This is a genomic window from Lactobacillus kalixensis DSM 16043 (genome assembly GCF_001434335.1).
In the GTDB taxonomy this organism is placed as follows: Bacteria; Bacillota; Bacilli; order Lactobacillales; family Lactobacillaceae; genus Lactobacillus; species Lactobacillus kalixensis.
This window is the reverse complement of record NZ_AZFM01000008.1, coordinates 1-57,671: the sequence shown is the minus strand read 5'-3', so window position 1 is coordinate 57,671 and position 57,671 is coordinate 1. Positions and strand designations below refer to the sequence as shown.

The 57,671-nt window shown below is 35.3% G+C and carries 54 protein-coding genes, 2 pseudogenes and 1 other annotated feature (1 of these 57 running past the window's edge); of the genes and pseudogenes, 17 read left to right on the top strand and 39 right to left on the bottom strand.

Translation table 11 applies throughout. The features are described from left to right. On the bottom strand, nucleotides 1–2,571 hold the 5' portion of the coding sequence (locus FC46_RS03920; RefSeq protein ID WP_057798071.1) for a PD-(D/E)XK nuclease family protein. 909 nt of this gene lie to the left of the window's left edge; only the first 2,571 of its 3,480 coding nucleotides appear in the window; its start codon is at nucleotides 2,569–2,571; its stop codon lies beyond the left edge, outside the window. A gap of 76 nt (nucleotides 2,572–2,647) precedes the next feature. On the opposite strand from FC46_RS03920, the gene mvk reads away from it, so the two are divergent. From mvk to FC46_RS03895, 5 genes are all read left to right on the top strand, one after another. Next, nucleotides 2,648–3,556 (top strand): mevalonate kinase, encoded by a 909-nt coding sequence (gene mvk / locus FC46_RS03915; protein WP_057798069.1) that lies wholly within the window; start codon nucleotides 2,648–2,650, stop codon nucleotides 3,554–3,556. Next, a complete protein-coding gene (mvaD, locus tag FC46_RS03910) occupies nucleotides 3,556–4,515 on the top strand; it encodes a diphosphomevalonate decarboxylase (RefSeq protein ID WP_057798067.1) in 960 nt (319 codons plus the stop codon). Before mvk ends, mvaD begins: the two co-directional genes overlap by 1 nt. A 44-nt stretch (nucleotides 4,516–4,559) precedes the next feature. Beyond that, nucleotides 4,560–5,642 (top strand): phosphomevalonate kinase, encoded by a 1,083-nt coding sequence (locus FC46_RS03905; RefSeq protein ID WP_057798064.1) that lies wholly within the window; start codon nucleotides 4,560–4,562, stop codon nucleotides 5,640–5,642. Nucleotides 5,643–5,656: 14 nt separating this feature from the next. Then, entirely contained in the window at nucleotides 5,657–6,673 is a 1,017-nt protein-coding gene (fni, locus tag FC46_RS03900; RefSeq protein ID WP_057798062.1) for a type 2 isopentenyl-diphosphate Delta-isomerase, read from the top strand. Between the two features lie 69 nt (nucleotides 6,674–6,742). Next, nucleotides 6,743–7,375: a phosphatase PAP2 family protein gene (locus FC46_RS03895; RefSeq protein ID WP_057798061.1), complete on the top strand. Its 633-nt coding sequence runs from the start codon at nucleotides 6,743–6,745 to the stop codon at nucleotides 7,373–7,375. A 42-nt stretch (nucleotides 7,376–7,417) separates the two neighbouring features. On the opposite strand, the gene FC46_RS03890 is transcribed toward FC46_RS03895, so the two are convergent. From FC46_RS03890 to FC46_RS03880, 3 genes and pseudogenes are all read right to left on the bottom strand, one after another. Then, the gene (locus FC46_RS03890; RefSeq protein ID WP_057798059.1) at nucleotides 7,418–8,809 is read right to left on the bottom strand and encodes an RsmB/NOP family class I SAM-dependent RNA methyltransferase; all 1,392 of its coding nucleotides are present in this window, start codon (nucleotides 8,807–8,809) and stop codon (nucleotides 7,418–7,420) included. Continuing rightward, entirely contained in the window at nucleotides 8,802–9,773 is a 972-nt protein-coding gene (locus FC46_RS03885; protein WP_057798056.1) for a hypothetical protein, read from the bottom strand. Before FC46_RS03885 ends, FC46_RS03890 begins: the two co-directional genes overlap by 8 nt. Beyond that, a pseudogene (locus FC46_RS03880) lies at nucleotides 9,770–10,514 on the bottom strand (SAM-dependent methyltransferase). The gene FC46_RS03885 and the pseudogene FC46_RS03880 overlap by 4 nt, the downstream one beginning before the upstream one ends. Nucleotides 10,515–10,598: 84 nt before the next feature. Between FC46_RS03880 and lepB the strand changes: the two are divergent. Both lepB and FC46_RS03870 read left to right on the top strand, forming a co-directional pair. Then, nucleotides 10,599–11,168: a signal peptidase I gene (lepB, locus tag FC46_RS03875; protein ID WP_057798054.1), complete on the top strand. Its 570-nt coding sequence runs from the start codon at nucleotides 10,599–10,601 to the stop codon at nucleotides 11,166–11,168. Nucleotides 11,169–11,222: 54 nt separating this feature from the next. Next, nucleotides 11,223–11,411 (top strand): LBP_cg2779 family protein, encoded by a 189-nt coding sequence (locus FC46_RS03870; RefSeq protein WP_057798052.1) that lies wholly within the window; start codon nucleotides 11,223–11,225, stop codon nucleotides 11,409–11,411. 53 nt (nucleotides 11,412–11,464) lie between these two features. Here the strand turns inward: FC46_RS03870 and FC46_RS03865 are convergent, their stop codons facing one another. From FC46_RS03865 to FC46_RS03835, 7 genes and pseudogenes are all read right to left on the bottom strand, one after another. Continuing rightward, nucleotides 11,465–12,271, bottom strand: a complete 807-nt coding sequence (locus tag FC46_RS03865) for a hypothetical protein (RefSeq protein ID WP_057798050.1) — start codon at nucleotides 12,269–12,271, stop codon at nucleotides 11,465–11,467. A 15-nt stretch (nucleotides 12,272–12,286) separates the two neighbouring features. Beyond that, nucleotides 12,287–13,135: a hypothetical protein gene (locus FC46_RS03860; RefSeq protein ID WP_057798048.1), complete on the bottom strand. Its 849-nt coding sequence runs from the start codon at nucleotides 13,133–13,135 to the stop codon at nucleotides 12,287–12,289. Nucleotide 13,136: 1 nt separating this feature from the next. Next, nucleotides 13,137–13,842 (bottom strand): annotated as a pseudogene (locus FC46_RS03855) (ABC transporter ATP-binding protein). Beyond that, nucleotides 13,835–14,209 (bottom strand): GntR family transcriptional regulator, encoded by a 375-nt coding sequence (locus FC46_RS03850; protein ID WP_057798047.1) that lies wholly within the window; start codon nucleotides 14,207–14,209, stop codon nucleotides 13,835–13,837. Before FC46_RS03850 ends, FC46_RS03855 begins: the two are co-directional and overlap by 8 nt. Before the next feature lie 301 nt (nucleotides 14,210–14,510). Further along, a complete protein-coding gene (gene pepT, locus FC46_RS03845) occupies nucleotides 14,511–15,749 on the bottom strand; it encodes a peptidase T (protein ID WP_057798045.1) in 1,239 nt (412 codons plus the stop codon). Between the two features lie 17 nt (nucleotides 15,750–15,766). Beyond that, on the bottom strand, nucleotides 15,767–16,564 hold the full coding sequence (locus FC46_RS03840) for a Nif3-like dinuclear metal center hexameric protein (protein WP_057798043.1): 798 nt from the start codon (nucleotides 16,562–16,564) through the stop codon (nucleotides 15,767–15,769). After that, entirely contained in the window at nucleotides 16,557–17,246 is a 690-nt protein-coding gene (locus tag FC46_RS03835) for a tRNA (adenine(22)-N(1))-methyltransferase (protein ID WP_057798040.1), read from the bottom strand. Before FC46_RS03835 ends, FC46_RS03840 begins: the two co-directional genes overlap by 8 nt. 150 nt (nucleotides 17,247–17,396) lie before the next feature. Here FC46_RS03835 and FC46_RS03830 point away from each other — a divergent pair, with 150 nt between their 5' ends. Both FC46_RS03830 and FC46_RS03825 read left to right on the top strand, forming a co-directional pair. Beyond that, nucleotides 17,397–17,837 carry an 8-oxo-dGTP diphosphatase gene (locus FC46_RS03830; RefSeq protein ID WP_057798037.1) on the top strand — a complete coding sequence of 147 codons (441 nt, stop codon included), beginning with the start codon at nucleotides 17,397–17,399 and terminating at the stop codon, nucleotides 17,835–17,837. Beyond that, a complete protein-coding gene (locus tag FC46_RS03825; protein ID WP_057798035.1) occupies nucleotides 17,837–18,502 on the top strand; it encodes a M23 family metallopeptidase in 666 nt (221 codons plus the stop codon). The genes FC46_RS03830 and FC46_RS03825 overlap by 1 nt, the downstream gene beginning before the upstream one ends. Before the next feature lie 59 nt (nucleotides 18,503–18,561). Here the strand turns inward: FC46_RS03825 and rpoD are convergent, their stop codons facing one another. The 10 genes from rpoD to rpsU all read right to left on the bottom strand — a co-directional run bounded on the left by rpoD (nucleotide 18,562) and on the right by rpsU (nucleotide 28,656). After that, the gene (gene rpoD / locus FC46_RS03820; RefSeq protein ID WP_083478011.1) at nucleotides 18,562–19,668 is read right to left on the bottom strand and encodes an RNA polymerase sigma factor RpoD; all 1,107 of its coding nucleotides are present in this window, start codon (nucleotides 19,666–19,668) and stop codon (nucleotides 18,562–18,564) included. A gap of 14 nt (nucleotides 19,669–19,682) precedes the next feature. Continuing rightward, on the bottom strand, nucleotides 19,683–21,491 hold the full coding sequence (dnaG, locus tag FC46_RS03815) for a DNA primase (RefSeq protein WP_057798033.1): 1,809 nt from the start codon (nucleotides 21,489–21,491) through the stop codon (nucleotides 19,683–19,685). 25 nt (nucleotides 21,492–21,516) lie between these two features. Further along, complete coding sequence (gene glyS, locus FC46_RS03810; protein WP_057798031.1) at nucleotides 21,517–23,583, bottom strand: glycine--tRNA ligase subunit beta; 2,067 nt, start codon at nucleotides 23,581–23,583, stop codon at nucleotides 21,517–21,519. Next, nucleotides 23,576–24,493: a glycine--tRNA ligase subunit alpha gene (gene glyQ, locus FC46_RS03805; RefSeq protein WP_057798029.1), complete on the bottom strand. Its 918-nt coding sequence runs from the start codon at nucleotides 24,491–24,493 to the stop codon at nucleotides 23,576–23,578. The genes glyS and glyQ overlap by 8 nt, the downstream gene beginning before the upstream one ends. A gap of 256 nt (nucleotides 24,494–24,749) precedes the next feature. Further along, entirely contained in the window at nucleotides 24,750–25,502 is a 753-nt protein-coding gene (gene recO, locus FC46_RS03800; protein ID WP_057798026.1) for a DNA repair protein RecO, read from the bottom strand. 3 nt (nucleotides 25,503–25,505) lie between these two features. Further along, nucleotides 25,506–26,411 (bottom strand): GTPase Era, encoded by a 906-nt coding sequence (gene era, locus FC46_RS03795; protein WP_057798025.1) that lies wholly within the window; start codon nucleotides 26,409–26,411, stop codon nucleotides 25,506–25,508. After that, on the bottom strand, nucleotides 26,411–26,935 hold the full coding sequence (gene ybeY, locus FC46_RS03790) for an rRNA maturation RNase YbeY (protein ID WP_057798023.1): 525 nt from the start codon (nucleotides 26,933–26,935) through the stop codon (nucleotides 26,411–26,413). Before ybeY ends, era begins: the two co-directional genes overlap by 1 nt. Nucleotides 26,936–26,937: 2 nt before the next feature. Continuing rightward, nucleotides 26,938–27,894: a PhoH family protein gene (locus tag FC46_RS03785; protein ID WP_057798020.1), complete on the bottom strand. Its 957-nt coding sequence runs from the start codon at nucleotides 27,892–27,894 to the stop codon at nucleotides 26,938–26,940. Nucleotides 27,895–27,920: 26 nt separating this feature from the next. Beyond that, nucleotides 27,921–28,364, bottom strand: a complete 444-nt coding sequence (locus FC46_RS03780; protein ID WP_057798017.1) for a GatB/YqeY domain-containing protein — start codon at nucleotides 28,362–28,364, stop codon at nucleotides 27,921–27,923. Between the two features lie 115 nt (nucleotides 28,365–28,479). Then, on the bottom strand, nucleotides 28,480–28,656 hold the full coding sequence (gene rpsU, locus FC46_RS03775; RefSeq protein ID WP_002880182.1) for a 30S ribosomal protein S21: 177 nt from the start codon (nucleotides 28,654–28,656) through the stop codon (nucleotides 28,480–28,482). Nucleotides 28,657–28,860: 204 nt separating this feature from the next. Between rpsU and FC46_RS03770 the strand changes: the two genes are divergently transcribed. Next, nucleotides 28,861–29,688, top strand: coding sequence for a pyruvate, water dikinase regulatory protein (locus FC46_RS03770; RefSeq protein ID WP_057798015.1), 828 nt, complete (start codon nucleotides 28,861–28,863; stop codon nucleotides 29,686–29,688). Nucleotides 29,689–29,735: 47 nt separating this feature from the next. On the opposite strand, the gene FC46_RS03765 is transcribed toward FC46_RS03770, so the two are convergent. The 4 genes from FC46_RS03765 to FC46_RS03750 all read right to left on the bottom strand — a co-directional run bounded on the left by FC46_RS03765 (nucleotide 29,736) and on the right by FC46_RS03750 (nucleotide 34,485). Then, complete coding sequence (locus FC46_RS03765; protein ID WP_057798013.1) at nucleotides 29,736–31,124, bottom strand: amino acid permease; 1,389 nt, start codon at nucleotides 31,122–31,124, stop codon at nucleotides 29,736–29,738. A 12-nt stretch (nucleotides 31,125–31,136) separates the two neighbouring features. Beyond that, nucleotides 31,137–32,057, bottom strand: coding sequence for a homocysteine S-methyltransferase (gene mmuM / locus FC46_RS03760; protein ID WP_057798012.1), 921 nt, complete (start codon nucleotides 32,055–32,057; stop codon nucleotides 31,137–31,139). Between the two features lie 46 nt (nucleotides 32,058–32,103). Further along, nucleotides 32,104–32,342 (bottom strand) — a binding site (T-box leader). 48 nt (nucleotides 32,343–32,390) lie between these two features. Continuing rightward, nucleotides 32,391–33,218 (bottom strand): alpha/beta hydrolase, encoded by an 828-nt coding sequence (locus FC46_RS03755; protein WP_057798010.1) that lies wholly within the window; start codon nucleotides 33,216–33,218, stop codon nucleotides 32,391–32,393. Then, nucleotides 33,205–34,485: a PTS transporter subunit EIIC gene (locus FC46_RS03750; RefSeq protein ID WP_057798008.1), complete on the bottom strand. Its 1,281-nt coding sequence runs from the start codon at nucleotides 34,483–34,485 to the stop codon at nucleotides 33,205–33,207. Before FC46_RS03750 ends, FC46_RS03755 begins: the two co-directional genes overlap by 14 nt. A gap of 159 nt (nucleotides 34,486–34,644) precedes the next feature. On the opposite strand from FC46_RS03750, the gene FC46_RS03745 reads away from it, so the two are divergent. Beyond that, nucleotides 34,645–34,944, top strand: coding sequence for a hypothetical protein (locus tag FC46_RS03745; RefSeq protein ID WP_236702288.1), 300 nt, complete (start codon nucleotides 34,645–34,647; stop codon nucleotides 34,942–34,944). Nucleotides 34,945–34,986: 42 nt separating this feature from the next. On the opposite strand, the gene FC46_RS03740 is transcribed toward FC46_RS03745, so the two are convergent. From FC46_RS03740 to FC46_RS03725, 4 genes are all read right to left on the bottom strand, one after another. Further along, nucleotides 34,987–35,865: a YitT family protein gene (locus FC46_RS03740; protein ID WP_057798004.1), complete on the bottom strand. Its 879-nt coding sequence runs from the start codon at nucleotides 35,863–35,865 to the stop codon at nucleotides 34,987–34,989. Nucleotides 35,866–35,946: 81 nt separating this feature from the next. Next, a complete protein-coding gene (msrA, locus tag FC46_RS03735; protein ID WP_057798002.1) occupies nucleotides 35,947–36,477 on the bottom strand; it encodes a peptide-methionine (S)-S-oxide reductase MsrA in 531 nt (176 codons plus the stop codon). A gap of 19 nt (nucleotides 36,478–36,496) precedes the next feature. After that, a complete protein-coding gene (gene thrB, locus FC46_RS03730) occupies nucleotides 36,497–37,360 on the bottom strand; it encodes a homoserine kinase (RefSeq protein WP_057797999.1) in 864 nt (287 codons plus the stop codon). Between the two features lie 9 nt (nucleotides 37,361–37,369). Then, nucleotides 37,370–38,596, bottom strand: a complete 1,227-nt coding sequence (locus FC46_RS03725) for a homoserine dehydrogenase (RefSeq protein WP_057797997.1) — start codon at nucleotides 38,594–38,596, stop codon at nucleotides 37,370–37,372. Nucleotides 38,597–38,764: 168 nt separating this feature from the next. On the opposite strand from FC46_RS03725, the gene thrC reads away from it, so the two are divergent. Beyond that, nucleotides 38,765–40,252 carry a threonine synthase gene (gene thrC / locus FC46_RS03720; protein WP_057797995.1) on the top strand — a complete coding sequence of 496 codons (1,488 nt, stop codon included), beginning with the start codon at nucleotides 38,765–38,767 and terminating at the stop codon, nucleotides 40,250–40,252. Between the two features lie 9 nt (nucleotides 40,253–40,261). Further along, nucleotides 40,262–41,617: an aspartate kinase gene (locus FC46_RS03715; protein ID WP_057797993.1), complete on the top strand. Its 1,356-nt coding sequence runs from the start codon at nucleotides 40,262–40,264 to the stop codon at nucleotides 41,615–41,617. Nucleotides 41,618–41,677: 60 nt separating this feature from the next. Here the strand turns inward: FC46_RS03715 and FC46_RS03710 are convergent, their stop codons facing one another. Further along, nucleotides 41,678–42,913 (bottom strand): SLAP domain-containing protein, encoded by a 1,236-nt coding sequence (locus FC46_RS03710; RefSeq protein WP_057797991.1) that lies wholly within the window; start codon nucleotides 42,911–42,913, stop codon nucleotides 41,678–41,680. A gap of 341 nt (nucleotides 42,914–43,254) precedes the next feature. Then, nucleotides 43,255–43,683, bottom strand: a complete 429-nt coding sequence (gene msrB, locus FC46_RS03705; RefSeq protein ID WP_057797987.1) for a peptide-methionine (R)-S-oxide reductase MsrB — start codon at nucleotides 43,681–43,683, stop codon at nucleotides 43,255–43,257. 137 nt (nucleotides 43,684–43,820) lie between these two features. Between msrB and FC46_RS03700 the strand changes: the two genes are divergently transcribed. The 3 genes from FC46_RS03700 to FC46_RS03690 all read left to right on the top strand — a co-directional run bounded on the left by FC46_RS03700 (nucleotide 43,821) and on the right by FC46_RS03690 (nucleotide 47,302). Beyond that, entirely contained in the window at nucleotides 43,821–44,822 is a 1,002-nt protein-coding gene (locus tag FC46_RS03700; RefSeq protein WP_057797985.1) for a 2-hydroxyacid dehydrogenase, read from the top strand. 24 nt (nucleotides 44,823–44,846) lie between these two features. Then, entirely contained in the window at nucleotides 44,847–46,031 is a 1,185-nt protein-coding gene (locus FC46_RS03695) for an aminotransferase class I/II-fold pyridoxal phosphate-dependent enzyme (protein WP_057797983.1), read from the top strand. Nucleotides 46,032–46,117: 86 nt separating this feature from the next. After that, nucleotides 46,118–47,302, top strand: coding sequence for an aminotransferase class I/II-fold pyridoxal phosphate-dependent enzyme (locus FC46_RS03690; RefSeq protein WP_057797981.1), 1,185 nt, complete (start codon nucleotides 46,118–46,120; stop codon nucleotides 47,300–47,302). A 56-nt stretch (nucleotides 47,303–47,358) separates the two neighbouring features. On the opposite strand, the gene FC46_RS03685 is transcribed toward FC46_RS03690, so the two are convergent. The 7 genes from FC46_RS03685 to prmA form a co-directional block, all read right to left on the bottom strand. Next, entirely contained in the window at nucleotides 47,359–48,510 is a 1,152-nt protein-coding gene (locus tag FC46_RS03685) for a GH25 family lysozyme (RefSeq protein ID WP_057797979.1), read from the bottom strand. Nucleotides 48,511–48,688: 178 nt separating this feature from the next. Next, nucleotides 48,689–50,542, bottom strand: a complete 1,854-nt coding sequence (aspS, locus tag FC46_RS03680) for an aspartate--tRNA ligase (protein WP_057797977.1) — start codon at nucleotides 50,540–50,542, stop codon at nucleotides 48,689–48,691. Between the two features lie 4 nt (nucleotides 50,543–50,546). Continuing rightward, nucleotides 50,547–51,833, bottom strand: coding sequence for a histidine--tRNA ligase (hisS, locus tag FC46_RS03675; RefSeq protein WP_057797975.1), 1,287 nt, complete (start codon nucleotides 51,831–51,833; stop codon nucleotides 50,547–50,549). A 280-nt stretch (nucleotides 51,834–52,113) separates the two neighbouring features. Further along, on the bottom strand, nucleotides 52,114–52,551 hold the full coding sequence (gene dtd / locus FC46_RS03670) for a D-aminoacyl-tRNA deacylase (RefSeq protein WP_057797973.1): 438 nt from the start codon (nucleotides 52,549–52,551) through the stop codon (nucleotides 52,114–52,116). Continuing rightward, nucleotides 52,551–54,791 carry a RelA/SpoT family protein gene (locus tag FC46_RS03665; protein ID WP_057797971.1) on the bottom strand — a complete coding sequence of 747 codons (2,241 nt, stop codon included), beginning with the start codon at nucleotides 54,789–54,791 and terminating at the stop codon, nucleotides 52,551–52,553. Before FC46_RS03665 ends, dtd begins: the two co-directional genes overlap by 1 nt. A 20-nt stretch (nucleotides 54,792–54,811) precedes the next feature. Then, nucleotides 54,812–55,183 (bottom strand): hypothetical protein, encoded by a 372-nt coding sequence (locus tag FC46_RS03660; RefSeq protein WP_057797969.1) that lies wholly within the window; start codon nucleotides 55,181–55,183, stop codon nucleotides 54,812–54,814. Between the two features lie 32 nt (nucleotides 55,184–55,215). Beyond that, complete coding sequence (gene prmA / locus FC46_RS03655; RefSeq protein ID WP_057797967.1) at nucleotides 55,216–56,160, bottom strand: 50S ribosomal protein L11 methyltransferase; 945 nt, start codon at nucleotides 56,158–56,160, stop codon at nucleotides 55,216–55,218. 61 nt (nucleotides 56,161–56,221) lie between these two features. Here prmA and ybaK point away from each other — a divergent pair, with 61 nt between their 5' ends. Beyond that, a complete protein-coding gene (ybaK, locus tag FC46_RS03650) occupies nucleotides 56,222–56,728 on the top strand; it encodes a Cys-tRNA(Pro) deacylase (protein ID WP_057797964.1) in 507 nt (168 codons plus the stop codon). A gap of 213 nt (nucleotides 56,729–56,941) precedes the next feature. Here the strand turns inward: ybaK and FC46_RS03645 are convergent. Next, nucleotides 56,942–57,671: LPXTG cell wall anchor domain-containing protein (locus FC46_RS03645; RefSeq protein WP_162253132.1), on the bottom strand; the 730-nt coding region annotated here is incomplete at its 5' end.

Sequence of the window (57,671 nt, the reverse complement as noted above, 5' to 3'; positions counted from 1 at the left end):
ATTCATTAATTGTGCATAACGACCTTCTTCACGCATTGCCACACGTGCTGCAGCTAGCAAAGTTTGTAATTTTTCTTCATCAATCTCAGCTAAATCTAAACCTTCTTTATTCATCTCTTTTACCAAGCGGTCGAAAGTTTCGTGGAAGTAATTACCTGATTGACTTAGATCTAGATCATTTTCTAGGCGTTTATGTAACCTTAAGCCATACTTTAAGAAATACTCAAATGAGTTTTGATTATATGTTTCAAGTTGAGAAACAGAGGTAATTAAGTCTTTACTATATAATTTTTCGGCAAGTTCAGGACCAATATCATCTGGATTATTGTCAAAGTGACTGGCCTCAATAACCTGATCAGTTTCTTCAGGAAGGTATTTTTTAGATAATTCGATTAGCTTTTTAATTTCATTGCCTTGTTCAACCGAATTTAAATATGTAATATAGCCCAAACTCGCTGCAGGATTAGTGATAAAAGAAAGCAAATCTTGCAATTTGTCTGGTAAATCATGTTGTGTCATCTCAGGAGCATTGTAATTTTTTAATTGTGAATAAAAAATTGACGGCTCCAGCTGTTCATTTGAAGCATTTAAAACTGGATATGATACATATACATGATCCTCGGCCAAGGACATCGCCAAACCAAATTGATAATTCTGATCGAGATTATTAATTTGCTGACGATCTTCAATGTAAGCATCTTCTGAGAAGTTGGCAGCAATTTCTTCTAAGTTTTCAGAACTTAAAAATCCAGGCGTTTTTTGGATCTTTGGTAAGTTTGTAGCAGTTGCGCCAATGATGAAAACTTGTTTGTAATGACTGCTTTGCACCATTCCTATTTCAGAAACATTTACTGCGTCTAAAGTTGATGGAATTTGAGAAAAAGATGCTTCTCTAAATCCGCTGATTAACATATCAAAGAAACTATCAAGTTTAAAGTTACCATTGTTGATAATTTTGTAATCCTTCAAGAGCTGAATTAATAAATTCCATAATTGTTCAGGCTGTTGTGCTTGTTGTAAATCACCAGCTTGATCTGCTTCATTACGCCATTCGTCAAGTCTAGCAGCAACACCATTGTTTACTAAGAAGTTAAAGAATGTTTTTAGTGCTTCGTTAGTGTCTTTTTCTTTCTTTAAAGCATTAGTTAGTCTCTTAATTTGATCAATTAAATAGCTGCGTAATTGTTCTAGTCTTTCAATTTCATCAGGTTTTTGATCTAGTGCAATTACATTTGCATCTGAAAAACTAGATAACTTCTTTTCCCAATTTGTATAGTCAATTCCATGAGCTAAGACATAATTTTCTAGCATATCTACGTCCTTAACATATTGTGCCAATTTCCCTTTATACCATTCAGGGATCAGCATCCGCGTTTTTAAAATAGTCAAAAGATTTTGGGTCTGCAGTCCTTTTTTGATTAAAGCTGCCAAGTTTTCAATCAAAATCACTAAGGGATGATATTTCATTTCTTGCTGTAGATCATTAAAAAATGGAATATTATTTTGACGTAAAATTGGGTTCAAATATGTTTCATATTCATGCAAGTTCGGTGCCAAAATTAAAAAGTCGCGGTAGCGGTAATTACTTAAAGCTACTTGTTGATATATTGTTCTTGCTGCAAAATAAGCCTCTGCATAGCGAGAATCAGCCTTTACTAATTGAACTTGGTCTAATTTATCTTTTGGTGCAATGGCGTTAATCCAGACACTATTAAGTAGCTCTTTTCCACTTAATTTTCCTTCGATCGGGAACTTATCACAAGTATACTCAAGACCACGCTTATTACAAAAGCTAATTAATTGATTAATCGTTCTTTGAATAACGTAATCATAATCACCAGCTTCGACATTTTCAGTTATTTCACCTAAGCGAGTTTTAAAAGCAAAAGTAACATTTTTTGCCTTATTCATTAACAGTTTAATCGTTAAGATTTCTTGTAAAGAAAAGTGTGAAAAATCAGTAAAATAAAAACTAGTATTTTTTAAATCATCTTTTTGAGCTAACAATTCATTTAGCTGTAATTCAACTTCATTTTTAGTAGAGAATTTTCCTTCAATTCGCCGAATAAATTCTTTATAAATGATTTTTAGATCATGAATCTTATTTTGTGTTTCTTGATTAGTACTGTCATCTGGTTCTAAATCATCTAAATCAACATTACTATCATAAATTTCAAGAATTGTATCGTATAATTGCTTACTCAAACCTGAATTGATATTTACATTTTGAAATAAAAGTAATTCATCGTGTTTATCTTGAATGATCTGTGCCACTAGCATTGCGGCGGCGGCATCATCCAGCTGAGTTGGTAAGCCAGTTTCGGCATCCTTTAAAAAATACCAAGCTAAACGAGAAAAAGACAAAACTTGTAAGTTCTTAACACTTACTTGTTCTTTCTCCTCGTTGATAGCCAATCTATTTATTGCCCTAACTTCTGTGGTAAACTTAATATGATTAGGGACAATGATAAAAGTTTCTTCTTCTGGATTTTGCTGGTAATTCTTGACCGCTTGTTCCAGAATTTTTTCTTGTAATGGGTCAGTTTGTCGACCGGTTAAAAATTTGATCATTTGTTCGTAACTCCTTGTGTTTTATTTTAACATAGGAGCAAAATCTTTTACTAAAAATGAAGGCTAGGAGAAAAATATGAAAAGTAGTTATTTGGCTCATGGAAAAGTAATTTTGATCGGTGAGCATTCAGTAGTTTATGGTTACAATGCTTTGGCTATGCCAATTCAAGCATTAAATATTAGAACAGATGTTGAAGATTATGATCAATTATGGATGGATACCAAACTTTATCAAGGTCCATTCTATGATGCTCCCAGTGATTATGACGGTTTAAAATATGTCGTTAAGACTATGCTAGAAAAAGCTAATAGCGATGAGAAACTGAAAATCACCTACACTGGCGAAATCCCAATGGAACGAGGCTTAGGCTCAAGCGCTACTGTTGCTTTAGGCACTACCAAAGCTTTGAATGACTACTTTAATTTGAATTTATCTGAAGACGAAATTATGGCTATTACTAATCATGCAGAAATGATTAATCATGGTAAAGCTTCCGGCTTAGATGCTGCAACTGTTAATTCAGACTATCTTGTTTTCTTTAATAAACAAGACGGTCCTAAAATGATCAAAAGTAAACTAGGTGCATACTTACTAATCATGGATACAGGTGAGCTGGGAAATACTCGTGAAGCTGTTGGATTAGTGCGTAAGCAGCTTGATTCTTCTGTAGATGCTAATAAACGAATTGAGCGTTTAGGCCAGCTAGCTGATGATACAATGTCTTCTTGGACTAAGCACGATAGTCAAAAAGTTGGTCAAATTTTTAACGAAGCACAGGATATTTTGGCTAGCTTTAAATTATCTACCCCGAAGATCGATGATTTAAGAAAAATTGCACTGGCAAACGATGCATTAGGCTTTAAATTATCAGGCGGTGGTCTTGGAGGAATCGTCATTGCAGTTTGTGATAGCCAACAAACTGCAAAAAAAATCGCGGCAAAGAGCAAAGATTTAATTAACGAAAGTTGGATCGAGGAAATTTAATGAAAAAAACTGCACGTGCACATACCAACATTGCTTTAATTAAATATTGGGGCAAAGCTGATGCCCAACTCCGCTTACCTCTAATGTCAAGTTTATCAATGACGTTAGACGCTTTTTATTCAGAAACTAGTATTTCTGCTAGTGAAGAAAATGAGTTCTTCTTAAATGATGAAAAGCAGACGGATCAATCTGCTCAACGGGTTTTTTCATACCTTCAATATCTCCAAGATCGATTCGGTGTTTCCGGAAAATTAAAGGTTGAATCAACTAACCATGTACCTACTGCAGCTGGTCTTGCATCTTCAAGTTCAGCTTTTGCAGCTTTAGCGACTGCTTTTTGTGCTTTCTACGATTTAGATGTAAATAGACGTGAATTATCTCGTCTTGCAAGAATCGGATCAGGTTCAGCAAGTAGATCAATTTTTGGCGGATTCGCAATTTGGCAAAAAGGAACAGATGATGAATCTTCATTTGCCTATCCTTTAGACGAAACACCAAGTTTAGATTTATCATTATTAGCGGTGGAATTAAATCAGAACCAAAAGAAACTTCCCTCTACTAAAGGGATGAAAGATGCACAAGCTTCCCCGTTCTTTGAACCTTGGATTAAGCGTAACGATCTTGAACTAAATGAAATGATCGCCGCAATTAAGTCAAATGATTTCACTAAAATCGGTAGTTTGGCTGAGCTTAATGCTAATGAAATGCATGCGATTAATTTAACTGCACAACCTGGTTTTACTTATTTTGAACCAGATACAATTCGTGCTATTAAGTTAATTGAAGAATTGCGCTCAAAAGGTATCGAATGCTACTACACTATTGATGCTGGTCCTAATCTCAAGATTCTAACGCAACAAAAAAATATTAAGGAAGTTAAAAAAATCTTTTTGTCGGAATTCAATAATGTTAATATAGTTAAGGCTACTTTTGGACCAGGAGTCACAGTTCTGGACTAAAAGTAAATTGGTGATTATTAATTTAGATTAGAGGATAACGTTTTTTGATAACTGAAAAAGCGCCTGGAAAGTTGTACATAGCTGGTGAATATGCTGTTTTGGAACAAAATTGCCCTGCTATTTTAGTTGCAGTCAATCAATTTGTTCGTGTTTCTATTACTGAAAGCAAGACAACAACAGGTTTAATCCATTCAAAACAGTATTCACAAGATTCTATTCATTGGGTCCGTCAAGGATCAAAAATGGTAATCGATAACCGAGACAACCCATTTGAATATATTTTATCGGCAATTTCATTCACTGAAAGCTACTGCTTGGAACAAGGAATTGACTTAACTGTTTATGATTTACACATAAATTCCGATTTGGATTCCGCTGATGGCAAAAAATATGGTTTAGGCTCCAGTGCAGCAGTGACGGTAGCTACTGTAAAAGCAATTCTACGTTTTTATGGTGTTAAGATTAGTAACGAACTCGTTTATAAACTATCAGCTATCTCCCACTACTCTGTTCAAGGGAACGGGTCTGCTGGTGATATCGCAGCTAGTGTTTATGGCGGTTGGTTAGCCTACCAGACTTTTGATAAGAGATGGCTCAAAAGTGAACTCAAAACTAAGACCTTATCTCAAGTAGTTAATGAAGCTTGGCCAGGTTTAAAGATTGAATTATTGACTCCACCAGAAAACATGAAGTTGATGATTGGTTGGAGTCAAAAACCTGCATCTACTTCTCAATTAGTAGACGAAACCAATGCAAATAAGGTTGCATTAAATAATGAGTACAAAAACTTTTTAATCAAGTCACGTGAATGTGTTTTAAAAATGGTTGAGGGCTTTGAAAATAAAGATATTGAAACCATTCAAGAGCAGATCCGTGTAAACCGTCACCTGCTTCAACACTTCGCTAAAATCAATCATATTGCAATCGAAATTCCTCGTCTGACTGATTTAATTAGTATTGCAGAAAAATATGGTGGCGCTGCTAAGACCTCTGGTGCCGGCAATGGTGATTGCGGAATTGTAATAGCTAATACTAAGTGCAATACTGAAGCATTAGAAAATGAATGGAAAGAAAATGGTATTTTACCTTTAAATTTCCGAGTCCACCAAATTACTTTTTCACATTAAAATAGAGGTTTTACATGTCAAAAAGATCTGAAAGAAAAGAAGAACATCTGGCATTAGCCCAGATGTTTTTTGATAAAGAAAAAAATAATAGTTTTGATCAAATGCACCTGCTGCGACCAGCTCTACCTGAAAGTAAAGTTGACTTAAATTCAATTAAGACTAATTTGTTTGGAAAAAGTATTGCTGCACCCTTTTATATTAATGCAATGACTGGTGGCTCTAAGAAGTCCTATGAGATCAATAAAAACTTGGGTCGAATTGCAGCAAAAGCTCAAATTCCTATGGCTCTTGGTTCAGCAAGTATTTTAGTTAAGGAACATGAACAACTTACTAGTTTTGAAATTGCGCGTGAAGAAAATCCAGATGGAATTGTAATGGCTAACGTAAATCCAGAAACGCCTGCAGAGGACGTTAAAATGATCGTTAAAGAATTGGCTGCAGATGCTTTACAAATTCACGTAAATACCGTTCAAGAAGCAGCAATGCCTGAAGGAGACCGAGACTTTCGTTGGTTAGATAATATGCGCTCTATTCGTGAAGCGCTTGATATTCCTGTAATCGTTAAGGAAGTTGGTTTTGGCTTTGACGAAAGCAGCTTAATCAAGCTAAAAAACAATGGGTTTGATTTGTTCGATGTTGCTGGTCAAGGTGGCACTAATTTTGCTCAGATTGAAAATGGGCGCAATAAGTCAGATATTTCTTACTTAGAAGATATTGGTTTACCTACCGTTATCACCAGTTTAATTGCAAAGAAAAATAATGTAGACTTCTTTGTTTCAGGTGGTGTGCGCAATCCACTCGATATCTTAAAAGGTCTGTGTCTTGGCGGAAAAATGGTTGGCATTGCCAATACTTTTTTACAAAAATTAAGTCAAGATGGTTCAGATGGATTAGAAAAAATGATTGCTGATTGGAAGGAAGAACTTGCGGTTCTACTAGCAGTCTACGGTCAAAGTGATTTGAGCAATTTAGATCAAATCAAACGATATTATGACCTCCCTCTTAAGAGTCAAATTGATCAATTATTCTAAAAAGATCTCAAAAATGCATATTGGTGTGATACACTTTTAATGTTACAAAAATAGAAGATCGAGGGAAAAATGCAAAAGAAAAATATTACTGCTATTTGTATAGGATTACCAATTTTTCTAATATTGGTATTTTCGATTGTTATGAATGCCAGTTGGCTTAATGGCTTTGACCATTTTTTTGAACAATTAGTTCATCTGATGCCAGGACTGAAAAGTTTGATGCTCAAGATTACATTCTTAGCTGATACTAAAGTTGATTTGGTCTGGATGTTGTTGATCGCAATTATTTTATGGATCAAGAAGCAGCATCCTCTTTCACTCAGTATTGTAGTTTCTTTAATTACTGCTGATGCATTTGGATGGGTGGTTAAACATGTTGTTCAACGTCCTCGTCCAATTAACCATATGGCTGTAGATGATGGTTTTAGTTTCCCAAGTGGACACACATTAGGAATGGCAATCATTGTTTTCTGGTTAATTATGATCATGATCCCGGCTTTGGTTAAAAATAGAACAGCTAGAATTTGGTTAAATGTCTTATTAATTGTTTGGCTGATTTTGGTCATGATTTCAAGAGTGTATCTTTATGCTCATTATCCTTCCGACGTTTGCGGCTCAGTTGCGCTTGGTGCAATGTGGGTTGGGATTGTCGATGCAGTTTGGGACAAAGTTACTCCTCGAACAATCAAAAATAATTTCTAGCAAAAACCCGTTAGTTTTCAAAACTAACGGTCTTTTTGTACTCTATTCATCTTTCAAAATACGTAAACCTTTAGGATAAAAGTTTTTTAAAACGCCATTCCCCGTAACTTTCCCAAAGCTAAAAATAAATCCTTCTCTTGCAACTAATATGAATCCGCGCAGTTCTGTTTTTACTCTTAAAGTTTCTCCATGCAAATATTTTTTATAATCTTCAGAACTGTCTAATTCAACCACATTCTCTTGATCAACTTGACCTAGAACTTCAGCTAATTGATGACCAGGTTCAAATCTATTCTTCTTTAAGAGACCTAATTCTACGCCATTATTGACAATCTTAAGTCCCTTTAACTCACTAGGGTTGATTGCCGGAATAAAAACATGGTCCTGTCTAACGCAGGCGTTTTCTTCCCAATTTTGAAGTGATTCTGGCAAATTAAAATGATCTAGTACTTTCTTAACAAAGCCTTTTTCTTCATTAGTTAAGCCCTTGCGGTTTTTTTGTTTCTTCTTTTTCTTACTCTTTACTTCAACTTCTTCATCAGGCATTCGCAAAATTGCTGCAAATTGCCCTTCGCCCAAATTATCCTGTGGCCAAAAGCGCAAAGTCTTCTTCAAGTCTTCTAAATCAGAGTTTATAAAACTAGGATTACCATAACTCACTTTTTCTGAAACTACATGATTGGCTTTTTCAATGGTCATGCCATATTTTTCAACTAACCAGAGCACAATTGCTTCATCTTCTTCTGGCGAGAAAGTACAAGTTGAATAGATCAACTTTCCGTTAGGCTTTAACATCTTTACAGCTTCAGTTAAGATATCTTTTTGTCTTTCAGCGCAAGTTAAAACATAATCTTGCGACCAGTAAGTTATCGCATCAGGATTTTTTCTAAACATCCCTTCCCCACTACATGGTGCATCGACAAGAATTGTATCAAAGAAATTAGGGAATTTTTTGGCTAAAGCTTCTGAGTCATTATTGGTGATTAAAGCATTGCTAATACCGAAGCGTTCTAAATTTTCGCGAAGCGCTTTAACACGCGTAGCTGAAATTTCGTTTGCAACTAACAATCCTTTATTTTTTAAAGCTTCACTCAGTGCAGTAGTTTTCCCACCTGGAGCTGCACAAAGATCAAGGACATTTTCACCTGGCTCAACTTTAGCAATATAAGCCGGAAACATGGCAGCTGGATCTTGTGAATATACACTACCACTAACCCATTCTGGATCTTGGCTAGATACTTCCCCATAATACGCATGAGGAATGTCGGGAACTGGTTGGTCAGTTGATTTAGGCGTTTTTTGTTTAAATTTTAAAGAATTAATCCGGTATGCTTTTTTGCTTTCAGTTTGTAAACTAGCAACAAGTTTTTGAGCCTCTTCTTCTCCCAAAAGTTGTTGATATTTTTCGATAAATTCTGTCGGTAAATCAAGCATTTTTTCTTTTCTCCTTATTGTGAAGAATAACAAAACTAGCAACATAAGATACTGTTGCAACAATCCAACTTATTATTAGGACAAAAGCTAAGTGTTCAGGTTTATTAATAAAGGCATGCATCCTTAAGAAGACATATGCAATGATTGCTGAAACCACTTCAATCAAAATTAAACGAACTGAACGATTCAATAGCCAATTTCTTAATAAATTCCCACTAAGATGTGTCCGTCTCACTTGTCGCCACTGCATAAAAGCAATTAATGCATTAGCAATTATTGAAATTACCCACATCAAGATAATGCCACTAATATCTTTTAAAACTGAGAAACGATGGTGTTGATGCGTTGTGACAAACTGTGGTACATGCAATTTACTACCATAATGCTTAGCAATCTTCTTAATTACACTCTTATTAGTGCTATCGATGACAATACGATAATCTCGGATACTTCCCTTAGCTGTTGGTTGGTCTACTCCAGTAGTCAAATAGTATTTTTCCTGTTCCTTTTGATGGAAATTCTTAAAAATACCAATTACTGAATAATAACGCTTGCCAAAGACAATATATTTATTGTTTTGCAATTCAACCGCGTCATCTACTGCATCTGGTCCTAAAACTGCAAAACTAACTTGTCCTTTGAAATCATCTAAACTAAAATAGCGACCTGATTGTGTTGGTAATGTAATTCCTTGATAATTTGCCCAAACTAAAACCTGATTGGTTAATTCACGATTATCTAAATGGAGCTGAAGATGTGTTTTTGGATAAGTCTTATTCAGATATTTAAGAAAATCACTAATGCTCTCAGATTTATTTGTATAAAAATAGCGTGTATTATTGCTTAACCCATGTTCTTCAAGAAGTTGATCTGCTTCTCTAGACTGCACATTTGATAGCATTGCTCCGCTTCCTAAGAAAGTTGCAAAAACGATCAAGATAAATATTATTTTCTTTAAATTCATATTCTATTTCTATCTATTTCAAATATTCTTTCATCAATAAAATCGTAACTGATAAAAGTTTTGTTAATCTTTTCCATTACTTTTGAATTATTAAAGCTAGTATTTTCCCAAAATTCAGGAGAATTAGTAGCCCCATTTTTTTCGCCAATAAAAAGCAATTTACTTGAACTAACCTCTTGCCAGATTTTAATTGCGGCAGTATCACTATGACCAAAGTTTGGTGACCAAGAGCATAGAATCAAATCAAAATCCGGATACTTCTTAATTGCATCAATTGCAGAAAGATCCTCTACCTGAATAAAGCCGTGTTGGCCCGTTTCAGAGCTTTTTGCCCATTCTAATGAATCAGTTGCAACTGTTTTAATTCCAACTTCCTGAAGAGCTTTGGACCAATATGCGTTACCTGCCATAATCTCAAGGGCTGTTGACACATGAAGTTCATTCTTAATTGCACTAGCTGTTTCTAGATTAGGTAGACTCCAAATGCCGTATTTTAAAGAAATGTACTGCCGAACGCTATCAAGCATATTTTTTATTATTCGCAAATTTGCTCTCTGCGCTTCTCCTAGATCCTCTAGCAGTTCTTCAAATTGATCAGGTAAAATACCAAGTGGAGCTGGTGCAGACTGTAAGACAGTATGCGATGCTGCCGCTTGATCAATTTTTTTAACCTCTTCTACTTGTTCATGAATTATTTAGTTCATTATCTATTTTATCTAATTTTGTTAAAAAATTTGTCATCTCAATCTTCCTTAATAATGATTTTACCATTCATAACTCATTAAATCAGTTATAATAATAAGAGCATAAAGAAGGAGAGATTAAATGGCTCAAAATAAGAAGAAAGATCAAGAGGAAAGTCTAGGTAGATTTATACTTGATATCATCATTATGATGGCAATTATGGTTGGAATCTACTACCTTTTGTTTAGTTTTGTACTTTCAAATGAAACTGTATCTGGTCCATCCATGCAACCTACTTTTGAAAATGGCGATAGAATTATTGCAGTTCGTCACTTCAACTTGAAGCGTAACGATATTGTGATTTTAAAAGCACCTGATGAAAAGAATGCATTGTACATCAAGCGTGTAATTGGACTACCTGGTGATATGGTTACAAGTAAAAACGACAAGATGTACATCAATGGTAAAGAAATTAAGCAACCATATTTGAACAATAGCTATAAGAAACAAGCTAATAAGTCTGGGGAACTTTACACTAACAACTTTACTTTGCGGCGCCGAGTACCTAAGGGGCAATATTTTGTGATGGGTGACCACCGTGATGTATCTAAAGATTCAAGATACTTTGGCTTTGTTAAACGAAGTGCGATTGTTGGTGAAGTTAAATGGCGCTACTGGCCACTAAATCAATGGCGAACTAATTTTTATTAGACTGAAAACTCCGGCAATATGTTAGAATAAATATATATAAGGAGACTGATCAAGATGAATGAACAAGAACAATTAGCTGACGCAATTATTGATTTTCAAGTTAAACATCATGTGAATGATACTGATCTAGCCTTTGCTAGTCACCTTTCAGTTGAGAAAGTTCATGCTATGAAGACCGGCGATGGCAATTTTACTGCTGAAGAAATTAATCAATTATATGATTATATGGCAGCAAATGCTTAAATTGCTCAAAAAAGCGTGTTGTAATTCAAAAGTTACAACACGCTTTTTTTATTTTATCTGTTAACAATTTTGCTTTCAGCATAATTATTAATTAACCAAAGGTCTAATCCACCAAATAGAATTGTTCCAACTAGTAACTCTAGATCAATCAAACCTGTTAGAAGATTAGCATTTCGCCCTGTAATCAAGTTTTTGGTTAATCTCATTGTGATATCACTTGCATTAACAAACATATATGAACCAATACCAACCAAGATAATAATGATCAACCATCTTACCCATTGATTATTTTTAGGTGAAATAAAATCAGTAACTGCTCGACTGGAGAAATTGATGAAGCTCACAAAAGTACTGATAAACAATACAATTAAGAATAAGAACAGTACCATATATATAAAATTCATAAAAGCATCTCCGGAAGCTAATAGTCCAAAGAAATCTTTAATTCTCCAATGTAAAGTAGCAAAGAATCCGCCTCTCATATCTTGAATAAATATGAGAATCCCATATACGGCTAGTTGAATTGCGAAGATCACGATACAGCTCAAGATATTACTGAGAATATTTGCCAAATAGAACTTCGTATTTGACATCGGAATCAGTCGCCAGGTTTGACTATTGTTAATACTTTCGCTCTTCCAAGATAGGATACCCATGAAGACTATATCAGCAACAATTGTAGTTGGAATTAACATTGAACCAGTATAGCCGATAACATCTGAACCTTTCATTGGCATCATAATATTAGTAATTTGAAATACATAGTAGATAACTACAATTAATTGACAGAGCAAAACCCACTTAATAAAGCGACTTTTTTTCCTAAACATTTGCCATTCAACGTTTTTTAAATTTGTCATCATACCTCCTCCAGACTAATTAGCTTTTGCTTCAACGAATTTGTTAATCATTAAATAGTTCAAGCCGCCAATTATTAGATCTAAAATCAATAAGAAAGTTACTTGCTCCCAAAACCAGCTGTACGTACTGCTATCAGCAGTAAAGTAGTTGATATTTCCATATACATCGCCTAGCATTTCAATTAAAAATCCTAAGAAATATACAACTCCAACCAAAACTACTAATCTAATAATCAAAAGCACAAATTTGTTAGCAGATGGTAAGAAGTCAATCACTGTACGAGTGATAAAGTGAAGAAATGAAACTATTTCATACCAAAATAATGTAACCAAAATAGTCGTTAAAGCAATCAACAAGATTGGAGAAGCAAAATCACTGAAATTAAATTGAGTATGAGCAAATTCAGTGCTAAGTTCTTTTCTTAATAAGCTATTTGAAAAATATGCTATTAGACCAAAGATTAAGCTAATTATCAGTTGCATAATTCCTAAATATACAAGGCTTGCTAAGGAACTTAAAGTATTGCCAACATACATCTTACCGTTACTAATTGGTATTAATTGCCAAGTTTGACTACGGTTAATTTTTTCATTTGTTACAGTAGTCATGATTAAGTAAGCAAAATCAATTAAACCAGCAAAAACAGCCATCATCCCTGCAAATGCCATTGAGACAGCAGTTAGCATCGAAGCGTCAGTTTTATAATTGCCAAAGTCAATTGTTGCTTGACCTTCATTACGCAATGATACAAACATAATTACTGTTGCAGCTAATGCCGCAATAACATTTATTAAAAGTAACCAATAAGCTGATTTACTTTTTTCTCTGAAAAATTCTCTAAATAAAGTCCAAAAAGATGTCATTTTACTCATCCTCGTCTTCGTATAATCCTTCGTAGTATTCATCAATACTCTTATGATTTTCTCGAATTTCATCAGCAGTCTTATGCTCTAAAATTGTATTGTCTTTAACAACTACAATTTCATCAAGAAGAGCAGAAATTTCATTTACAAAGTGATCAGAGATCAAAATGGTTGATTTTTCGTCCTTCCACATAATGATTGAATTGATAATCTTCTTGCGAGCCATTGCATCAATTCCACCAAATGGTTCATCAAGTAAGTACAAGTCGGCTTTTCTAGCAAAAGTTAACGCAATAATTAACTTTTCGCGCATCCCCCGTGATAACTGGCTCAATTTCATCTCAGGATCAAGCTTCATGAACTTTCTCAATTCTTCAAATTCATTTTCATCAAAGTCACTGAAAATATTGATATAGAAATTCACAACGTCTTGAATCTTGCTGGAATCACTGAAACCAGTTAAACCATCTGTAAAGGACAATTTAGCCTTTCTCCGGTCTTCTCTAGTTTCACCGTCTAATTCAATAGTTCCTTTGTAATTCTTGGCTACACCGGCAATAATTCGCATTAACGTGGTCTTACCTGCACCGTTTTCACCAAGCAAGGCAACGATCTTCCCACTACTTACAATCTAAGTTGACGTCTTCTAAAATTTTCTTTTGATTTTTCTTGTAACTTAAATTTTTAATCGTCAATAATTCACTCATCTTTCTCATCCCTCTGTTTTAGATAATTTTGTAAAGTTGAAACTAAACTTTCTTCTTTTACGCCCAATTTGTCCATATTTTGAACAAATTCTTCTAACTCATTATCAATTAATGATTGCTTGGTTTGATTAAGTAGCTCAGTGTCTTCTGTAACAAAGTTTCCTTCACCACGTTTGGTATAAAGAATTCCTTGATCGTTCATTTGCTGTAAAGCTCTCTGAACAGTGTTAACATTAACAGTTAATTCAAGCGCCAAATTTCTTACTGAAGGAATCTTCTCACCGGCCTTAAGCTGCCCTAAAGCGATTTGGCGGTATAGATATTGTTCAATCTGGAGATAAATTGGAATATTGTCTTTAAACTCCATTTGCTTGCCTCTTTTCACTGTATTATTTACCTATTACAGTAATAATACACCCCTTTTTGAAAATTTGCAAACTTTTAAATTTATCTTTTGTTCCACAAATTGGAAAAATTATAGTATATAAAATAAAAAAGCCATTCAAAGCTTTTAGATTAGCTTTAAGTGGCTTTTTATTTTTCAAACATAGTACAAGTGTATAACTTTTAAGATGTTTGAAAAATAGTTAAAATCGCTAATTAATTAGTATTTTAAGCTGACAAGTATTTTTGCTTTAAAATAGCAATTTTGGGTCAATTTTGTTTCACTATTTAGCTCTTTCAGCATTTAATTCTGACATCTTGAGCATTACATCCACAGTCTTGTACATTGATTCAAGTACAGTGTACTCATAGCGCCCATGCATATTTTCTTCACCAGCAAAAATATTTGGACATGGTAATCCCATATAAGTTAACTGTGAACCATCAGTACCACCACGAACTGGATCTTCGTTAATTTCTAAGCCTTCTGCCTTATAAGCATCTCTTGCTAAATTAACAATATCCATATGTTTTTCAAGTTCGTCAGCCATGTTGTAATATTGATCCCACATCTTAATTTGCAACCGTTCAGTGCCAAAATTATCATTCATTTTCTTAACGATTGACTTAACAAGAGTCTTTCTTGCTTCAAGACCGTCACGTTCAAAATCACGAATAATGTATGACATATGCGCATGATCAACTGTTCCATCCAAATTCATCAAGTGGAAAAAGCCTTCTCTACCCTCAGTATTTTCTGGACGATCGTGTTCTGGAAGTTGATTATGGAAATCAATTGCTACTTGAAGGGCGTTGATCATTTGACCTTTAGCGACAGCTGGGTGAACATTTACTCCTTGAATATCAAGTTCAAATTGTGCTGCTGAGAAAGTTCCCCAGTCAAGCTTACCTGGTGCTTCACCATCAACAGTAAAAGCAAATTCGGCACCAAAATCTTCAACGTCAAAATGTCCTGCACCAGTACCAATTTCTTCATCTGGAGTAAAACCTAAACGAATAGTACCGTGCTTAATTTCAGGATGGTTCATCAAGTATTCCGCAAAAGTCATTAGTTCGGAAATACCGCACTTATCATCTCCACCAAGAAGAGTATCACCTGATGCAGTAATGATCGTTTGACCAATATAATTCTTCAAATGTGGGAAAACTTCAGGATCTAAATAGAATTCTGAATCACCTAATTGGATCTTACCGCCATCATAGTTTTCATGAACTTGTGGCTTAACATGCTCTGATTCAAAGTCTGCAGTGTCACAGTGTGCCAAAAATCCCATAACCGGAACATCATAATCAACGTTTGATGGAATTTCAGCGATAACACAACCAGCTTTTTGATTGTAGTGAATATCACTTAATCCTAAGTCTTGGAGATCCTTCATAATTACATTCTTTTGGAAGTTTTCTTCTCTTTCAGTAGAAGGAAAACGGTCTGAATGCTCATCAGAACGTGAATTTACTTGTACATATTTCAAAAATCGTGGTAATAAACTTGGGTATTCCATGTTGTACTCCTTTTTAATTAAAATAAATCTTCAAATGGGTTAGTTGATACTTCAGATAATTCAACACCAACATTCCACTTATTCTCTTCGTTCCACTTCTTAAGGCGATCATAGACCTTATACTTAAAGAGCTTCTCGGTATAGTGTCCTGGATCAACTACAGTGATTCCTGAAGAAATCATATCATGACCAACATGATAGTAAACGTCTCCTGTGATAAAGGCATCCAGTCCTTCATCAACTGCTCGATGCCAAAATTTACCACCATCTCCGCAGATAAATGCTACGCTAGAAACTGTTTGGTTATCATCAGCAGTAATTAAACGCGCCATCTTGATCTTCATTTTATCTTTAACATAGTAGGCAAATTCTTTTGCAGTCATTGGATGAGGCAAAGTTCCTTTTCTACCAATTGCGATGCCATCATCATCTGGAGCAAATGGTTCAACGTTTTCTAATCCTAACTCTTCAGCTTGCCAGTCGGCAGAACCATTTTGTGCTTTGTCAGAATTAGTATGAATTGAATAAACGGTAATGCCATTAGCCACAAGCTTGCCATACATTGCATTTTGGGGATCAGCAAAATCCAGATTACGTGCAGGTCTAAACATTACTGGGTGGTGACTAACAATGAAGTTCACGCCCTTTTCAATTGCTTCATCAACTACTTGAGGTCGAACATCTAAAGTCGTCATCACCTTTTTAACCTCTTGATCCATTGAACCAATTTGCATTCCTACTGGATCACCTTGACTAGCAATTTCTTCTGGAAAGTCTTGCCGTAATCTTGCGACAATATCTTTAACTTTAGTCAATTAAAACCTCCTTAATTAATTGAATTTCATCTTCCACTTGTTTAATTCGCTCAGTGTCTTTTTCTCTTGCCTTATTCAAATTAGTCAGCAATTTTTCATGATAGATCAATTGACCAGTCCATTTTTCTTTAAATACCGGATTAGCATTTTTGGACTTTAAAATTAATGGGCCAAAAAAAACTTCTTTATTGGTTAATTCGTGCTTTTCATCTGTTAAAACAGCCTTGATAAGCTCATAAGTGTGCCCAGCTTCAGCGATTAAATCTTCACCTACAATTTGATAATTATGATCAATTAGCCAACGTCTTACACCAGGTTCGCCAATATTAGGTTCCAAAATCAAAGTTGGAAAATTGAATCCCTTTTGCCATGCTGTTTCTAGAATTTGGCTCATCAATTTACCACCCATCCCAGCAATGACAACTGTGTCAATCTTATCTTCATGCTTAACTGTCTCAAGACCACTACCTAATCGAGTATCAATCTTATCTTCAAGCCTTGCTTCTTTAATATCATCTTGGGCATTTTGAAGTGGTCCTTTTGCAATATCACTAGCAATCGCATATTCAATTACACTATCTTTTACCAATTCAATTGGTAGATATGCATGATCGGTACCAATATCAGCTACTCGACTTCCAGGATCTACCATTTTAGCTAAAGTATTTAAACGTAAATTCATATTACCTCAATTATTTTCATTATATAATTACAAATTCTTAATACAGATTATATCATTTTCACATCGAGAGATTTAATTATAAAAGAAAGAAAATTTATGATAATTATTTGTCTGAACTTTGTTACAATAAAAATCAGAAAGTTGGTAATTATGAAAAGAACAGAACAGGTAACTTTAACTAATATGTGTATGGTTAAAAATGGAGATAAAATACTAGTACTTAACCGAACTGATCCGGTTTGGCCTGGATTAACTTTTCCAGGAGGTCACGTTGAAGCTCACGAATCTTTTCATGATTCTGTTGTTCGTGAAATTAAAGAAGAAACTGGACTAACTATCAAAAATCCTAAATTAGTCGGTATTAAGCAGTTTTATGATCATAATAATGAACGCTATCTGGTTCTTTTTTATACTGCTAATAAGTTCACCGGTCAGCTTCATTCTTCTGATGAAGGAGAATTAACTTGGATGACAGAAAGTGAACTTAAACAACATCAGTTAGCTTATAACTTCGATCATGATCTTCCATTATTTTTCGATGAAAATCTAACAGAGCATATTTTGGATGGAAAGAGAGATGAGCTTTTTTAATGAAGAAAGGTTATGGATTATTACTTTCAATTGGGATTATTATAATTGTTCTCTTCGCATCAACACCGTTATTTGAACAATTGAAGAATCCAGGACATATTTTCCAAACTAGTATAATTAAAAAGAGTACATCACCTCATTCCAAAAAAAAGGAAAAGAAGAAACACGTTGTTACTTGGGGATATCCATTTGAGCGTTTATATAAAAAAAAGATAAAATTTAAAAGTGGTCAAAAATTCGGTATAACTGATGTTTTACGTCGAACAAAGCCCAAGAGTTACTTCCATGACGGTTATGACTTTGGCTTTTCTGAAGTTGGCCACTCACCTGTTCTAGCAATTCATGCAGGAACTGTTCATAAAGTAAAGTTTCGTGAAGGCCTTGGCCTATACGTCTGGATAATTAGTAAAGACGGCTATGTTCAAGTGTACCAAGAAGGCTTTTTGAGCATTACTGATATTTATGTTAAGAAAGGTCAACATGTTAAATTAGGGCAAAAAATTGGTCGTTTAACTGGTTCGCACATTCACTTAGGTGTAACTAAGACCGATAAACATTATATTGACAAATACGGCGATCCATGTGCAAATTGGTGGCGTGATAATGGAACTTGGCTCAATCCAATGAAGATTATCCAAGATGACATGAATAAAAAATACGATTAAAAATCAAAAAAAGCAGAAGTATATATCATATTGATACACTTCTGCTTTTTTGCTATCTATTAATCTAAGAAGTCACGTAATTGGTTAGAACGACTTGGATGACGAAGCTTTCTCAAAGCTTTAGCTTCAATCTGACGAATACGTTCACGAGTAACACCAAATACTCTACCTACTTCTTCCAAAGTACGAGTACGGCCATCGTCTAAACCAAAACGAAGACGTAGAACATTTTCTTCACGATCAGTTAAAGTATCCAGAGTTTGTTCCAATTGTTCCTTAAGCATCTCGTATGAAGCATGTTGTTCAGGACTAGTTGCATCCTTATCTTCAATGAAGTCACCTAAGTGTGAGTCATCTTCTTCACCAATTGGTGTTTCCAAAGAAACAGGTTCTTGAGCAATCTTTAAAATATCACGAACCTTGTTAGTTGGCATATCCATTTCGGCACCAATTTCTTCAGGAGTCGGTTCACGACCTAAGTCTTGGAGAAGTTGACGTTGAATTCTAATTAACTTATTGATAGTTTCAACCATGTGAACTGGAATTCTGATAGTACGAGCTTGGTCTGCAATTGCACGGGTAATAGCTTGTCTAATCCACCAAGTTGCATAAGTTGAAAACTTAAAACCTAAACGGTAATCAAACTTATCAACGGCCTTCATAAGCCCCATGTTACCTTCTTGAATTAAGTCCAAGAAGGACATACCACGACCAACATAACGCTTAGCAATAGAAACAACCAATCTAAGGTTAGCTTCGGCTAATTCTTGCTTAGCTTCTTCATCGCCGTCTTCGATTCTTTTTGCTAAGGCAATTTCTTGGTCAGCATTAAGAAGTGGAACACGACCAATTTCCTTCAAGTACATACGTACAGGATCGTTCATTCTTACACTTGAAGGTGCTGACATGTCTTTCAATTCAGCTTTTTCGACATCTTTTTGCTTCTTTAAAGCAAGTTTAGAAGGATCACCATTCTTATCAACAATACTGATCCCATTATCCTCAAACTCTTGAACAAGTTGATCAACAGCTTTCCCTTGCAAGTTGTATGGCTTGATCAATAGGTTAGTAAAGCTATCTTCAGTAATGGACTTGTCCGCTTTAACTGCTCTAACAACTTTTTTAACCATCTTATCTAAAGACAGCTTTTCTGTTTTATCTACCACTAAAAAGCCTCCTCTTAACCCTTTGTTCTTTTTAACTGGATTATTTGTTGAGTAATTTCTAAAATTTCCTGAGTATCGTTTCTGCGCGCTGCATCCTGTATTTTGTTTTGTAACTCATTCAGTTGTAAATCGATTTTGCGCTTATGCAAGGATCCAATTAACTCATCAATTTCTCGTTCAGAAAAAGAATCGGGCATATCTATCATTTCAGCATTTACTATTATACCTTGAAGTTGTTCAGGAATAAAATCTAAAAAACTTTTTGTTGAATGATCTTCATGAGTTTCTATATAATTTAACCACAATTCTGCTAATTGAGCATAGCTCGGATCAGGGAAAAGATACTTTTGTTCTAAAATATAATCTCTTGCTTTCTCCGATTTAATAAATAAATATAGCAGCCTGGTTTGTGTCCAATCAAAATTATCATTTTGATTATCTGCAATTTCAGGTATAGGTGCACCAGGATCAGACGGCAGATTATTATAGCCATCTTGACCTTTATTACGTGCGGCTCGATTTTGACGTCTGCGCTCACGCATTAAGTTTACTTTTAATGAATCCTTCGAGACACCTTGTTGCTTAGCAAGCTTATCTAGGTATAAATCTTGCTCAACTGGATTTATTAAACGAGCAATTTCTTTAACCGCTTCATTTAAATAGGTAATTCGATCACGATCATTTTTTAAGTTATACTTTTGCGCTAATCTTTGCAGTAAAAAATCAGTTGGCGAAAGTGCACCACGAATTTCATCAAGATATTTTTCCGCGCCATATTTTTTGATATATTCATCTGGATCTAGTTTTTCTGGTAAAACAACAATTCCTAAATTAAAACCGCCGGCCTTTTCAAACAAATTAGTTGCTCGCTCTTCTGCATGTACACCAGGATCATCACCGTCATAGTTAATAATAATATTACGGCTGATACGCTTAAGCATATACACTTGCTGATCTGTTAAACTAGTCCCCATTGAAGCAATCCCTGAATGAACACCTGCCTTGTAAGCTGAAATCACATCCATGTAGCCCTCGTATAAGACTAAGTGTCCTTCAGTTCTAGCCGCTTTTTTAGCTTCTGCAAAGTGAAACAACGCTTTTGATTTGGTAAAAATCTCAGTTTCTGGACTGTTCATATATTTAGCTTCAGTTTTATCTTCAGATATCCGTCTACCAGAAAAACCAATAACCCTTCCACTTTCATCTCCTAGTGGAAACATTAAGCGATCTCTGAAGCGATCAAATAAACGTCCATCTTGACTTTGAACAAAGAGCCCACTTTTTGCTAAATCATCATCTGAATAATCCTTTCCGCGTAAATACGTTAACAAAAGATTATCTTGTTTAGGTGCATAACCAATCTTGAAATGATCCAAAATTTCATCAGATAAATCTCTCTGCCTGGCATATTGCATCCCCCGTTCACCAGCTTTAGTTGTTATTAAAACCCGGTGATAAAAATCTGCGGCTTCTTGATGAAGTTTAAGAAGCGGACTAAGTGCTTGAACTGGCCCACTTCCATAGCCACTTGGCATTGGAATATGAGCAAATTCTGCAATTTGTTCTACACTTTCAGGGAAAGTTAAATTGTCCTTAAACATTAAAAATTTAAAGACATTTCCACCTTTACCACAGCCAAAACACTTAAAAAATTGTTTTTCTTCATTTACTGTAAACGAAGGTGTCTTTTCTTGATGAAAAGGGCAAAGACCAATATAGTCTTTGCCTTTCTTTTCAAGTGACACGTATTGGCTGATAACGTCAACGATATTAACGCTATTTCGAACTTCATTAATAAATTCTTCTGGAATTCGTCCAGCCATTTAGCATCACCTATTCTTTATAAAATTATTTGATAACTAACTTGCTTAAATCACCTAAACGATCAGCCAAGACACTTACTTGCTTCAATTGAGCTAAGCGATTATTCTTAACAGCTTCATCCTTGGCCATAATCATATTAGTTTCAAAGTATTGATCAATAACTGGTTGTAATTGTACGAATCCAGCATACAAGTCAGCTAAATCTTCAACTTCTTGTAAGTTTTGAACACCAGCATACAATTCATTTTCGCTATTGTCATCGAACAAGTTTTCATCGACATCAGCTTTACCAGTGTACTTAGCCTTTTTCAAAATATTATCAATTCTAGTCAAGCTTTCAACTACTGGCTTAAATTCATCATCATCATGGTGTAATTGTAAAACGTCAGCTGCAGCTAAAATACGACTTGGATCTTGTTGACTTGAAGCCAAAACAGCATCAATAATATCGTACTTAAAGTTGTTCTTTTGAAGATATTGTTTAATTCTGTCACGAATGAACAAAGCAATTTGTTCATCTTCTTCGCCTTCCTTAGGAAGCTTAGCTGGAGTCTTACCATTAACAGCATCAACAATTTCTGGTAAAACTTCATTGAATGGTAATGACCATTTTTCATTAAGCAAAATTCTTACAATACCGTATGCGTAACGACGAAGTGCATATGGATCATTTGAAGAGCTTGGAATCATGCCAGCGCCAAAGAAAGTAATGATAGTATCAAGCTTATCAGCAATTGATAATAATGAACCTACAGTAGTTTCTGGAAGTGGACCTTCAGCAGTTGCAGGCATGTAGTGTTCCTTAATTGCAACACTAACTTCTTCATTTTCACCAGCAAGACGAGCATAGTGCATGCCCATTACACCTTGCAATTCAGCGAATTCACCAACCATTTGAGTTACTAAGTCAAACTTGTAAAGTTCAGCTGCACGATCAAAGTCAGTTACAACGTTTTCTGGAAGATTCCAGCGCTTAGCTAAGTAATTACCGATGATTCTAACTCTAGCCATCTTTTCGGCCATTGAACCAATCTTATCGTGGAATGAAACGCTTTGCATCTTGTCAGCGAAGTGACTTAATGGGTATTTACGGTCTTCATCGTAGAAGAATTGTGCATCATCAAGTCGAGCAACTAAAACCTTTTCATTACCAGAGATAACATTATCAAGGTAATCCTTGTTACCATTTCTAACCGCGATAAAGTGATTAATCAGCTTACCATTTTCATCGTAAACTTCAAAGTAACGTTGATTGTCTTTCATTGAAGTAATTAAGACTTCATTTGGAATTTGCAAGTATTTTTCATCAAATGAACCAGCAAAAACAGTTGGGTATTCAACAAGGTTAGTAACTTCTTCAAGTAAATTCTTGTCTTCTTTAATTATCCAATTATTCTTCTTTGCCAATTCATTCATTTGGTTAACGATCATGTCTTGGCGTTCTTTTGCATCAACGATTACAAATTGATCCTTCAATGCATCAACATAATCGTCAGCACTTGCTAAAACAACTGAATCACCTAAGAAACGGTGACCTTGAGTTTTACGACCAGCGGTAATATCCAAAATCTTAACTGGAACAACGTCATTACCAAATAATGAAACAAGCCAGTGAATTGGACGAACAAATTCAAAATCATTTGAATCCCAACGCATTTTAGTAGGGAAAGTCATGTCTTTGATAATATCAGACATTCCAAGCAAGATGTCGCTTGCTTTCTTACCTTCTTTTTGAACGTGAACATAAGCATATTCAGTACCCTTAAGTTCTTCGAAGTAGATATCATCAGCAGTCATTCCTTGACCGCGAGCAAATCCTTGAGCAGCCTTGGTCCAATTACCATCAGCATCTTGAGCAATTTTCTTTGCTGGACCTTTTTTAACTTCATCAATATCTTCTTGTTTTTCAGCTAAGTCTTCAACAAGAATAGTCAAACGGCGTGGAGTTGAGTAAGTCTTAATATCCTTAAAGTCCAAACCATTTTCATTTAAAAACTTTTGGGTCCGATCAGCAAGTTGTTTAACACTGCGAAAAACAACGTGAGCGGGCATTTCTTCAGTACCGATTTCAAATAAATAATCTTTAGGCATTTTCAACCCCTGCTTTCTTGTCTTCTGCACTCTTGAGTAATGGGAATCCACGCTTTTCACGTTCTTCAACGAATTTAACTGCTACTTCATGTGCTAAACTTCTAATTCTTGATAAGTAACCAGCACGTTCAGTAACTGAAACTGCACCACGTGCGTCCAATAAGTTGAAAGTATGTGAACACTTAAGGATGTAGTCGTAAGCTGGGTGAACTAAGTTTTGGTCTAATAAGCGTTTAGCAGTAGTTTCATAAGTGTCAAATGACTTTAGTAATTGTTCTTGATTTGACTCTTCAAATGCATACTTAGAGTGTTCATATTCAGGTTGTTTGAAAATGTCACGGTAAAGAACGCCATTACCCCATTCAAGGTCAAATACTGAGTTAACATCTTGAATGTATGAAGCCAATCTTTCAACACCGTAAGTGATTTCACTCATAGTTGGCTTAACGTCAAGTTCACCTACGACTTGGAAGTAAGTAAATTGAGAAACTTCCATACCATCAAGCCAAACTTCCCAACCAACACCAGCACAACCCATTGATGGGTTAGCCCAGTTGTCTTCTACGAAACGAATATCATGTTCAAGTGGATCAATACCTAAAACTTTCAAACTGTCTAAGTAATATTGTTGAATATCCTTAGGAGCTGGTTTGATAACTACTTGGAATTGGTGGTGTTGGAATAATCTGTTAGGATTTTCGCCATAACGCCCATCTGCTGGTCTTCTTGATGGTTCAACGTAGCATGCTGCCCAAGGTTCTGGACCAACAGCACGAAGAAAAGTGTAGGGACTCATAGTACCTGCACCCTTTTCAACATCATATGAAGGCATAATCATACAACCTTTAGAGGACCAGAATTGTTCCAATTTAAAGATCATATTTTGGATATTAATTTTTTTGTCTGCCATTTTTCCATTTCCTTCCTGCGCTAGGCTATAAAAAAAGCCTATGCAAAATTTGCATAGGGACGAATTGTTATCGCGGTTCCACCCTAATTCAGGAAGTGTTCTTCCTGCTCTTAATTAGATTGACTAGAGGTGCCTTTTCTTAGATGCCCTTTCACCATACGGCATTCGCTAAAACTAATACTTTTTATAATCCTCATCGTTGTCAAATACATTGATGATTTTACCACATGATTGCAAGTAAAACTACCCTAGGGAACTAAAAGAGTTTTAATTCGTCTAAAAACTTTTTAGTTTTTAAATTAAGATCAACTGTTTGACGGTAAATACGATCAATTGCGTCTCTTGTTGCTTTTTTAGAGTCTTCACTAATAGAAATATTACCCAATCGTTCAATTGGTAATAAGCCAATTGTTCTTAAAATTGCGGTTTCTTTTGGTTTTAAATGCAAGCGATTATTTTCTTGATAAAAATGATCGCTGCAAATAATTCCGCCTAGTTTGATTGAATAGTCAAAAATTCCTTTAGTTTTCCCGCAAATGACACATTTTTCAAGTTCTGGTTTTACACCGTATGCTTCAAGTAGCTGCATCTGGACAATTTGCGTGATCATTTCAGGATCAACTCCTTCATTGATCTTTCTAACTGCAAATTCTCCTAAATCGAAATACTTTCCAAGCGATTGATATTCTATAAAGGCATGATCTATTAAATCAAAAATAAAAGAAGCATAAGCATTCTTAGTCATGTCCTGATACAGATTATCGAATTGCTTTACTTCTTTATAGGTACGCAGCATGCTTAATCCATGTCCACTTGTATTGATTACATAAGTCCCATACGAAAAAATCATTGTTGCTGCACCGAGCCTTGATTTAGGTCTTAATGCACCACGAACAATCATTGTAATTATGCCATCATTTTTAGTGAAAACTTTAGCAAGCAAGTCTGCTTCTTTATATTTTTGACGTTTAATAATGATGCCTTGAACTTCCTTAAGTTCACGTACCATTAATTATAATTCCTTTTTGTCGTAACCAATCATCTTTAAGAAACTTGGATCTGAGCGCCAGTTATGTTGAACCTTTACCCATAAACGTAAATTGACCTTTTCACCTAAAAGGCTTTCGATCGCTTTGCGCGAATTGATTCCAATCTTCTTAAGCATTGATCCACCTTTACCAATGATAATGCCCTTTTGACCATCGCGTTCAACATAAATAGTAGCTTCGATCTGAAGCTTACCATTAACGCGTTGATTCATTCTCTCTACTGCAACAGCAGTAGCATGTGGAACTTCTTGACCGGTTAAATGCAAGATCTGTTCACGAATCAATTCGGCCACAATAAAGTATTCAGGACGATCGGTAATTTCATCTGAACTATAATATTGTGGGCCTTCTGGTAGATACTTGTATAGCGAATCTAACAAATCTGGAATACCAATCCCTTCGGTAGCTGAAACTGGTAAAAATTCCTTAAAATCACCTAATTTACGGTAAGAATCAATAATTGGTAAAAGTTTATCTGGATGAACTTCGTCAACTTTATTAATTACTAAAAGAGCTGGAACTTTAGCCTTTTTAACTAAATCGGCAATATATTCATCGCCTTTGCCAGCAGGTGCTGCTTCAACCATAAACATGACTAAATCAACATCTTTTAAACTTCCAAAACTTGCCTTATCCATGTAGTTATCTAAATCTGAATGAGGCTTAAAGATACCGGGAGTATCGACAAAAATTGCCTGCATATCATCGCCTGTATAAATACCAGAAATACGGTTTCTCGTAGTTTGAGGCTTATTAGAAGTAATTGCAATTTTTTCTCCGACAAGACGATTCATTAAAGTTGATTTTCCAACATTTGGTCGACCAACAATTGCAACGAATCCAGATTTAAAAGCTTTCTTTTGGTCCATTATTTACCTCTTCCAACATCTAATTGATCTGGGTATAAAGGTAAGCCGTAGTCCTCTAAGACTTTACCTTGAATACCAAACATCTCTTTTGCTTCTTCAGGCTTAATGTGGTCGTAGCCATTTAAATGCAAAAAGCCGTGAACAATAGTATAGCCGAATTCACGATCAAAGCCAGTACCATATTCAACACTGTGTCGTTTGATAACGCCAGGACACATAAAAAGATCACCAATATCTTCTTGAAAATCAGGATCGGTAGCAAATACAGACATATCCAGTCCATCTTCCCCATCTTCAATTGCAAAAGAAATCACATCCGTTGGACGGTCTTTATCGCGATACTTTAAATTAATTTCATGACTACGATCTTCGTCAACAAAATTAATGCTCATAGCAAGATTGGTATCTTTTCCGATTTCTTTTTTAGCAAGTAGCAACAACTTCATGATCCAATCTTGCCAATCTCTTTTTGTATCGTCTAAAAAACCCACTTCATCATTATATGTAATTTCAATTGGATCCATTTTTATCTTGTTTCCTCTTTTTCGTATGCATTAATAATCTTTGCGACAACAGGATGTCTAACAACATCATTAGATGAAAAGTTGATGAATTTAATCTGATCAATACCCTTTAATATATGCTGAGCATCAACTAAACCACTGTGCTGGCGCCCTGGTAAATCGACTTGCGTCATGTCACCATTAACAATCATCTTGGAATTAAAGCCCAAACGCGTTAAGAACATTTTCATTTGCGCGTCGGTAGTATTTTGAGCTTCATCTAAGATGACAAAGGCGTCATCAAGTGTTCGTCCACGCATATAAGCTAAAGGAGCTACTTCAATAGTTCCGCGTTCCATTAGGCGGTCAGTAGTATTATTGCCTAAAATAGCGTATAACGAGTCGTAAATTGGTCTCAAATATGGATCAACTTTTTCCTTTAAATCCCCTGGTAAAAATCCAAGAGATTCGCCAGCTTCAACAGCAGGTCTAGTTAAAACAATTCTAGAAACTTCACCTTTCTTAAAAGCAGCAATAGCACACACTACAGCTAAGAATGTTTTACCAGTACCCGCTGGACCGATTCCAAAAACCACATCATTTTTTTGAATAGCTTCAACATAACGCTTTTGTCCCATATTTTTAACTCTGATCGGTCTACCTTTAGTGTCCCGAATCAAAACTTGTTTATACAGATCAGAAAAGTATTCAGTTGTGCCTTTATCTGCCATTTTCATCGCACTTACAACATCGGGCGCACTGATGTTAACACCAGTATTCACAACATTGTCTAGTGCTTTTAAAACAGCCATGACTTTTTTGATGTTTTGATCATTTTCGCCTGCAACGACAATTTCGTTACCTGTGTCAGATACTGAAACATCATAGCCTTCTGATAATAGTTTTAAGTTTCCGTCATTTACACCAACGAGTTTCTGAATGTTTTCAGGGTTGTCAGGAATAAAACTTGTTTGAACCAAGTGAGTCGCTCCTTCTTCAATTTTGATTAATTCAATTGGTTTCGAACCAAAGCTGAAGCTTCTTTGCCATCGGCGCGGCCCTTAATTTTGGGCATAAGAGCCTTCATTACCTTACCAAAATCAGATTTACCTTTTGCATCAACTTCTTGAATAGTTTCAGCAACAATCTTATTTAATTCATCCTTAGATAATGGTTTAGGCATATAACTTTCTACAACAGTTAATTCCTTTTTGGTAGCATCAACTAAGTCATCTCTTTTGCCTTTGGCAAATTCTTCAATTGATTCTTCTCTTTGCTTTTTCTCACGATTTAAAACTGTTAATTCTTCATCAGCATTTAAATCATGACCTAATTTGATCTTTTCATTCATTAAAGCTGATTTAATCATTCTAACAGTATTTAACTTAATTTTATCTCTATCCTTCATGGCTTGTTTCATATCAGCCATGATCTCATCAGATAAACTCAACGTAGTTCCTTCTTTCTGTAGATAAAAAACCTACAATAGAATTATAACAGACTTAATAAGATGATAAAATATTCAAACAAAAAACCCTCACTTTTGTGTGAGAGTTTTTTATTTATTAATAATGTCTACGCTTGCGTGCAGCTTCTGACTTAAGCTTTCTGCGAACACTAGGTTTTTCGTAGAATTCGCGCTTACGGTATTCTTGTAAGGTACCACTTCTAGAAACGGAACGCTTGAAACGACGAAGAGCATCATCAATAGACTCGTTTTCGTGAACGATAGTCTTAGCCATGTGTGATCCCTCCTTCCATTTCTTGGCGTTACGCCATACGTTTAATTAAATTATAGCAAACGAAATCGGTCGGTCAATAGAAAGTTTGAAATTTTTGAAAATTATTTTTGCATGTTTATAAAAACACAATTTAAAGTTAGTTAAGCGATTTCAATTTACCGTATTTTTCGGTATAATTTTAACTATAGAAAGAGGTGCGAATTAATGCCTGAAAACAAAGAAAAAATTGAAGTAAACATTATTATTATCTCTGATGCAGCTGGCGATACTGCTTTTAACAACGCTACTGCCGCTGCGGCACAATTCCCTGAGGCAAAAATTAATTATCGCCGTTACCCATTCATCACTAACAAAGAAAAGTTAGATGAAGTCTTCAAGGAAGTTGAAAATTTCCCAAACTTAGTTTTAATCTACAGTTTGGTTAAAGATGAGATGCAATTACCAGTTATTCGCTTTGCTCGCGAACACAACATTCAAAGTGTTGACATCCTCTCACCTTCTGTAGAAGCACTAGCTCAAACTACAGGGATGCGTCCAGTTGAACAAAGTGGTGCACAACACAAACTTAATGAAAACTACTTTGACCGTATTTCAGCAATGGAATTTGCTGTTATGTATGATGACGGTAAAGATCCTAAAGGTTTCTTAGAAGCTGACGTTGTCTTACTTGGCGTATCTAGAACTTCTAAGACTCCACTTTCACTCTTCTTAGCTAACAAGAACTTGAAGGTCGCTAACTTACCATTGGTTCCAGAAACTCATATTCCAAAGGAAATTTACCAAGTTGATCCAAAGAAGATCATCGGTTTAACTAACGATCCTTCAGTTTTGAACGAAATTCGTCGTCAAAGAATGATTTCTTATGGATTAAATCCAGATACCACCTACTCTAATATGGATTCAATTAATCAAGAACTTGCATCAGCTCAAAAATTATACAAGGAACTGGGTTGTTATGTAATTAATGTAGCTCACAGATCAATTGAAGAAACTGCTGCATTGATTATGCACCACCTTGGGATAGAGGACTAACACATATTAGAGATTATGTAAAAAAGCCTGCATTTGCAGGCTTTTTCTTATTCTTCGACTTCTTCAACTTTTTTGCCAAAATTTCTCCATAAATAATGAATTAAGTAGCAGATTGCTACAAATGGGATTGTGTAGTACAGTGCAACTCTTTGAGTTGGATCAAACCAAATTAAGATACAGGACAATAAACTAGCAATGAAAGCAAAATAAGGAACCACTGGATACCACGGTGTGCGATATTTTAACTCACTCAATTGATGACCTTCTTTTAAAAATTGTTTTCTAAAATTGAGTTCCGCTAAAGCAATTGCCATCCATACAATTACAACTGCTAAACCTGAGATTGAAACTAGTACTAAATATACAGTGCTTGCTGCAACTTTGCTTGAAATTAATGCAAAAATTCCTCCGAGCATGCTGACGATTAATGCTAAAGTTGGCACGCCATTTTTCCCCGTCTTTTGAAATGCCTTAGGAATCGTTCCCTCATTACTTAGCGACCAGAGCATTCTAGTTGATGCGTACAGACCAGAGTTAGCCGCGGAAATAATTGCTGTTAATACAACGAAGTTCATAATATCTGCTGCAAATGGTACATGAATTAAATTCAAGACATAAACAAATGGACTTTGAGTAACTCCAGCTACTTTGTAAGGAATCAAGGCAGCCATTACAACAATGCTACCGATGAAGAAAATAACTAACCGCCATAAAGTAGTTTTAATTGCGCTTGGAATGGCTTCTTGCGGATTTTCCGCCTCTCCTGCAGTAATTCCAATCAATTCTGTTCCAGAAAAAGCAAAATTTACTGTTAGCATTGTGGTGAACACTCCACCAAAGCCATTGGGGAACCAACCATTTTGGTAAAAGTTAGCAAATCCTGGTGCATGACTAAAACCTTCGACAGGAAGGATCCCAACTATCGCAAGTAATCCTAAAATAATAAAGGCAATAATTGCAAAAACTTTAATTGCCGAAAACAAAAATTCACTTTCAGCAAAAATTTTCACTGAGAAAAAATTGCTCAAAAAGATTAAAATCATACAAGCAAGACTCCAGATCCAAACTGGAACATGTGGGAACCATTTCTGCATAATCAATCCAGCAGCTGTAAATTCTGATCCAAGTGCAATCGTCCACGTTAACCAATATAAGATTGCAACAACAAAGCCAGTTGAAGGACCGATATATTTTTTAGCATAAAAGTGAAAAGCACCTGTATAAGGCATTGCAACTGATAATTCACCGAGACAAAGCATTACTGCAAAAACAATTAATGCACCAACCAAATATGCAATCACCGTACCTAGTGGCCCAGCTTCATGAATTGTATAGCCAGAGCTTAAGAAAAGACCTGTTCCAATTACCCCACCAAGTGAAATCATACGAATATGCCTAGTGCCCATTTCTCTTTTTAAATGAGTTTTGTGCGCCATTCTTTCACCCTCCTATCTTAATTTTTCAATAGCTTCATGAATTTCACTAATTTCTTTAGGACCAGTTGTACAACATCCTCCAATCAAACGAGCACCATGATTAAACCATTCATTTGTTAATTCTTCGAAATCAAATTTTTCTTTAAATTCTACCCATTGCTTAATTTTAGGATCATAAGTGGCGCCAAGATTTGGATAAACAACTAACGGCAAATTAGTAAATCGATGGAACTCACTTAAGCTATCGTTCACTAAATCTGGCTTAATACAGTTAATTCCAACGCTGATAACTTGATCGTATTTTTTTAATTCCTGAACCGCTTCTTTAATAGTGGTCCCGTCGCTAAGATGTGTAGCATCCTTCAAAGTAAAACTGACGTAAACCGGAATATCAGGATGATTTTCTTGAAGCCAGTCTAAAACAGCTACCGGCTCACTAATCTTAGGTTGAGTTTCTAGTGCAATTAAATCAGGTTCTTCTTCTAAAACCAATTGCAATCTAGGTAAATGAAAATCCAAATACGCTTTTTTAGTTAATTCAAAATCACCTGAATACTCGCTCCCATCTGCTAAATATGCTCCGTATGATCCAATTGTTGCGGCAACATAATTATGCTTACCTGTTTTTGTTTCATAATCATCACGAGCCTTTTTAGCAATTTTAACCGCATTTTTGATAAATTCTTCTGCTTCTTTTCTTGAATATCCAAGTTTTTCAAAAGCTTGAACATTTGCTTGATAAGTGTTGGTAATAACTAATTCTGCTCCCGCATTGAAATAATCTGTATGTGCTTGGTACACAGCATCTAATTGATTTACTAGTGCGATCCCAGTCCACAAAGGATTATTGGTCTTAACGCCTTGTTTTTCTAATTCATCTGACATTGCTCCATCTAATACAATTCCATTTTTCACTTTTTCCAATAATCCCATTTTCAACACTTCTTTCTAATTTTTTTATAAAAAAAGCATCCATCCCGAAAAGGACGAATGCTTCGTGTTACCACCTTTAATTCATCTAATATTTACATACTAGACCTCATTAACTACTAAAAATAGTTTGTAAAGAATAACGGTTTACAACGCCGTTGCTAGCTAAATATCACTAGCACTGATATCCAAGCCCATCTTCACTAAATTTCTTTAGGTTATCTTTCACCAAGCGATAACTCTCTGTGCTAAATAAAAATAGTTACTCTGCTTTTCAAAATCTTTTAATTATTTGTTAACAATATACTATGGTGATTTTAAAAAGTCAACTGTTTTTTATCTAGCGTGCAGGACATATTGCTGAATTAAAGAAAGTACTTGGCGGTTCTGTGGTAGTGCTGAGTGCTGAGCTAACCTACCAGTTACCGTAATTTGTGTATAATGCTTGACAGCGCCTTGATAAATGTACTTACCTGCTTCTACACTACTTACTGGCACAATTCCATCAGCAACATAATTTTTAGTTCCTGCAACTGAGTAAACAGTTAAATAGCTAGGTAGATTTTTTCTATTTTTAATAAAATCCTTCAACATTTGCGTAGGTCGATTTGAAGTTTCGGCAAAGTTATATGGTGAACCGATTGTCATGAGCACCTTTAATCTAATCAATCTATTTTGAGTCGTATTGAAGTAATTCTCTAAAAATGCAGTATAAATCAAACCTCCGTTAGAGTGCCCTATAGCCTTGAAATTATTAAAATTATATCTTTGACGTAATTCATTAAAGGCTAAATTAAACCAGCGCGCTTGCTTTTTAATGTTACTGTAACCATCATGATTATTCTGGAAACCAACAACTATAAAGGGTTCATTATCACGTGCCCTAATTTGTCCAGTAAAGACCATTGAACCATCTGTTTTTACATAAACTTTTAACAGACTATGATTCTTTTGATCCATGCGATTAATTTCTCTAACCAAAGTATCAAATCGATTTACACTTGCAGAACTACCCGGAATCATAATGATTGGTGACATTCTTGAATCTCTTTGCCTTTGCATTTTTGAGGCGCTACTTCTTGAGTAATTGGCAGCTGGAATTGCAAACGCAATCGTTAAGACAAGGATAAATATTGGGACAAAAAACTTGCTAAATTTCTTCATTCTTAATCTCCTGGTATCTTCTTTCAACTTCATTTCCTAACTTAACGAAAGGTAAATAAATTACTGCATCAACAATAACCAAAAAAATTGTAAAGATTAAAGCAGAAATGTTGCCTCCTGTTCCCATTAAAGGACCTAAAACTCCTGGTGTTCCATTTGGAATTGGGTAAACTAATGGTGGAAACAATTTGAACCAAATTGCTACACTTCCTAAGAGCATATTAAGAATTGGTGATATTACAAATGGAATTAAATAAATAGGGTTCAAAATAGTAGGAAGACCGACAGCTACTGGCATACTAATATTGAAAAACACTGGAAATGAACTATATACTGCTACCTTTCTATGCTGTTTATTTTTACTAAATAACGCAACAGCAATTGTCAAAGAAAGAATAGCACCAGTTCCTCCTAGTTGTGCAAATCCACCAAATAAAGCATTTAAAGTATATGGATACGGAATATTCCAACTGGATTTATGACTAAGTGCGTAGCTTAAGTTAGCTACAGATTCATTATCGAAGATTGTGTTATTAAAGTTGAGCGTCCCACCGTAGCCAAACCAAAGCCCTAAAGTTGTTAGGAATGAAATAAAGATTGATAAACCATATGAACTGTGGCGATTTGCAACTGCAGTGACGCTTCTAGTAATAATTACATCTGCTTGATAACTGCGATAAATTGCAAACAGGATGTGCAAGCCCAGTGCAATTCCCAGCGAAATTAATAATGGTGTCATATTAGCAAAGACATCTTCTAAAATCGTGTTTCGATTGGCTTTATTAGTTGATTGATCTTTACCAAATTTTCCAAAAATCACTCCGACTACATAACCAACTACGATCCCGAAGATAAACCAGAACGCTGAGTAATAAGACATTTCAATTCTTCTGCTATCTCTAACTGTATGCAGGAAAATCAAGATATATGAAGCCATACTTGAAATACCGACAATAATTGAACGTTTTTTATAATGTTCAATAGTTAACTCAGCACTAATATAAGCAGCATAAATAGCAAGCAGTCCACTAGTTGCTTGACTAATATCAGCAATTATTGCAGCTATAAACTGGTAATTGGGTAACCATGCTTTAATATTAGTTAAACTCCCGAAAAAACTATCTGAAGTCAAAAAACTTTGGCTAAAAGCCCAGCAAAATGATCCAATTAGAGCAATCGGGAATAACGCTGTCATTGATCTTTGTAGAATTTGAATAAAGGTCCAACCCCTAAACCTTACTTGCCAATTAATAAACATTTCTCTCATATTTATCCTCCACTCGTATTATTCATCCCTATTCTACATACAAATTAAATTTTAATCTATTGTTTATAATTGGCCGATTGTTTATAATTTAAAATTATGAATAACCTTTTATCAATAAAAGAGTTAATGCTATAATTTCTAAAAAAAGAAATGAGAAAAATGATGCAAGACAATTTAAATAAAGACGAATTAAAAAGCAGACTTGAAAAAATGGCTGAAGAAAATCCTAATCCACAAATTTCTTATCAAGAGATTTTCTCCCCTGCATTTATGCAAAAGTATACCAACTTTGCCAATATTGACTTTTTCATTCAGAACTTAAAGTTAAAGAACTTTACTGAGCTTGAAAAGATGAACCCTGCAACTTTAGACAGTTTCATCCAAAAAGAAACGCATTTCAAAACTTGGGGTGAAATGCAACAAGCTGCAGTTAATAATTACATGACTAGCTTGTTTTAGCGTAAAAAAAGAAAGTGGAAATAAAATCCACTTTCTTTTTTGTTACACAATTTCTTGTTCTTTAAAGCGTCCGTATACCTTTTCAACTTCACTTACACTCATGAAAGCATATGGATCTGCGTTTGCGACAATTTGTCTAATATCGTACATATCATAACGGTCAATGATCGTAATTAGAACAGTTTTTTCGGTATGACCATATGCGCCTTCGGCATCATGTAAAATCGTGATCCCGCGGTGCATTTTATTTTGAATACCATCAATAATGTGCTGTGGGTGGTCGGTTACAATCATCACTTGCATCTTGCGGTGCTGAGTGTAGACAGCATCAATTACTCGCCCATTAATAAAAATGGTTAAAGCTGAATAAAGTGCTCTAGTCCAGCCAAAGATAAATCCAGCTGCTGCAATAATAATTAAGTTAACAAAAATGTTGAACTTACCATAACTTGTACCGGTTTTCATTCTAAATACGATCCCGACAATATCTAAACCACCAGTCGAAATTCCGTTTTTCAGTGCAAAACCAGTACCGATACCATTAATGGTCCCACCAAAAATCGCACATAAAAGTGGATCCCAGTGAACATCAAGTGGTTGAATCACTTTCATCATGATTGAGCCTAAAACAACTGCAATAACGGTAAAGAAAGTAAACTTATGACCAATCTTTGTCCATCCCAAAATGAATAATGGGACATTCAAAACAAAATACATCACTGAAGTTGACAATGTAAACGGCAGAAAACGTTCACTGATTGAGTTAATTAACTGAGCAAAACCGGTGATTCCTGATGAATACATATGCCCCGGCGTCCAGAAGAAATTCAAGGCTACAGCCACACAAATCGAATAGAAAAATGCAGCTGAAATTTTTGAAAAGAAATTATATCTTCGATTGAACTTGTCTAATTGGTCCATGATTTTAAATCCTTACTCTTTTGTTATCCATATCTGCTAATTAGTTTAACAAAAATTTCGATAGAACCAAATACAATAATTTTACTTTTTAAAACGAGCTTGATAATCTGCTCTACCACCAGACTTTTCTAGTGCGTAACGTTCAGGATTCTTCTTGTAGAAATCTTGATGATAATCTTCTGCTGGATAAAATGGAGCAGCTGGTTCAATTTGAGTCACAATTGGCTTATCAAAAATTCCACTGTTAGCTAGATCTTCTCTAGACTTTTCAGCCGTTTCTTTTTGTTCTTCAGAATTGTAATAAATTACTGGACGATATTGATCGCCGCGATCTTGAAATTGTCCAGTAGCATCAGTTGGATCCGCAACTTGCCAGTAAAGCTCTACTAGTTTCTTGTATGGGAACACTTCTGGATCAAATGTTATCTCGACGGCTTCTGTATGGCCAGTTGTACCACTGCAAACTTCTTCATAGGTAGGGTTTACAACATGTCCGCCGGTATAACCACTAACTACCTTTTTAATACCTGGAAGTGTATCGAATGGTTGAACCATGCACCAAAAACAACCGCCAGCAAAGATAGCGGTGTCATAACCTTTATTATTTGTCATTGTTGTATTCCTCCGTTTCTTATTTGATTACTTGAATACCGTCTTGATCAGGATTTAATTTTTCAACACGTGCTTTTAAGCCATTTTTTCTTAAATCATCGATAAAATCTTGTGTAAATTCCGGATCGGTTACTGTCATTACCGTTGAACCTGCGCCGCTCAAATAGGTTGCTAATGCTCCAGATTTTTTACCAATTTCGCGAATCTGACGCAATTCTGGTACTAATTCACTTCTAAACGGTTCATGAAAATGATCTGCTTCCATCAATTCGCCAACCTGATCGTATTTTTTCATTGCTAAACTAGCAACAAAAGTATTAGCAATTGAACTTGCATAAGTTGCCTTGCTAAATGCCATCTCTTTTGGTAAAACTGCTCTTGCATTCTTAGTAGCTAAATTATAGTCAGGAATATAGGCTACGAAATCAAATGGTGGAAGTGGTAATTTCACAGTATCAAAATGACCATTGATCATGCTGCCAACAACTAAACCACCCAAGATAGTAGGTGCAACATTGTCTGGATGTCCTTCGATTTGACTAGCCAATTCAACTTTTTCTTCATTAGACATATTTAGATTTGCCAGTTGATTTGCTAATTCAATTCCAGCTGCAATTGCACTTGAAGAGCTGCCTAAACCATGAGATAAAGGAATATTGCTAGTTACCTTTAAACGTTGAGGCTTTAAATCAGAACAAGTTTTTAAAGCAACTTGAACAATCATATTTCGTTCATCAGATGGAATTCCTTTAAAAGGATGATCAACGATCCACTTTTCACTTTTTCCGATAATCTCAACTTTTAAATATAAAGAAACGGCCATTCCAACTGAATCAAATCCTGGACCCAAATTAGCTGTAGAAGCTGGAGCTTTAATAATCATTATCTTCACCTATTCCATAACTTGATAAATAGAATAATCAACCTTATTTTCATGCAACAACTTTTCTAACTTAGCTAGTTCTTGCAAATTAATTTTTGGAGTAAAGAACATAAGTCTATTCAATGTGTTCCTCAATGATTCACCTAAATAATGGTTCATTATGTACAGGTATTTGTCAGTACCGTCTTGTATAGAAACAAAATATACACGATTTTCATCAATATTCTTAACTACTTCGAGTCGATTATCAAATGAATTAAACGCTTCTGCTTTATCTAAATGCTTAGCTTCTTGAATCAAATCGCTCACTACACTATTTGCAGTTGGCAAACTTCCGGCACCTGGACCATAGAAAAAGCTTTGTCCAATATATTTACTCTTTACTTCAATAGCATTGAATTCGTTAGATACAGATGCAAGTTGAGAGGATTTCTTTACAAGTTTTGGAGAAACTTCTACTAATAATTTATTCCCTACTCTTCTACTTGTACCGATTAATTTGATGGTGTAACCCGTTTGAGCAGCAAAGTCAACTTCTTCACTATCAACCTTTTCAATTCCTTTATAGGAAACCTGATCAAGTGTTACTTTCGTCCCAAAGGCAAAATCCGTCAAAATCACCATTTTAAAAGCAGCGTCTTTTCCTGTCACATCATTAGTAGGATCAGCTTCCGCAAAACCTAATTCTTGTGCCTTTTTCAATGCGTCTTCAAAATCAAGCTCTTCTTCTTTCATCTGAGTCAAAATATAGTTAGTAGTACCATTAACTATCCCAGAAATTTCTTCAATTTGGTCTCCACTATAATTCACACTTAAATTTCTTAAAATTGGTATTCCGCCAGCAACGCTTGCTTCGTATAAGAAATTAGCGTTATTTTCTTGTGCTAGCTTAATTAATTTTTCACCTTTAGTAGCAATCAAATCCTTATTGGCACTTACAACACTCTTGCCTTTTTTGAGAAGGGCTTCAATATATTCCTCTGCAGGATGAATTTCACCCATTACTTCAACGACAATATCAAGGTCGTCATCATTAACAATGTCATTAAATTCCGTTGTTAATTGTAGGTTATCAAACTTATTTTCATATTTTTGGGGATTTCTTATCAAGGCCTTTGTAATTATGAATTTACTACCAGCGTTTTGAACGATTTTACTAGAGTTTTCTTTTAAAATTTTAACAACGCCGCTACCTACCGTTCCTAAACCAAGTAGCGCTACTTTAATCGTCTTCATCGTGTCACCTCAAAATATTTGTTTTATTTATTGTAGATAAATAAAATACATTTTACAATGTTCTAATAAAAGCTTAAGAAATAATTTTACACTAGTATCTAGATTTCAAACATTATACAATGTTAACTAATACGCATAACAATAATAATTAGAGAGGTGTTTTGTAGAATGAAATATCGCAGTACTCGAGGGAATATTAACAATACATTAAATTCAACCAATGCAATTATTCAAGGTCTTGCTCCTGATTCTGGTTTATATGTACCGTTGAAATTTCCAAAAGCCACTTGGGAATTAGCTGATTTGGCACAATTGAATTACCAAGAAATTGCTAAATTAGTTTTTAATTTATTCTTTGATGATTTTTCTGAAGAGGAAATTAATCAAATTGTCAATTCTGCCTATGGCAAGCAATGGGATACACAAGATATCGCCCCTCTTAAGGAACGCGATGGAAATTTCTATTTAGAATTATTTCATGGACCTACTCTCGCATTTAAAGATATCGCTTTACAGGCTTTACCTTTATTAATGACTAAAGCAGTCCAAATTGAGCAAATTAACCATAAAATTATTATTTTAACTGCTACTTCTGGTGACACTGGTTCCGCATCAATGGCAGGTTTTTCTAACAAAAATGGTACTGAAGTTTTAGTATTCTACCCTGAAGGTGGTGTCAGTCCGGTTCAACTCAAGCAAATGCTTAATCAGCCTGGAACTAACTTGCGAGCTTTTGCAATTAAAGGAAATTTTGATGATGCTCAAACTGAAGTTAAACGTATTTTTAATGATCAATCCTTTAATCAAAAGTTACTTGATGAAAACTACCAATTTTCTTCTGCTAATTCAATGAATATTGGTCGTCTTATTCCGCAAATTGTCTATTATTTGTATTCTTATGGTACTTTAGTTAAAAACAAAAAGATCAGATTAGGCAATAAAGTAAACTTTACCGTTCCTACTGGTAATTTTGGTGATATTTTGGCAGCCTATTACGCCAAAAAGCTCGGTTTGCCAATTAACAAATTAATCTGTGCTTCAAACGAGAACAATGTTTTAACTGATTTTTTCAAAACAGGTAAATATGATCGTCAGCGCCAATTCCATTTAACTAACGCACCAGCAATGGATATTTTGGTTTCAAGCAACTTGGAGCGACTTCTGTTTGATTTGGATGACAATAACGCTCAAGAAATCAAGCAATGGATGGATCAATTAAATGATCAAGGTTTCTACCAAGTTAATGATCAAGTTTTTGAAAAGATGAACAACCTTTTCGCTGCAGGATTTGCAACCCAAAGCGAAGTAAAAGATGAAATTCGTCGTGTCTATGAAGATGATGTTTATGTAATTGATCCGCATACCGCTGTGGGCTCTTTTGTCACAAAAAAATATCATGAACAAACTGGTGATAAAACACCAACTATAATCGTTTCAACTGCTAGTCCATATAAGTTCCCTGAAACAGTCTTCTCTGCTTTAACTAAAAAAGAAGTAAGCCCTGCTTCACCAGCTTTAAATCAATTAGATAGTCTTCTAAATGAAGATCTAGTACCTGCAATCAAGAAACTCTTTGACGAAAAAAACACTAAAGAAACGGTCATCTCGATCAATGAAATGCAAAATATAATTTTAAAAAATTTGGCTTTAGACTAGGAATAAACTATGAAAGTAATTAAATTTGGTGGATCTTCTTTAGCAGATGGTCCTCACATTGCGCAAGCAATCAAAATCATCAAATCTGACCCGCAGAGACAAGTTATTACGGTCTCTGCACCAGGAAAAAGAAAAAAAGATGATGTTAAGGTAACTGATTTACTAATTCACTATGCTCAGACTGTTTTACACCATCAAGATTATCAAGACATTATCAATCAAATTTTCAAGCGTTATAAAGAAATTGCACAATACTTTGACTTAAAAAACGAAGATATTCGTGATATTTATACAATCATTCAGTCGCTTGCTACAACTCACTATCCTAATAAAGAATATTTGTTGGCTGCTTTTAAAGCACACGGTGAATATCTTAATGCTAAATTGATCACGTTAATTATGAATCATCAAGGCATTAAAACTCGTTTTTTAAGTCCGAAAGACGTGGGCTTAATGGTTACCGGTGAGCCAAATAATGCGATCGTTAATCCAGAGACTTATCTGAACTTGCGTAGGATCAAAGTCGCCAAAGATGAGCGTATTGTTTTCCCGGGCTTCTTCGGAATTACTCCTTCAGGACAAATTGCTACATTTTCTCGTGGTGGTTCAGACATCACTGGTGCCATTCTTGCACGAGGTTTTCATGCAGACTTATATGAAAACTTCACTGATGTTGACGCAATTTTTTCTGCAGATCCTAAGATCGTCAAGCATCCCCGCCCTATTAAAAAAATGACTTATCGTGAAATGAGAGAATTGTCCTATGCTGGTTTTTCTGTTTTTCATGATGAAGCACTAATTCCTGCTATCCAAAGTCAGATCCCAGTTAATGTAAAAAATACTAATACGCCCGAAAAAGAAGGAACTTTAATTGTTCCTGAATATAATTTTGAGCCTCAATCTGTTATTACTGGAATTGCAGGCGGTAAGAATTTCTGTGCACTTTATTTGCATAAATATCTCTTCAATTCAACTTCAGGATATACTTTACGCATCTTCCAAATTCTAAACGAGCATAATGTTTCTTATGAACATATGCCTTCTGGAATTGATGACATCACAATTATCTTTAAAAAAGATAATCTAAATGCCAAACTAATCGATGAAATCTGTGATGAAATTCAAACTGCAATTAATCCCGATCAATTACAATGGATTGACGATTACGCCATCACAATGGTTGTTGGCGAAGGTATGAAAGATAAAATGAGCTTATGTGCTAGCATTTTAGCACCACTGGGTGAAAAGAATATTTCAATTCAGATGATCAATCAAGGTGCTTCTCAAATTTCAATCATGATTGGAACAAGGCGTGAAGAAGCGGAAGAAGTAATTAAGACTATTTATAAGAAATTTTTAAACTAAAAAAAAGGCATTACTTGTAGTTATAACTACACAGTAATGTCTTTTTGAATTTATTCAATTTTAATTAAAGTTGGCAACCTTAACGTATCTGTTACGACCAATTCTGTAGTAAGACTTACCATTAATCTTAAAGCTAGAACCGTAAGTTGTTACGCTCATTCCTCTTTTAATGGTTGATACATAAACGCGATTACCACGACTGTTATAAACATATGCATTATGAGTAGTTACGCGTATTCGACCATCAATGTTAGAAACGTTGATATACTGATTATCACCAATCTTGTAGTAATTTGTACCATTAATTCTTACCATACCGCCAAGTACTGTAACTTGTTGGTAAGCACTGTATGAAGTAGTACCATTTCTATTACCATTTTTATCGTAGACATATGCCTTATGCATAATCGTCTTCGACGTTTTTACTTCATCATTTGAAGAAGTATTATTGCTGCTTGATGAAGCTGCATTGTTAATGTTAGTAGTAGCATTATTATTAGTAGTGTTATTGTTACTTGAACTAGATGGTGCTTGAGTTGATGTTGAATTCATTGATAAAGGTAAAAGTGTAATATTACCATCAACGCTCAAGCCTCGCCAATTATCAGTAAATTGCCAAATTGCTACGCCATCCATTGATGGGAAGTAATTGAAGTTTGCTGTATCAACTCTACCTGAGACAGCATATGAAGCAACCCACAATGAATTAGGATACTTATTTAAAATAGTGCTTGTATTAATATTATTGTTTAACAAAGATGCACCTGAATAAAGAAGTGGTTGATAACCAGCAGCTTTTATTTGATCCATAAAGGCTAAAATCGCATTAGCACTTGCATCACGGCCACCGTTGACATTGTTACCATCACCAGTTTCCCAGTCACAAGCAATATAACTACCAGCTGGTAAACCTGTTGCTTTAGCAGAAGAAATAGCATATTGTGCTTCACTTGCTGCAGCGGTACTATTTGCACCAAAAGTTGCAAAATGGTACGCCATCGGCATCATATTGTTTGCAATTGCGCTTTGAATTTGAGCTGATGCTTTTGGATTGCGATAAGTAGTACCTTCACTAACTTTTACAATAGCAAATTGACCACCATTTTGCGCTACTTGATTCATACTATTACTTTGATAGCTCGCTACATCAACTCCATAGCTTCTTGCAGCTACAGAATTAGTATCCGCCTTTACAGTCATAGCCGGCAACTTAGTAGTAGCAACCACCGCTGCACCACCAGCTAAGGCACTTGTACATGCTAAAATTTGTAGCAACTTCTTATTACTCTTACGCATCAAAATCCCCCGTTTAATATCATTTTTGTTAAATCTTCGGATTATTTAAATTTCTTTAACTTATCTAGTAATATGATATCACGGTTTGCATTCTACAAATATTAAAACAAATTATATTTTTTGTGACAAAATGAATTACTTTCTTCTAAATGATTTCACTTCTTGTTTTGCTGTTTGACGTGGGTGTGACAAAACGAGTAAACCTGCGATTAAAACTACAATTGCGAAAATTTGTGACATAAAATTTGCTCCTTTCATTTCACTTACTTTTATATAGTATCTGATTATAGTTTTGAAATCAAGCTTACTTTTTGTATGCTAGTATTCTTTTCCTGTATACTCTATTGAAATAATTTCTTGTATTCGCTATATCCTTCATCATCAAGTTCTTCATATGGAATAAAACGTAAAGATGCTGAATTAATGCAGTAGCGCAAGCCACCTTCACTAACAGGTCCATCAGTAAAGACGTGCCCTAAATGTGAATCAGCTACAGGACTCTTAACCTCCGTTCTTTCCATATTATGTGATTGATCTCGGTGATAGACTAATTTCTCAATTGGCTTAGTAAAACTTGGCCAACCACACCCTGCATCGTACTTATCTAAACTTGAAAAAAGAGCCTCTCCTGAAACTACATCAACATAGATTCCTTTTTCATAGAAATCATCATATTTACCAGAAAAAGGATATTCAGTTGCAGCCTTTTGTGTTACGTCATATTGCTCTTTTGTTAATTTCTTTAATTGCTTTTCTTTATCAAATGTCATGATGAACTCCTTTCACATTGATCCACAGCTTAGCACAAATTAAAATCTGCATAAAATTTTATGCCTATTCATATTGCCTTTCTTATTTTAATTTAATAAAATAAAGAGAGCTGCAAGAGAAAGGCGGGAGAAGAAAAATGAGAATTATTTGTTATGGTGTCCGACCAAACGAAATACCCTATTTTGAACAATTAAACAAATACGATTTTGAATTGAAATTAGTTCCAGATTTTTTAACAGCTGAAAATGCGACAGAGGCTAAAAATACTGATGCGGTCTTGTTACGTGGCAATTGCTTAGCTAATAAAGAGAATCTGGAACTTTTTGCTAGTTATGGAATTAAATACGTCTTCACAAGAACTGTGGGAATTAACCACATTGATTTAGAAGCTGCAGATAAGTTAGGTCTTCAAGTTGCGCGAGTACCTAATTATTCTCCTTATGCCGTTGCCGAACTTGCAATGACTTTAGGGATGCAATTATTTAGACATATAAATCTTGTTTTAGCTAATACTTCTAAAGCAGATTTCCGCGTTTTACCGGATTACTTCAGTCGTGAAATTCATTCATCAACTGTGGGCATTATTGGTGCCGGGAAAATCGGAGTAACAGAAGCTAAATTGTACCGTGGTATGGGGACTAAAGTACTTGCTTATGATCCCTTCCCTAATAAACAAGCCGAAGAATTCGTAGAATTTAAGGAACTAGACGAGGTTTTAGCTACTAGCGACATTATTTCAATGCATATTCCATATTTTCCTGGTCAAAATGATAACTTCATCAATGCTGATTTTCTTAAAAAGATGAAGAAAAATGCCGTCTTAGTTAACACATCACGTAGTGAAATTGCAGATACTCAAGCAATTATCTCTGCAATTAAGACTGGTGAACTTGCTGGTTATGCGGCGGATGTTTTCCCTGATGAAGAAGATATCATGGGACACAATTTTGCTTCACTTCAAGATTTACCAAATAAAGAAACAGCCGAATTAACCAGTCTATATCCTAAAGTGATCTTAACACCTCATATTGGTTCTTATACTGAACCAGCCTTGAAAGATATGATCTCAATTAGTTATGAAAATTTCCACCAAAGTTTAACAACCGGAAGCAATCAAAACATCGTTCATGCAAAATAATTTTATTTTAGAAAGGTTACTAACATGCCAGAATTATCACCAGCTTTAAAAGATTACAGAAACCAAATCGTTAACTCACTTACTCCATCCTTAATTCGCGTATTTAATAATCGTTGCAGCCAAATTCCTGGCATTATTAAATTAACTTTAGGTGAACCCGATTTAAATACACCCGAGCATATTAAAGCTGCAGCAATAGCAGATATCCAAGCCGATGATTCTCACTATGCCCCACAGCCTGGTACACCAGAACTTAGAAAAGCAATTGCTGATTACTTAAAGAGAAGTCTGAACGTTGATTACAATCCTGACAATGAAATTATTGTTACTGTTGGTGCAACTGGCGCTTTAAATGCTGTTTTAAAAGGTATTTTAAACCCTGGAGATAAAGTTTTAGTTCCTACTCCAACTTGGTCAATGTACTTCCAATTAATTAAAATGAACGGTGCAATTCCTGTTCAAATTAATACCGCAGAAGATGGTTTTGTTTTAACACCTGAACATTTGCAAGAAGTACTTAATAATGAAGGAAAAGGTGCCAAGGCTATCTTATTAACTGACCCTTCAAACCCAACTGGTCGTGCTTATCCCGCAGAAATTTTAAAGGGGTTAGCTAAGGTTATCGAAGAAAACGACATGTTTGCTATTTCAGATGAAATTTATGGCGAATTAATTTATGGTGATACCGTTCACCATTCCCTTTCTCAATATATTCCTGGAAATACAATTTTAGTTTCTGGTGTATCAAAAGCCTACGCAATGACTGGTTGGAGATTGGGCTATGTTGCTGCTCCAAGTGAAGTTATGGAAATTATCCGTAAGGTAAACAACTTCTTGATCACCGCTGTAACTGGCAATGTTCAAGCAGCTGCTATTGAAGCGTTAAACAATGGGCAAAATGATCCAATTGAAGCCCGTAAAATTTATCAAGAACGTTTAAACTTAATGAAAACTGGTCTTGAAAAACTAGGATTCCAGATGGCCGCTCCACAAGGTGCCTTTTATATTTTTGCAAAGATTCCAGACAAGTTTGGGCAAGACGATGAAAAATTTGCTAATGAATTGTCTGAAAAAGGAAAAGTTGGCGCTACTCCAGGTAGCTATTTCGGTAAAGGCGGACAAGGCTATGTTCGTATGTCTTATGCTTCTTCAACCGAACAACTTAAAGAAGCTTTAAAACGAATTGAACAATTCATCAAATCTATATAATTAGCATTCTTTAATTTTTATTAAAGAAGTTGTCGATCATCAGTTGTTCATTTACAATATTTTCTAGATGTAGAAAGGAAAATATTATGCCAAAATTAGCTGATGATTTATCAATGACTATCAATACGAGAATTAATGCAATGGGCCCTTCAAAAATTAGAGCCTTTGATGAAAAAGCGTCAAAAATTCCAGGTATGATCAAATTAACAATTGGTGAGCCTGATTTAAATACGCCAGATCATGTAAAAGAAGCCGCGATCGCTGACATTAATGCTAACGATTCTCACTATGCTCCTCAAGCTGGTAAACCTGAACTTTTACAAGCCATCAGCTCATATCTTAAACGAGAATTGGATGTAGACTACAATCCCGAAACAGAAATTTGTGTTACTGTTGGAGCTACAGGAGCTTTAAATGATGTCTTTATGACTATCTTAAATCCTGGCGACAAGATTTTAGTCCCTACCCCAGTTTGGGCTTTGTATTTTCAATTAATTAAAATGTGTGGTGCAATCCCTGTTCAAGTTGATACTTCTAAAGATGGTTTTATCTTAACACCAGAGCATTTACGACAAGTTTTACGAGAAGAAGGAAAAGGCGCTAAAGCAATTATTTTAACCGATCCTTCTAATCCAACCGGTTGCGTATATCCCGCTGAAATTTTGAAAGAATTGGCTAGTGTAATTAAAGAATTCCACCTCTTTTCAATTACTGATGAAATATACGGAGACTTAGTTTACAACGGCAATGTTCACCACTCTCTTTCACAATACATTCCTGAAAGAAATATTCTCATTTCTGGTCTTTCAAAAGCATATGCAATGACCGGTTGGCGTTTGGGATATATTGCTGCTCCAGCACAGATTATGAGCAGCATTCGTAAAACAAATGCCTTCTTGGTTACTTCAGTAACTGACAATGTTCAAGCCGCAGCAATTGAAGCTTTGAATAATGGTCAAGAAGATCCTCTTGAAGCCCGTAAAATTTATGAAAAACGTTTAAAGTTCATGAAAACCGGTATGGAAAAGTTAGGCTTTGAAATGTCTACTCCACAAGGCGCTTTTTATATCTTTGCTAAAATTCCAGAAGCCTTTGGTACTGATGATGAAGCTTTTGCTAATGAATTGGCTGCTAAAGCAAAAGTTGGTGTCACTCCAGGTCGATACTTTGGCAAAGGTGGTCAAGGTTATGTTCGACTTTCTTACGCTTCATCGACTAAACAACTCGAAGAAGCTTTGAAACGGATCGAAAAATTTGTTGAAAATATTTAGTCAAAAAAAGAAATCCAAGCTGATTTAACTTGGATTTCTTTTTTGCTTTTTTAACTTTAATTAAAATCTGAAACTAGTACATAACGATTCTTGTTAATACGGTAGTAACTTTGGTTATTAATAGTCTTAACTTTTCCGTAAGTTGGAACCGTTGAACCTGCTGAGATAGCTGGTGAAGAAGTTAACTTACCAGTGCTGTCGTGAACGTATGCAGTATTCTTAAGAGTACGCTTTACGCCATCAACGTTAGCTAACTTGATATATGAATTAGAACCAACACGGTAGTAACTTACATTATTAATTAAGACTGCACCGCCGTAAACTTTAACCTTCTTGTAAGCCTTGTAAACCTTACCGTTGCGGTTACCATTCTTGTCGTAGCCATATGACTTAGTCATAACAGTCTTCTTAGTTGAAACAGACTTAGTTGAAGGTGCTTGACTTGATGCTGAACCTGAAGTTGATAATGGTAAGAGTGAAATGTTACCGTCAACGTTCAAACCACGCCAATTATCAGTAAATTGCCAAATTGCCACGCCATTCATTGAAGGAAAGTAATTAAAGTTAGGAGTATCAATTCGGCCCATGTGTGCATATGAAGCTACCCATAAAGAATTAGGAAAAGCATTAGTTACCTTAGTAGTGTTAATATTATTATTCAAAAGTGACGCACCTGAATACAAAAGTGGCTTGTGGCCGCTAGCTTTCACTTGCTTCATAAATGCAATAATCGCATTTGCACTTGCATCTCTACCACCATTGACATTATTACCATCACCAGTTTCCCAGTCACAGGCAATGTATGAACCTTTTGGTAAACCGTATGCCTTAGCAGTCGCTACTGCATAATTTGCTTCAGCAACTGCGCTTGATGAGTTAGCACCGAACAAAGCAAAGTGGTATGCCATCGGCATCATTCCACTAGCTTTAGCAGATGCGATTTGTGCTGATGCTTTAGGATTCTTATAACTAGTCCCTTCACTAACCTTGACAATAGCGAATTTTGAACCAGCTTTAGCACTACTTGCAAGACTTGATGATTGGTATGATGAAACATCAATACCATATGAACGAGCTTTTACAGTAGCAGCCTTTACGCTATCTGCTTGATTTACTGAAAAATATACTTCACTAGTTGTAACTCCTGCTGTTGCAAGAATACCGGCACATGCTAAAACACTTAATAATTTATTTGTCTTTTTTTGCAATTAAATTCCCTCATTCGATTTTAGTTTTTTTTATTTCTCTATATCATTTCATCCTTACATAATAATAGCAGATAATTTTACTTTCTAAATTACAATCTTTTAACAAAGTATATTACGAACAATAAAAGAGGCTAAACTCATTAAAAGTTCAACCTCTTTTATTATTTATCACCGAAAACTAGTCGTCCCAAGTAGCATTCTTGTCAGCATCTTCTTGAGCTTCTTTTTCAAGACGTGCTTCAATTTCCTTGACACTAGCTTCATATTGTTTTTCAACTTCAATACCAAGATCAGCTAATTGTTGATCTGCAACTGGTGCCGGAGCATGCATCATTGGTTCTGAAGCGTTAGCATTCTTAGGGAACGCGGTAACGTCACGAATGTTTTCCTTTTGAGCAAGCATCATAGCAAAGCGATCCAAACCAATAGCAAGACCTGCGTGTGGTGGGAATCCCATGTCCAAAGCATCCAACAAGTAGCCAAATTGTTCATAAGCACGCTTCTTAGTAAAGCCCAATGCCTTGAACATCTTTTCTTGAATTGAACGCTTATGGATACGGATTGATCCACCACCTAATTCATCACCGTTCATAACAATATCATATGAACGAGCGTGAGCCTTATGAGGATCAGTGTCAAGAAGCTTAATACCTTCGTCATCTGGCATAGTGAATGGGTGGTGAGCTGCGATCCAACGACCTAAACCTTCATCGTACTCGAATAATGGCCAGTCAACAACCCAGACAAAGTCATAAACGTCTTTAGGAACAATACCAGTTTCATGAGCAAATTCACGACGTAAGTGGTCCAAAGAATCACAACATACTTTCCACTTATCAGCAACAAAGACTACTAATTCTCCACCTTCAAGGTCAAATTCCTTCTTCAAGTCTTCCTTGTTTTCATCAGTTAAGAAGCGTGAAACTGGGCCTGAGAATTCACCGTCTTCATACTTAACCCAAGCAAGACCCTTTGCGTGGTAACGCTTGATGTAGTCAGCTTTTTCATCAATCTTCTTACGTGAGTATTCCTTAGCACCATTCTTAACGGCCAAACCCTTTACATAGCCGCCATCAGCAATTGCACCTGAGAAAACTTTGAAGTCTGAATCTTTGAGAATTGGGCTCAAATCATGAATAAACATTTCGTAGCGAGTATCTGGTTTATCACAACCGTACTTATTCATTGATTCAGTCCAAGAAATTCTCTTGATAGGAGTCTTAAGGTCGATGTTCATAACATCCTTCATAACTTTCTTCAAAAGACCCTCAGTGTAATCTTGAACACCCTTTTCATCAAGGAATGAAGTTTCCATATCGATTTGAGTAAATTCTGGTTGACGATCGCCACGAAGGTCTTCATCACGGAAACAACGTGCTAATTGGTAGTACTTGTCAAAGCCAGCACCCATCAACAATTGCTTAAACAATTGTGGTGATTGTGGTAAAGCATAGAAAGAACCTGGGTAAATTCTTGAAGGAACTAAGTAGTCACGAGCACCTTCAGGAGATGATTTACCCAAAATTGGAGTTTCAATATCAATAAAGCCATTTTCGTCAAAGAATTCGTGAACTGATCTTAAAATCTTTGAACGCAAGATAATTGCCTTTTGTAAAGTTGGGCGACGTAAGTCAAGATAACGATACTTCAAACGAGTTTGTTCAGCAGCAGTAATGTCATCCTTAATTTCAAATGGTGGAACCTTTGACTTATTTAAGATGTCAATTTCAGTTGCGTCAACTTCAACTTCACCAGTCTTCATGTCTGGGTTAACGTCTGAACGCTTAACAACCTTCCCCTTTACTTCAAGAACGTATTCGTTACCTAAGCTGTCAGCAATATCCATTAATTCCTTACCGGAATCTTTGTTAACAACAACTTGAACAATACCTTCACGATCGCGCAAGTCGATGAATACCAAATTACCCAAGTTACGTACACGTTGTACCCAACCATATAAAGTTACTTCTTGACCTTCGTACTTAGTGGTAATGTTGCCACAGTAGTCTGTTCTTTTGTCCATATGTTCCATAGTTTTAGTCCCTCAATTTATTCATTACAGATTCCATATCGTTTAAGTCTTCTAAGCTTAAATCGATAGTCTTACCATCAGCCAAACGCTTAATGTTTAAAGTGCCATTTTCAAGTTCTTTAGCACCCAAAGTAATTACGTATTTAGCATGAACTCGGTCAGCTTTTCTGAATTGCGCTTTAAGTTTCTTTTGATCAACATCATATTGAGCCTTAAATCCTTGAACGCGAAGTGAGCGAGCAATCTCAACAGCCTTCATCTCAGTGCCAGCTCCGATATTAGTGATGAAGAAATCAACGCCTTCATCCTTGAACAAGTCAGGGTTTTGTTGTTTCAAAACAAGCATCAATCTTTCTTCACCAATACCAAAACCAACAGCTGGAGTTTCTGGACCATCAAATTCTTCTACCAAGTGATCGTAACGACCACCGCCAAGAATAGTAGTTGCTGATTCCCACAAGTTCTTATCTTCAACCATGAATTCAAAAATGACGCCAGTATAGTAATCAAGTCCACGAACCAAATCGTCATCAATTACGTAGTCAATACCTAATTGATCTAATGTATTAAGAATAGTTTCAAAATTCTTCTTAGCATCTTCATCCAAGAATTCACGAATCTTAGGCGCATCTGGTAAGAATTGTTGATCTTCTTCAGCCTTTGAATCCAAAATACGAAGTGGATTCATTTCCAATCTTCTTTGTGAATCTTCTGAGAGTTGATCCTTCAAAGGAGTGAAGTAATTTACAAGTGCATCATGATAATCCTTACGAACTTGAGCATTACCTAAAGTGTTAATATGTAATTCGTAATTCTTAACACCAAGTTCAGCTAAAAGATCGTGACCCATCATAATAGTTTCAACATCAGCTAATGGGCTGTTTGAGCCAAAACTTTCAACACCAATTTGGTGGAATTCACGTTGACGACCAGCTTGTGGACGTTCGTATCTAAAGGTTGGATCAATGTAAAATACATTAAATGGTTTAACTACATCAGGTCCATATAACTTATTTTCAACATATGCACGAACAACACCAGCAGTTCCTTCTGGACGAAGTGCAATATGACGACCACCCTTGTCGTTGAAGTCGTACATTTCTTTTTCAACGATATCTGAAGTTTCACCACTTGAACGTGAGAAAACTTCATAATTTTCAAACATTGGCGTTCTAATTTCACGGTAGTTTGCTCGTTTGAAAAAGTTACTTGCAGTTTGTTCTACTTTTTCCCATGAGCCTGAGACATCAGGTAAAATGTCAACTGTTCCTTTTGGTCTTTGAACTCTCATTTAATCATCCTTTTTTAATAAAAAGCGCCCTTGAACTAAATCAAGGGCGCTTAAGATTAGCACGGTACCACCTTTTGCTTGCTGCGATTAACGCTCGCGAAACGATCCATTATCTGTTAAAGGTGTCACAGATTACGATCTCTCTACCTTCTCACCGAACCAGGTAGTCTCTGAAAAAGACCATACTAATCTTCATTCTTTGTCATCGATAATTCCTATTTAGAATATATTTTTAAGTCGATAAAGTCAACTGTTGAAAGCGATTTCTGCTAGATTTATTTTACAAATCTAGCACGATAGTGAATGGACCATCATTTTCGAGGCTAACTTGCATGTCAGCACCAAACTCACCAGTTTCAACATGAAAGCCATCTGCTTCAAGTTCTCTATTGAAATCTTCCCATAATTCTTTTGATTTTGGTGGACGCATTGCTTCAACAAAGCTTGGACGGTTTCCCTTCTTGGTATTAGCTAATAAGGTAAATTGGCTAACACTCAGAATTTCACCATTAACATCCTTCAAAGATAAATTAGTCTTCCCTTCTTCATCTTCAAAGATTCGCATTTTACTAATTTTATCTGCAGCTTTTTTAACAATTGGTAATTCATCGCCATCTTTTAATCCAACTAAGAGTAAAAATCCCTTACCGATCTTACCAACAGTTTTACCGGCTATATCAACTTGGGCATGATTTACTCTCTGAATAACAACTCTCATTAATTATCTGACCTCTTTGTTTCGTATACATCAGGAATATCGCGCAATTTACTCAAAATATCATCTAGCTGAGTAGCATTCTTAACAGAAACAGTAACATAGATGTGTGCAATATTTTCATCATTAACCTTGCCGGAAATGTTATTAATGTTTTTAGTTAATGAATTCAATTTATTGATTACATCACTCAACAAATTGCCACGATTGTAACCAAAAATTTCAATGTTGGCATTGAAAGCTTGTGCATTGTTTTCTTCAACGCTCTCCCATTGGACGTCAATCAAACGTCCTTGCTCTTCAGCTTCTTTAGTGATATTACGACAATCAGCTCTATGAATCGTTACGCCGCGCCCCTTTGTAACATAACCAATAATCTCGTCACCAGGAACCGGGTTACAGCATTTAGCAAGGTGCAGCATTAAATCACTCACACCTTGAATCATAACGCCATTTTTATGCTTTAGCTTCATTACTGAAGAACTATCATTATTGGAGTTTCCGGAAGTAACTGCTTGCTGACCAGCATTTAGAATTTCTTCTTCACGCCGTTTTTGCTTTTCAAGCTCATCTTTACGACGCTTTTCAATTGTTAATCGATTATAAACACCAATTACTGACTGATCTCCAAAACCTATAGCTGCAAATAATTCATCCGCATTATGGTAGTTAAAATGTTCAACCAGCTTATCAATATGATCTTTATCCATATATTCTTTAGTAGAAAGATCATGTTCTCTTAACGTTTCCGCTAATTCTTGCTTACCTTTTTCGATACTATCAGCACGATCAAGTGTTTTAAAGTAGCGCCGAATCTTATTTCTGGCTCTAGATGTTTTAACCATATCGACCCAATCACGACTTGGTGTCGCATTAGTCTGGGTCATGATTGAAATCACATCACCATTTTTCAACTTGTAATCAAGTGGTACTAATTTATTATTGACTTTTGCGCCAACAGCGTGACTTCCGACTTGTGTATGAATCGCGTATGCAAAGTCTAAGGTTACTGAACCTTTTGGTAGTTCATAAACTTCGCCTTTTGGTGTAAAAACATAGACGCGATCTGAAAAAATATCGCTCTTAACGCTCTTCATGAATTCGTCAGCATCTTTGGTTTCATCCTTTAATTCAAGGATCTCACGCACCATATCAAGTTTTTCACCAGAAGAAGTTTCTTGAACACCATTGAAATTACCACGTTTATATGCCCAGTGAGCGGCCACACCGTATTCAGCAACTTCGTGCATTTGTTCAGTTCTAATCTGAATCTCAAGTGGCTTACCACCTGGTCCAATAATAGTAGTATGCAATGATTGATAACCATTAACTTTTGGAACAGCAATATAATCCTTAAACCTTCCTGGCATTGGCTTCCATTCAGTATGAACTGCACCTAAAACAGCATAACAATCTCGGACGTTTTTAACAATTACACGAACAGCCAACAAGTCATAAATTTCATCAAAATCTTTATGCTTGTTAACCATCTTTTTGTAAATCGAATAAATATGCTTTGGCCGACCATAAATTTCGTACTTGCTTCCTAAGCCATCTAAAGTTTTCTTCAAAACAGTAATAGCGTCAGAAATGAATTTTTCACGCTCACTTCTTTTAACGTCCATTAAGTTAACGATGCGATAATATGCTTCAGGATTAAGATAATGGAAAGATATGTCTTCTAACTCCCACTTGATAGTCCCAATACCTAATCTATCAGCAAGTGGCGCATAAATATCCATTGTTTCAGAAGCAATTCTACGTTGCTTATCCGGGCGCAAGTGTTGAAGAGTATGCATATTGTGCAAGCGATCAGCCAATTTAACCATGATTACCCGTAAGTCTTTTGCCATCGCAATTAACATTTTACGGTGATTTTCAGCCAAAAATTCTTGGTGTGACTTATATTGATATTTATTTAATTTTGTTACGCCATCAACAATGAAAGCAACGTCTTCACCGAAATTCTTTTTAATATCGTCATTAGTTACGGGTGTATCTTCAACGGTATCATGTAAAAAACCTGCTGCAATAGTATCTGGATCCAAATTTAATTTAGCAAGTGTTCCAGCTACTTGAGTGGGGTGAATAATGTAAGGCTGCCCTGAAGCTCTTTTTTGATCTTTATGTGCTTCATTAGCAAACTCATAAGCTTTTTCTACAAAAGCCAGTTGCTCATCATTCATGTATTTTTTACATTCATCAATTACTTGATCATGAGACATCTCGACATATTTAGACATTGACAATCATCCCTTCTAATTTACCGATAAATATGATTGTTAATTAGACCAAACACCTCAAAAATAAGATAAATTAGTCCAAAAACTAAATTGTAATTTGCAAATCTAGGCAAAATTGCTAGACAGAAAATCACAGGCAAAAATAGCATCCACCATTTTGACAAAGAACGTTTCTTGATTAATACCCCAACATGAAAACTAATGATACTATTGAGAATCAAAAAAACTAAACCAACACGTACTACAATCGGCAGTTGAATCAAACTTAAAAAGTATGGAAACGCTGCAATGAAAACACCCCACCAAATAATGGGCATGAAAGAATGTTGATTTAACTTTTTCAATAAAGGGATGGCTAAAAACTTTTGCCAAATATTTTGTAATTCTTTCATTTAAGTTTAATTTATCCTTTATTCTACCACAATTATTTTTCTTTTCTAGTAATTGATAACCCAATCCAACGACCTTGTCGCATTGTCAAATCAATTTTAAAGTCATTTTCATCCAATGCTTTTTCAATCTTAGGTAATTGTAAGTAGTCAATTCCTGAGAAAATGATTTGACCATTATCATTTAAGTGATCATTCATTTGTGGAATTAAATCTAATAAGATTTCAGCTAAAATATTAGCAACAATAATATCAAATTTACCATCAACATCGGCTAAAAGGGATGTTTTTTGTGTTTTAATATTTGTCAAACCGTTCAAAGCCGCATTTTGCTGAGCAGCAGTCATTGATTCATCTGAGATATCAGTTGCTAAAACATTGGTTGCACCTAATTCTGAGGCTGCAATTGCTAAAATACCAGACCCAGTTCCCACATCAACAACTGACACAGGTTTAACAATTGCTCTTTCAAGTCCCATCATCGCAAGTTGTGTGGTTTGGTGATTCCCTGTACCGAAAGCCAAACCTGGATCAAGCTTAATTAATTTCTGATCACTAAAAGCTGGTTTGTAATCTTCCCATTCAGGAACAATTGCTAAATGTCGTGAAAAATCAATTACATGATAATACTTTTGCCAAGCAGTATTCCAATCTTGATCGGCAATATAAGAGGTAGTGATTTTTTCTTCACCAGTATTTAAGCCGTAGCTTTTTAATTCATTTAACTTATTTTTGAATTTATTTACCAAATCATCGCGGTCTGCTTCTTCATCAAAATAAGCGATGAATTGCATATCCTTAGGTAAATCTTTAATTTCATCCATTTCAACAACAGTTGAATCATGAAGCCAGCCAGCTTGCTCAAAGTCGCTGCGCTTTCTAGCTTCTGTTCCAAGTGCATTCAAGTTGTCTTGGCTATAGATACTTAGTGCATCTTCTACTTCATGACTAGTTTCAATTTTAATTGCTAATAATTTCATTATTTAATTGACTCCTTTAGAAATTGTCTCGTCAATGCTATCATAATTCAGGGTGATAAACATGTCTAAGAAAAAAAAGAAAGATAAACTTGAAAAAACTTTGGTTGAAAAAATTCTCGACCAAAATAAGATCAAATATCGTCAAGCCTCATTTGCAACTCATCCAGATAGTGGCGGAGTTGCACAGATGGACACTTCTATTCTAAAAGACAAAGAACATTTAGTCTACAAGACTCTCGTCTGTGAAGGAAATAAAACCGGCCCACTTGTTGGTGTTGTCCCGGTCACTGAGCATTTAAGCATGAAAAAATTGGCAAAAATTTCTGGGAATAAAAAATGTGAAATGTTGCCACTTAAGAAATTGCAAAAGACCACAGGATATGTTCATGGTGCTAATACACCAATTGGTATTTGGTTTAACCACCACTTCCCTATTTATTTAGATAATAGCATGAATGAACAAGAAGAAATCGCTGTTTCAAGTGGTGAAGTTGGTCGTAGCGTTTTCTTAAGTCCAAAGGATTTGGCTGAATTCTGTCATGCAACAATTACGGATTTGAAAGAATAGGTAAAACGCTTTCATCTTCTCTTGATAGTGATATAATTATTAGTGACCACATATAAAAACTATGGGAGAAGATGAAAAGAATGAATGTATTATTAGGTCTCAGTGGCTTTGTTGTTGCGATGATCGCTGTATGGTTAATAATGCGCACAGCATTTATTAAATAAAGCAAATAAATAATAGGAGTAGCTTAATGGCTGCTCCTATTATTTTTCTCTATTTTTTTGCTGATGACTTTTTCTTTTTAAAACCTACTAAGCCTATCATAGCTGAAATAATACTAATTATAGATAACAAATAAGAAGAAGTTTCTTTGCTATTTCCAGTTTGAGGTAATTTTTCATGACCTTCTACACTATTTCTTTCTGAAGCAGTATGTTCTTCTTGATTTTTTTCACTTAAAGTAGCGTATTTCACTGTGCTATAATTATCACTTTTTGTGTTTATATTCTTTTTTAAACTTGTTTTCTTCTCAGTTTTAATAATTGTTTTGTCTTCTGGCAAAATTGGATTAGTATATTCGAATTTATCATCATTCGGCGTATTGTATCTTTTTTCTCCAGAATCTACATGTTCTTCTGGAATGGAATAGTTAATTCCCTGATAATCAACTTCCTTTGCCTTTGAAACGTTTAAATTATAATCATATTTTGGTAGTTCATAGATAGTGGCATCACCGATTGATTCACCCTTTTTAACTGAATTCAAATCATATGCTGGTAAGTCTACTTGCGTACCATCGCTGATTGATTCACCTTTTTTAACTGAATCTAAATCATATGCTGGTAAGTCTACTTGCGTACCATCGCTGATTGATTCACCTTTTTTAACTGAATCTAAATCATATGCTGGTAAGTCTACCTGCGTACCATCGCCGATTGATTCACCCTTTCTAACTGAATTCAAATCATATGCTGGTAAATCCGCCTGCGTACCATTGCCGATT

Excerpts from the sequence above, each read along its gene's own strand:
- mvk (WP_057798069.1), top strand. The coding sequence starts at position 2,648 with ATGAAAAGTAGTTATTTGGCTCATGGAAAAGTAATTTTGATCGGTGAG.
- mvaD (WP_057798067.1), top strand. The coding sequence starts at position 3,556 with ATGAAAAAAACTGCACGTGCACATACCAACATTGCTTTAATTAAATAT.
- fni (WP_057798062.1), top strand. The coding sequence starts at position 5,657 with ATGTCAAAAAGATCTGAAAGAAAAGAAGAACATCTGGCATTAGCCCAG.
- FC46_RS03895 (WP_057798061.1), top strand. The coding sequence starts at position 6,743 with ATGCAAAAGAAAAATATTACTGCTATTTGTATAGGATTACCAATTTTT.
- FC46_RS03890 (WP_057798059.1), bottom strand. The coding sequence starts at position 8,809 with ATGCTTGATTTACCGACAGAATTTATCGAAAAATATCAACAACTTTTG.
- FC46_RS03885 (WP_057798056.1), bottom strand. The coding sequence starts at position 9,773 with ATGAATTTAAAGAAAATAATATTTATCTTGATCGTTTTTGCAACTTTC.
- lepB (WP_057798054.1), top strand. The coding sequence starts at position 10,599 with ATGGCTCAAAATAAGAAGAAAGATCAAGAGGAAAGTCTAGGTAGATTT.
- FC46_RS03870 (WP_057798052.1), top strand. The coding sequence starts at position 11,223 with ATGAATGAACAAGAACAATTAGCTGACGCAATTATTGATTTTCAAGTT.
- FC46_RS03865 (WP_057798050.1), bottom strand. The coding sequence starts at position 12,271 with ATGACAAATTTAAAAAACGTTGAATGGCAAATGTTTAGGAAAAAAAGT.
- FC46_RS03860 (WP_057798048.1), bottom strand. The coding sequence starts at position 13,135 with ATGACATCTTTTTGGACTTTATTTAGAGAATTTTTCAGAGAAAAAAGT.
- FC46_RS03850 (WP_057798047.1), bottom strand. The coding sequence starts at position 14,209 with ATGGAGTTTAAAGACAATATTCCAATTTATCTCCAGATTGAACAATAT.
- pepT (WP_057798045.1), bottom strand. The coding sequence starts at position 15,749 with ATGGAATACCCAAGTTTATTACCACGATTTTTGAAATATGTACAAGTA.
- FC46_RS03835 (WP_057798040.1), bottom strand. The coding sequence starts at position 17,246 with ATGAATTTACGTTTAAATACTTTAGCTAAAATGGTAGATCCTGGAAGT.
- FC46_RS03830 (WP_057798037.1), top strand. The coding sequence starts at position 17,397 with ATGAAAAGAACAGAACAGGTAACTTTAACTAATATGTGTATGGTTAAA.
- FC46_RS03825 (WP_057798035.1), top strand. The coding sequence starts at position 17,837 with ATGAAGAAAGGTTATGGATTATTACTTTCAATTGGGATTATTATAATT.
- dnaG (WP_057798033.1), bottom strand. The coding sequence starts at position 21,491 with ATGGCTGGACGAATTCCAGAAGAATTTATTAATGAAGTTCGAAATAGC.
- glyS (WP_057798031.1), bottom strand. The coding sequence starts at position 23,583 with ATGCCTAAAGATTATTTATTTGAAATCGGTACTGAAGAAATGCCCGCT.
- glyQ (WP_057798029.1), bottom strand. The coding sequence starts at position 24,493 with ATGGCAGACAAAAAAATTAATATCCAAAATATGATCTTTAAATTGGAA.
- recO (WP_057798026.1), bottom strand. The coding sequence starts at position 25,502 with ATGGTACGTGAACTTAAGGAAGTTCAAGGCATCATTATTAAACGTCAA.
- era (WP_057798025.1), bottom strand. The coding sequence starts at position 26,411 with ATGGACCAAAAGAAAGCTTTTAAATCTGGATTCGTTGCAATTGTTGGT.
- ybeY (WP_057798023.1), bottom strand. The coding sequence starts at position 26,935 with ATGGATCCAATTGAAATTACATATAATGATGAAGTGGGTTTTTTAGAC.
- rpsU (WP_002880182.1), bottom strand. The coding sequence starts at position 28,656 with ATGGCTAAGACTATCGTTCACGAAAACGAGTCTATTGATGATGCTCTT.
- FC46_RS03770 (WP_057798015.1), top strand. The coding sequence starts at position 28,861 with ATGCCTGAAAACAAAGAAAAAATTGAAGTAAACATTATTATTATCTCT.
- FC46_RS03765 (WP_057798013.1), bottom strand. The coding sequence starts at position 31,124 with ATGGCGCACAAAACTCATTTAAAAAGAGAAATGGGCACTAGGCATATT.
- mmuM (WP_057798012.1), bottom strand. The coding sequence starts at position 32,057 with ATGGGATTATTGGAAAAAGTGAAAAATGGAATTGTATTAGATGGAGCA.
- FC46_RS03755 (WP_057798010.1), bottom strand. The coding sequence starts at position 33,218 with ATGAAGAAATTTAGCAAGTTTTTTGTCCCAATATTTATCCTTGTCTTA.
- FC46_RS03750 (WP_057798008.1), bottom strand. The coding sequence starts at position 34,485 with ATGAGAGAAATGTTTATTAATTGGCAAGTAAGGTTTAGGGGTTGGACC.
- FC46_RS03745 (WP_236702288.1), top strand. The coding sequence starts at position 34,645 with ATGATGCAAGACAATTTAAATAAAGACGAATTAAAAAGCAGACTTGAA.
- FC46_RS03740 (WP_057798004.1), bottom strand. The coding sequence starts at position 35,865 with ATGGACCAATTAGACAAGTTCAATCGAAGATATAATTTCTTTTCAAAA.
- msrA (WP_057798002.1), bottom strand. The coding sequence starts at position 36,477 with ATGACAAATAATAAAGGTTATGACACCGCTATCTTTGCTGGCGGTTGT.
- thrB (WP_057797999.1), bottom strand. The coding sequence starts at position 37,360 with ATGATTATTAAAGCTCCAGCTTCTACAGCTAATTTGGGTCCAGGATTT.
- FC46_RS03725 (WP_057797997.1), bottom strand. The coding sequence starts at position 38,596 with ATGAAGACGATTAAAGTAGCGCTACTTGGTTTAGGAACGGTAGGTAGC.
- thrC (WP_057797995.1), top strand. The coding sequence starts at position 38,765 with ATGAAATATCGCAGTACTCGAGGGAATATTAACAATACATTAAATTCA.
- FC46_RS03715 (WP_057797993.1), top strand. The coding sequence starts at position 40,262 with ATGAAAGTAATTAAATTTGGTGGATCTTCTTTAGCAGATGGTCCTCAC.
- FC46_RS03710 (WP_057797991.1), bottom strand. The coding sequence starts at position 42,913 with ATGCGTAAGAGTAATAAGAAGTTGCTACAAATTTTAGCATGTACAAGT.
- msrB (WP_057797987.1), bottom strand. The coding sequence starts at position 43,683 with ATGACATTTGATAAAGAAAAGCAATTAAAGAAATTAACAAAAGAGCAA.
- FC46_RS03700 (WP_057797985.1), top strand. The coding sequence starts at position 43,821 with ATGAGAATTATTTGTTATGGTGTCCGACCAAACGAAATACCCTATTTT.
- FC46_RS03695 (WP_057797983.1), top strand. The coding sequence starts at position 44,847 with ATGCCAGAATTATCACCAGCTTTAAAAGATTACAGAAACCAAATCGTT.
- FC46_RS03690 (WP_057797981.1), top strand. The coding sequence starts at position 46,118 with ATGCCAAAATTAGCTGATGATTTATCAATGACTATCAATACGAGAATT.
- aspS (WP_057797977.1), bottom strand. The coding sequence starts at position 50,542 with ATGGAACATATGGACAAAAGAACAGACTACTGTGGCAACATTACCACT.
- hisS (WP_057797975.1), bottom strand. The coding sequence starts at position 51,833 with ATGAGAGTTCAAAGACCAAAAGGAACAGTTGACATTTTACCTGATGTC.
- dtd (WP_057797973.1), bottom strand. The coding sequence starts at position 52,551 with ATGAGAGTTGTTATTCAGAGAGTAAATCATGCCCAAGTTGATATAGCC.
- FC46_RS03665 (WP_057797971.1), bottom strand. The coding sequence starts at position 54,791 with ATGTCTAAATATGTCGAGATGTCTCATGATCAAGTAATTGATGAATGT.
- FC46_RS03660 (WP_057797969.1), bottom strand. The coding sequence starts at position 55,183 with ATGAAAGAATTACAAAATATTTGGCAAAAGTTTTTAGCCATCCCTTTA.
- prmA (WP_057797967.1), bottom strand. The coding sequence starts at position 56,160 with ATGAAATTATTAGCAATTAAAATTGAAACTAGTCATGAAGTAGAAGAT.
- ybaK (WP_057797964.1), top strand. The coding sequence starts at position 56,222 with ATGTCTAAGAAAAAAAAGAAAGATAAACTTGAAAAAACTTTGGTTGAA.